This is a genomic window from Streptomyces sp. NPDC050085, from assembly GCF_044460595.1.
In the GTDB taxonomy this organism is placed as follows: Bacteria; Actinomycetota; Actinomycetes; order Streptomycetales; family Streptomycetaceae; genus Streptomyces.
This window is the reverse complement of the sequence record NZ_JBITJZ010000012.1, coordinates 131,879-189,549: the sequence shown is the minus strand read 5'-3', so window position 1 is coordinate 189,549 and position 57,671 is coordinate 131,879. Positions and strand designations below refer to the sequence as shown.

Sequence of the window (57,671 nt, the reverse complement as noted above, 5' to 3'; positions counted from 1 at the left end):
CCATGCTGAAGAGCATCAGCGCACCGCGGAAGGAGCCGCCCGTGCCGCACATCGCCGTCGTCGGATCGGGGCCGAGCGGGGTCTACACCGCCCAGAGCCTCGTCCAGCAGGGCAGCGTCCCGGACGTCCGCGTCGATGTCCTCGACCGGCTGCCGTGCCCGTACGGCCTGGTCCGCTACGGCGTCGCACCCGACCACGAGAAGATCAAGTCGCTGCAGAACAACCTGCGTACGGTGCTCCACGAGGACCGCGTCCGCTTCCTCGGCGGCGTCGAGGTCGGCCCCGCGCTGCCGCCGGCCAAGCTGCTCGAGCTCTATCACGCGGTCGTCTACTGCGTGGGGGCCGCGGCCGACCGGCGACTCGGGGTGCCGGGCGAGGAGCTGCCCGGGAGCTGGTCGGCGACCGACTTCGTGGCCTGGTACAGCGCGCATCCGGACGCCCGCGACGACGGTTTCGTCCGCGGGGTGCGCACGGCCGTCGCGATCGGCGTCGGCAACGTCGCGGTCGACGTGACGCGCATGCTGGCCCGCGGCGCCGCCGAGCTGCTGCCCACCGACATGCCGCAGGCCGCGCTCGACGTGCTGGCCGCGAGTGAGGTGCGGGACGTGTACATGGTGGGGCGGCGCGGCCCTTCGCAGGCCCGGTTCACCACCAAGGAGCTGCGCGAGCTCGCCACGTTGCCGGACACCGAAGTCGTCGTGGAGGAAGGCGAGTTGACGCTCGACCCCGGCTACCGCGATCCGGTGGCGCTGCCCGCCGCCGTCCGGCGCAACGTCGAGGTGCTGCGGAGCTGGGCGGCCCGCCCGCGCCGGGACGCGGCCCGCCGGATCCATCTGCGGTTCTTCCTGCGGCCCGTCGAGATCGTCGAGGGCGGCGGGCGCGTGGCGGGGGTGCGGTTCGAGCGGACCGCGCCGGACGGGCTCGGCGGCGTGACGGGGACGGGCCGTCACGAGGAGATCGGCGCGCAGCTGGTGCTGCGGTCGGTCGGATATCGCGGAGTGCCGCTGGAGGGGCTGCCGTTCGACCCCGGGAGCGGGACCGTGCCGCACCTGGCCGGGCGGGTGCTGCGCGGCGGTGTCGTCTCGCCGGGCGAGTACGTCGCGGGGTGGATCAAGCGCGGACCGACCGGCGTGATCGGCACGAACCGGCCCTGCGCCAAGGAGACCGTGGCGTCCCTGATCGAGGACGCGCCCGCCGTCGTACGCAAAGAGCTCGCGCAGGATCCCCTGACCGGGCTGCTCGCCGCCGGGGTGCGGCCCGTGGAGTGGGACGGATGGCGGGCGATCGAGCGGGCCGAGACGGCGCTCGGGCTCACCTTGGGGCGCGGGTCGGTCAAGATCCCCGACTGGGCGGGGCTGTTGGACGCGGCGCGGGGCGCATCCGGGGCCTGACTCCCCGCTCCGGGGAGCCGCGGGGGCCGACACATCCCGGCAACAACCGCGAAATCAACAAACCGTTTAAGCCGCATACGGTCTCGTGCTGCCGCCTCCCCGCTACGTCCCCGGTCTTGGAGCACGCATGACTCATCCCGTCGATCAGGTCCCGCCCGCACGCCAGTTGGCGGCCTTCGGACTGCAGCACGTTCTCGCGATGTACGCCGGTGCGGTCGCCGTGCCGTTGATCGTGGGCGGGGCGATGAAGCTGTCGCCCGCCGATCTCGCGTATCTGATCACCGCCGACCTCCTGGTGTGCGGGATAGCGACGCTCATCCAGTGCGTGGGGGTGTGGCGGTTCGGCATCCGGCTGCCGATTGTGCAGGGCTGCACGTTCGCGGCCGTCTCCCCCATGGTGCTCATCGGCACGACGGGCGGCGGACTGCCCGCGATCTACGGGGCGGTGATCGTCGCCGGGCTCGCGATGATGCTCCTCGCGCCGGTCTTCGGACGCCTGCTGCGCTTCTTCCCGCCGCTGGTGACGGGCACGGTGATCCTGATCATCGGGGTCTCGCTGCTGCCGGTCGCAGGCAACTGGGTGGCCGGCGGCGCCGGTTCGAAGGACTTCGGCGAGCCGAAGAACATCGGGCTCGCGGCCTTCGTCCTCCTCGTCGTGCTCGGCGTGCAGCGGTTCGCGCCCGCGTTCCTGAGCCGGATCGCGGTGCTCGTCGGCATCGTCGTGGGCATGGCGGTGGCGATCCCCACCGGGTTCACGGACTTCGGCGGGGTCGGCGACGCGGACTGGGTGGGCATCAGCACGCCGTTCCACTTCGGGGCGCCCGAGTTCCACGGGGCGGCGATCGTGTCGATGCTGGTCGTGGCGCTGGTGTCGATGACCGAGACGACCGGTGACTTCATCGCGGTCGGCGAGATCACCGAGCGCCCGGTGACGCCGCGCGCACTCGGCGACGGCCTGCGCGCCGACGGCTTCTCGACGCTGCTCGGCGGCGTCTTCAACACCTTCCCGTACACGGCGTTCGCGCAGAACGTGGGCCTGGTCGGAATGACGCGCGTGCGCAGCCGCTGGGTGGTCGCCACGGCGGGCGGCATCCTCGTACTCCTCGGCCTGCTGCCGAAGTTGGGCGCGGTGGTCGCCTCGATCCCGGCGCCGGTGCTCGGCGGTGCGGGCCTCGTGATGTTCGGGACGGTCGCGGCGAGCGGCCTGAGGACCCTGGCCAAGGTGGACTTCGCGGGCAATCACAACCTGACGGTGGTGGCCGTGTCGGTCGCGATCGGGGTGCTGCCGGTGGGCGTGCCGGACGTGTACGCGCAGTTCCCCGACTGGTTCCAGACGATCATGGACAGCGGGATCAGCGCGGGCTGCCTCACCGCGATCGCGCTGAACCTGCTCTTCAACCACCTGCCCCAGAAGGGGAGTTCAGCCGTCGACCCGGTCGCCGAGCCGGTCGCTCTGCCGGGCAGCCGCGTCGAGGACGCTGTCGAGGAGCCCGGGAAACAGGGCGTCTAGATCGTCCCTGCGCAGCCCGTTCAGCTTCGCCGTCCCACGGTAGACCTGCTCGATCACCCCGCTCTCGCGCAGCACCCGGAAGTGGTGCGTGGACGTGGACTTGGTGACGGGCAGGTCGAAGTGCGAACAGGACAGGCCCGCCTCCTTCGACACGGCCATCTCCCGCACGACGGCGAGCCGCATGGGGTCGGAGAGCGCGTGCAGCACTGCTTCGAGGCGGATCTCCGCGCGGTCGGGGTGCGCGAGCGCCCGACTGCCGGCGGTCTGCGCTGCTGCGGTCGTCATGGCGGCTCCCCATCTGCGTGCGACCGGCGGGCGGCCGGCCGGTCCCGCGCCCATTGTACGAGACTTCTCGTAGTTTGACAGTTGCCGTACTACGATGCCTATCGTACGAGGGACAGGTCCGAGCCCGTACGAATGGAGTCCGCCGTGAGCGCGCTGTTCGAGCCCTACACCCTGCGGTCGCTGACCCTCCCGAACCGGGTCTGGATGCCGCCGATGTGCCAGTACAGCGCGGCACCCGAGGGCCCGCTCACCGGTGTGCCCACGGACTGGCACTTCCAGCACTACGGCGCCCGCGCGGCCGGCGGCACGGGCCTGATCATCGTCGAGGCGACGGGCATCAGCCCCGAGGGCCGGATCTCGCCGTACGACCTGGGCATCTGGAACGACACGCAGGTCGAGGCGTTCCGGCGCATCACGGCGTTCCTGAGGACGCAGGGCACGGTGGCCGGGATCCAGCTCGGGCACGCGGGCCGCAAGGCCTCGACCGACCGCCCGTGGAAGGGCGGCGCCCCGGTCGGGCCCGAGGCCCACGGCTGGCAGGCCGTCGCACCGAGCCCGGTCCCCTTCGACGAGAAGCACCCGGTGCCGACCGAGCTGACCGTCGACGGCATCAAGGAGATCGTCCAGCAGTTCGCGGACGCGGCGCGGCGGGCGCTCGACGCCGGGTTCCAGGTCGCCGAGATCCACGGCGCCCACGGCTACCTCGTCGGCCAGTTCCTCTCCCCGCACTCCAACAAGCGCACCGACGCGTACGGCGGCTCCTACGAGAACCGCACTCGCTTCGCCCTCGAGGTCACCGACGCCGTCCGCGCCGTGTGGCCCGACGAACTCCCCCTGTTCTTCCGCATCTCCGCCACCGACTGGCTCGAGGACGGCGAGGGCTGGAGCGCCGACGACACCGTCCGCTTCGCCACCGAACTCCAGGCCCACGGCGTCGACCTGATCGACGTCTCGACCGGCGGCAACGCCTCCGGCGTCCGCATCCCCGTCGGCCCCGGCTACCAGGTGCCCTTCGCCGCCCGCATCCGCGCCGAGGCCGGGGTCCCGGTCGCCGCGGTCGGCCTGATCACCGAGCCGCAGCAGGCCGAGAAGATCGTCGCGGACGGCGAGGCGGACGCGGTGCTGCTCGGCCGCGAGCTGCTGCGCGACCCGTCCTTCGCACGGCACGCGGCGCGTGAACTGGGCGGCGACGTGCACGTGCCGGACCAGTACCACCGGTCCGTCTGAGACGCTCGCAGTCCCCTGTTCGTCAGGGTCGGCACGTCGGCCGGACGCTGCGCAGCTCCGTGCGCAGCACGGGCGTGCCGTCGACGGGCGCCGGGTCGTCGGCGGTGGGCTCGATACCGCCGGCGGCGATCTTGTCGAGCGTCTTCAGACCAGCGGCGCCGACCGTGCCGAACACGGTGTAGTTCGGGCGCAGCGCGGAGTCGCCGTAGACGACGAAGAACTGCGAACCGTTCGTGTTCGGCCCGGCGTTGGCCATCGCCAGCAGGCCGCGCCCGTAGAGGCGGCGCACGCCGGTGGGGTCGCTCGGCGCCGGCGGCAGGTCCACCGGCAGCTCGTCCTTGTACTTGTACCCCGGACCGCCCTCGCCCGTGCCGGTCGGGTCACCGCACTGCAGGACCTTCAGGGTCGGATACGCCGTCAGCCGATGGCACACCGTACGGTCGTAGAACCGGTGCTGCGCCAGGTGCAGGAAGCTCTGGACCGTGCACGGCGCCTCCGCCCGGTCGAGGCGCAGCGGGAGCGGTCCCTGGCTGGTCGGGACGGCCACGTCGACGGTGCCGTGAGCGGGGGTGTGCCGCGGATCGCGCGGGAGGGGAACCGGCCGCGCCGCCGGGTCGTCCGGGGTCTCGGTGTACCCGCAGGGGCCGTGCGTGGTTCGTGGTGGGGCGTCGGATGCGACGGCGGCGCCGCCTCCGGACGCAACCAGTGCCACTGCTGCCACTACCGTCACGACTGCTCGGTTCATCCTGCACGCCCTCCCGAAGATCCCCACCTGTCGGAGCCGTCGCAGTCTAGGGCTCGACACGGAGGTCGGGAACCGCCCTGCAAGCCACATCCGCCTCAGCAGTCTTCGGCCGTACCGCGCTCGCGTCGGGGCGAAGTCCTCAATCCACACGCAGGACGAGCGCGAGACGCCCGGCGCCGACGGGCCGGCCGGCACCAACCGGCCGGCGCGCCGGTCGTCAGTGGCGCGTGGCCGGTTCGTCCTGCGCGTAGCCGGGCTTCAGCGGCATGTTCTGGCCGGGGAGGAGGGAGGCGTTGATGGTCAGCGTCAGACCCAGGACGCCCGGCTTGAGGTGGGTGCCGAGGGTGTCGTTGACCTCCTTGGCATACGCCTCGGTGAGGGGGAACTGCCAGTTCTTGGGGCCGATCGAGACCTTGCCCTGGTTGATCCGCGGGTTGATCAGGTCGGTGTAGAAGTTGACGGTGTCGAACGTCGACATCTCGACCTCGTGCGGGACGCGCTTGTCGTCGATGTAGGCGTTGCCGCTGGCCTTGGTGATGAACGGGAAGTCGTGCAGCCAGAACCCGTCGATCCGGTGCGAGCGGCCGGTCCTGGTGTTGGTGAACTTCCAGCCGCCCGGGTACCAGATCCGCCCGTTGAGGACGTTGATGTTGCTGTAGCCGTCCGCGCCCACCGGGGTCCAGTAGCCCTTGCCGTCCTTGAGGAGACCGACCGGGCAGATGGCCTCGGCCTTGACGCCGACGCGCTTGAACTCGGCCGCGATCTCGGGGCCGAGCGGGAGCGTGCCCGTCCCGGACTGCGCGAAGAACCAGAAGGCCGTCCCCTTGTCGGGGGCGTCGTCGTAGTAGTGGCCCGCCGGTTTGTGCGTCTGTCCGGTGGGCGGGTTGTAGAACGAGTCCAGGCACGTGGTGGCCGGAGGGTTGCCCTTCGGGTAGTGCGGGCCGTCGTCCGCCGCGGAGGACGGGGCGGTCACGGCCAGCAGGGCCGCCGCCGCGGCCAGGCTCACGGACGTCTTGGTGCAGCGCATGGGGGACTCCCAGAGGTTCACCCCCCTCGGTCGTTGCGTTCAGTGAACTGACCGTGACGCGCCGTGTCCTTTTTATGCGGCTGTTCGGGGCACGGCCGCGGCCGGGCTCACGCCGTCAGGTACGTGGATCCGAACGCGCCGAGGAAGTCCTCGGTGGCCGCGAGCGAGTCCGTACCGCTGGAGACGGCGACCCACGTCACGCCGGCCTTGGCCAGGTCGGCGAACGCCTCCCGGTGACGGTCGGGGTCGACGGCCGGGCTGCCGATTCCGGCGTCCTGGTACAGGTAGAGGACGTCGAGGGGATCCGTGCGGCCCGCGGCCGCCGCCATGTCGGTGACCTCGGCTATGCGGCCCGCCAGTTCCGGCAGTCCGCCGAGTCCTGGGGTGCGTGCGGTCGTCGCCAGGTCCGCGCCACCGGACAGCGGCATCCAGCCGTGCGCCCGCTCGGCCACCCGGCGCCGGGTCAGCCGCGCGTTGCCGCCCACCCAGATGGGCAGCGGCGACTGGACGGGCCGGGGGCGGCAGACGACGTCGCGGGCGCTGAAGTGACGGCCCTGGTAACTGAACGGTTCGCCGCTCAAGTACCCGGGCAGCACGTCGAGCGCCTCGTCGAACAGGGCGTTGCGCTCGTCGAAGTCGACGCCCAGGGCGTGGAACTCGCCCTTCAGGTATCCGGTGCCGAGCCCGAGCGTGAGCCGGCCGCCCGAGAGCAGGTCGAGGGTGGCGGCCGACTTGGCCAGCAGGAACGGATTGCGGTACGGGGCGACCGCCAAGTACGTGAGCAGGCGCAGCCGTTGGGTCGCGGCGGCGACATGGCCGAGCGCGACGAACGGGTCGAGCGTCTGATGCCCGCCCGAGCCCAGCCAGCGCGCGCCCGGCGCCGGGTGTTCGGACAGGGAGAACCCGTCGAACCCGGCCCGTTCGGCGGCGGCGGCCACCTGGTGGAGCGGGCCCGCGGCGAGCATGTCGCCGTCGGGGCCGCTCGGTTCCGGGTACTGGAAGATGAAGCGCATTCCCGGTCTCCATTCCCTCTGACCTCAGGCGTCTTGCCCACGAGCCCGGCGAGGGTACTGAGGGGAGGTCACGAAGTCGAGAGCGACCGGTTGCCGCCCGTGCCACAGTGGCCGTATGACGAGTCTCGTCCAGCTGCGCAAGACCGCCCTCGCCCTGCCCGAGGTGGAGGAGGGCGAACACTTCGGCATGGTCGCCTTCTCCGTACGAGGCAAGGGGTTCGCGTCCGTCACCAAGGACGGGGCGGTTCAGCTGAACCTGCCGCCTGCGGAGATCGACGCCGCCGTGGCCGCGCACCCGGCCGGGGAACCGGTGGTCAGGGCGGGCAGGCCGATCGGCTTCCGGGTCCCGCTCGCCGCCGTCGGCGGCAAGGACCTGAACGCCCTGGTGCGCGCGGCGTGGACCTGCCGGGCCCCGAAGCGGCTCGCCGCGTCGATCGCCCCGGCGGACACGGCCCACGGCCTGCCCGCCGGGATCGGCAGGCCCGCGACCCGGGCGCTGCTCGCGGCGGGCCTCGACACGCTCGACCGGGTCGCGGGCCACACGCAGGCGGAGCTTCTCGCGCTGCACGGGGTGGGCCCCAAGGCGGTGCGCGTTCTCGTGGCGGAGCTCGCGAGCAGGGGGCTGGCCCTGCGGCCCTGACCCGGCCGCCCGGTCTCGGGCGCACCCCGGTCTCGGGGCGAACGGCGCGACCCTCGGGACCTTCGGCGCGGCCGCGGCCGGTGCGGCGGGCGTGCAATGGAAGACGACAGTGGTTCGTCGGCCGTTGCTGCGGAGGCATCCGGTGATCGAGGAGAAGCGAGGGTTCTGCACGCTCTGCAAGTCGCGCTGCGGGGCCGTGTTCACCGTGGAGGACGGCCGGATCACCGGGGTCCGCCCGGATCCGGAGCATCCGACCGGCGCCGCCATGTGCCCCAAGGGGCGGGCCGCGGCCGAGATCGCGCACAGCGGCGGGCGGCTCACCACCCCGCTGCGCCGCACCCGGCCCAAGGGCGACCCCGACCCCGGCTGGGAGCCGGTCTCCTGGGACGTGGCGCTCGACGAGATCGCGCGCCGGATGCGGGAGATCGCCGCCGAGAGCGGCCCGGAGTCGGTCGCGTTCGCCGTGGCCACGCCGAGCGGCACGATGATCTCCGACGCGACCGAGTGGATCGAGCGGTTCGTGCGCCGCTTCGGCAGCCCCAACACCGTGTACAGCGCGGAGATCTGCAACTGGCACAAGGACGTCGCGCACGCCTTCACGTTCGGCTGCGCGCTGCCGCCGCCGGACTACGCGCACGCTGACCTCGCGCTGCTGTGGGGCTTCGACCCGGCCAAGACCTGGCTCGCCCAGTCGGCCGCCCTGTCGGCGGCGCAGGCGGGCGGCATGCGCCTGGCCGTCGTCGATCCGCGGCGCTCCACCAGTGCGCTGCGCGCCGACCACTGGCTGCGGGTGCGCCCCGGCAGTGACGCCGCGCTCGCCCTCGGCCTTGCCCATCTGCTGATCCAACAGGGCGCGTACGACGACGAGTTCGTGCGCTCCTGGACCAACGGCCCGCTGCTGGTGCGCGGTGACGACGGCCGGTTCCTGCGCGCCGAGGAGCTGGCCGAGGGCGCCGCGGGCTTCGTCGTCTGGGACGAGCGGGCGAACGCGCCCGAGCCGTACGACACCACGCGGGCCGCCGTGGCTCCGCAGCGGTTCGCCCTGCGCGGCGCACGGCGCGTCCGGCTGCGTACGGGCGAGGTCGTGGAGTGCGTGCCCGCCTTCGAGCGGTACGCCGACGCGTGCGCGCGGTGGCCGGTCGGCCGGGTCGCCGCCGCCACCTGGATCCCGGAGGCGGACATCCTGGCGCTCGCCCGGGAGATCGCGGCCGCCGACCGTGTGACGTACTACGGCTGGACCGGCGTCGGGCAGAGCACGAACGCCTCGCAGACCGAGCGCGCCCTTGCCACGCTGTACGCGCTCACCGGGTCCTTCGACCGGCCCGGCGGCAACCGGATCGCGCCGCCGCCGCCGTACCGCCCCGCCTCGGCCGTCTCGGACTTCGCCCCCGAGCAGCGCGCCAAGGCGCTCGGTCTGGACAAGCACCCGCTGGGGCCGCCCGCCTCCGGATACGTCAACGCGGGCGACCTGTGCCGGGCCATCGAGGAGCAACAGCCCTATCCCGTACGGGCGTTGATCGGGTTCGGGGCCAATCTCGTGGTGGCGCAGCCCGGTTCGGACCGCACGGCGCGGGCACTGCGGGCGCTGGACTTCCAGGTGCACCTCGACCTGTTCCCCTCCCCCACGAGCGAGAGCGCGGACTTCGTGCTGCCGGTGAACAGCGCGTACGAGCACGAGGCGCTGCGGTTCGGCTTCGAGATCGGGCACCGGGCGCAGGAGCAGGTGCAGTTGCGGCCGCGGATCGTGGCACCGCCGGCCGGGACGCGCTCCGACACGGAGGTCGTGTTCGCGCTGGCCGAACGGCTCGGCATGGGCGGGGAGTTCTTCGACGGGGACGTGGAGGCCGCCTGGAACTGGCAGTTGGAGCCGCTGGGCCTGACCGTGGAGCGGCTGCGCGGGGCGCCGGGCGGGGTCCGGGTGCCGCGGCCCGAGGGCGAGCGCCGCTACGCGGACGTCGACGACACCGGGCGCGTGAGCGGGTTCAACACCCCCACCCGGCGCGTGGAGTTGTACGCGGAGCGGCTGCTCGACCAGGGCTGTCCGCCCGTGCCCGAGCATCACGAACCCGAGGCGCCCGACGACGCCTTCCCGCTGGTCCTGACGTGCGCCAAGCACAGCCGTTTCGTGCACTCGCAGCACCGCTCGATCGCCTCGCTGCGCCGCCGGGCGCCGGACCCGCACCTGGACGTGCACCCGGACACCGCCGCCGCCCGTGGCATCACGCAGGGGCAGTGGGTCGAGCTGGCGACCCGGCGTGGCGCCATCAGGCTGCGGGCGCGCTTCGACGAGTCGCTGCATCCCGGTGTGGTGGTCGGCGAGTACGGCTGGTGGCAGGGCGCGCCGGACCTGGCGCTGCCGGGCACCGATCCCCTCTCGTCGGCGGGCAGCAACTACAACCTGCTCGTCGGCCACTCCCGCACCGACCCGCTCAGCGGCTCGGCACCGCTGCGCGCCCTCACCTGCCAGGTCCGGCCGACCCGGCCTGACCACGTCTGGCACGGCACCCGCACCTTCACCGTCGCGGAGCTGGGCACCGAGGGACGCGGCGTGCGCACGCTGCGCGTGGTACCCGCCGATGGCGGACCGCTGCCCTGGCACGCCCCGGGCCAGCACGTCACGGTGCGCGCCGCGGGGCCGGGGGTCGCCCGCGCCTATTCGCTCACCGGGCCGGCCGGCGACGGCTACACCCTGGCCGTGCGCCACGTGCCGGGGGGCGCCCTGTCGGGGCACGTGCACGAGGCCCTGGCCGTGGGCGACCGGCTCGAACTGACGGCGCCCGGCGGCTCGTTCCGCATCCCGGTCGACACCGACCGGCCCGTGGTACTGATCGCCGGAGGCATCGGCATCACGCCGTTCCTCGGCCACCTCGAGACCCTCGCGGCCGACGGCGGCAGCGTGCCCGAAGTCGTCCTGCACTACGGCACGGCCGACGGCACCGACCACCCCTTCCGCGACCGGCTGCGTCAACTGCAGGACCAGATCGACGAGTTGACCGTCATCACGCACTACGCGACGCCGCGCCCCGAGGACCGCGTCAGCCGGGACCACGACCGGCAGGGTCTGATCACGGCGGCCGACGTGGACGAGCGGCTCGTCGCCGCCCGGGCCCGCTTCTACCTGTGCGGCCCCGAGGCGATGCTGTCCGCCCTCACCGAAGGGCTCCGCTCACGCGGCGTACCGTCGTTCGAGATCTTCAGCGAGCGGTTCCGGGCCGCGGCGCGCACCGTCGACGTGCCGGACGACACCCCGCGCACCGTCCGATTCGCCCGCTCCGGGCGGGAGTTGACCTGGTCCCGATCCGACGGCACGCTCCTCGACCTGGCCGAGCGGGCCGGTCTCGCGCTGCCGAGCGGCTGCCGTGTCGGCCAGTGCGAAAGCTGCGCGTGCACCGTGCGGGAGGGGCGGGTCGCCCATCTCGTCGCGCCGGACGAGGACCTGCCGGAGGACGCCGCACTGACCTGTCAGGCGGTGCCGCTCTCGGACGTCACCCTGGACGCGTGAGCGCGCCCGGCCGCGTCGATGCTGAGCGCGAGACAGAAGTCGACGCGGTCGCGCAGGGTGGCCAGGCTGTGGCCGGTGAGCTGCTCCACGCGCTGGAGGCGGTAGCGCAGGGTGTTGACGTGGACGTGGAGCTGTTCGGCGCAGCGCTGCCAGGAGCCGGACGCGTCGAGGAACGCGGTGAGGGTGGCGACCAGCTCGCTGCCGTGCTCGGCGTCGTACCGCTCGACCACGCCGATCAGCCGGTCGCGGTAGAGGCGGCGCACGTCGTCGGGCACGGCGGCGATCAGCAGCAGGTGTGAGGAGAGCGCGCCGGCGCCCGCGGTGCGGACGGTGCCGGTGCCGAGGGCGGCGACGCGGTGGGCGCCGCGGGCCTCTTCCAGGGAGCGGCGCAGTCCGGCCGCGCCGACGCCCGGGCTGCCCGTGCCGAGGGCGGCCCGCCCGTCGCCGAGGAGCGGCGCGAGACGTTCGGCGGCTTCGGCGGCCCCGGAGTCGTCGCCACGGTCCGGTACGAGCATGAGGTACGCCCCGTCGGCCCCGTCGGACAGGGGGATCGGCACCGAGCAGCCGGGGACGAGGTCGGCGACGTCCTCGAGGACGGTGGCGGCGAGTTCGGGTCCGTACGGGCCGCCGGTGGTGCTCAGGTACAGGGCGCTCAGCGGCGCACCCGGGTCGAGGCCGAGCCCGCGCAGCCTGGCCTCGGCGGGTTCCTCCTGCCCGGCGCGGAGCAGGTCGACGGCCTCGCGCAGGAAGCGGGCCTCGATGCGGCGGCGCTCCTGGGCGGCGGCCTTGTCGAGGGCGAGCAGGGCGCACACCTCCCACGCGGCGTCGGCGACGCCGGGCGCCCAGGCGCGGTGGTCGCCGGACGCGGCGAGGTAGCCGGCGGGCGGGCGGTGCGCGACGGGGGACTGGACGGGGAAGAGGGTGAGCTCGCCACCGCCCGGCAGGGTCCGTACGGCGGGGAAGCCGCCCGCGGCGAGTGCGTCCCGGTGGGCCCGTGCCAGTTGGTGTCCGGTCACCTCGGGGACGCTGCCCGCGCGCGGCCGCCCGGTCGCCGACAGGACGGCGCACCACACGCCGGTGGCCCGCGCGAACACGTCGACGAGTCCTTCGGCGCCGGCGCCGGAAGCCATGCTGGTGACGAGTCCGCGGTGCAGCCCGGCCGAGGGCGCGCGGTGCTGTCCGCCGCCGAGCGCCGCGAGGACGGTCTCGGTCAGCGCGGCGAACGAGATGTCGTCGCCGACGGTGAGCAGGGTGAGGCCGTGCCGCGCACACGCCTCGGCAAGCGCGTCGGGCAGCACGCCGAGCCCGGCGGTACCGGCGACGAGCGCGGCGACCCCCGCGCCCGACAGGGCGGCCACGAACACATCGGCGTCGCGCGGCTCCCGGTACCAGGTGGTGCTGGTCAGGACGAGTTCGCCGCCGTCGAGATAGCGCCCGGGGTCGGGCAGGTCGGTGGTGTACACGCCGCGTACGGCCGGGCTGTCGGGGGCGGGGCCGACGAGGGGCGTCAGGCCGAGCCGGTCCATCGCGAGCAGCTGGGTCAGCTCCACCGGTCGCTCTCCTCTGTGCGCCGGGTGCCCGACGTGCGGACGGGCGGCGCGTGTTACAGGCATGCACGCCGGTGTGCACGGGGTTTGGAGAATAGTACGGGCCGCGCCGCCGACATCGGGCCGCTGTCTGGAGAAGCGTGCAGGTCCCGCGGGGCCGCGCCGGGGGTTCACTGATGGCCACGCGCCGCCCCCGGCGACCGTCCGCACCGGGGGCCGCGCTCCGAGCCGCATGCCCCGCCCCCGCCCTCCCGCTCGTCCCCGCCTGTCTCCGTGAGGAGTCCCATCATGCGCGCCGACCCGTCGTCACCGCCCGAACGACCGCTCCGCATCGAACAGTTGGGCACCGAACCGGTGCCTCTCGACCGTCGGCACGGTCGCCCGCGCTCGCTGTTCACGCTGTGGTTCGGGGCGAACGTGCAGTTCGCCACGCTCAGCGTGGGCGCCCTTTCGACGTCCGTGTTCGGCCTGGACTTCGTGCCCGCCGTCCTCGCCGTCGCCGTCGGTACGCTGCTCAGCTCGGCGCTCGTCGGGCTGTTCTCCACGCGGGGCCCGCTGACGGGTGTGCCGCAGCTGATCCAGGCGCGCGGCCCGTTCGGGCGTCTGGGGACGCTGCCGTCGGCCGCGTTCACCGTCGTCAACGGCGTCGGCTGGTGCGTCGTCGACTCGCTGCTCGGCATCTTCGTCCTGCGGGACCTGACCGGCATCGGGTTCGCTCCGGCGCTCGCGGTGATGGCCCTCGCCCAGGTGTCCGTAGCGGTCGTCGGACACCATCTGATCCATGCGGTGGAACGGGTCCTCGCCGCCGTCCTGGTGGCCGTGTTCGCGGTGATGTCGGTGTACGGGTTCGCGGAGGTGACGGTCCGCTCCCCCGGCGCCCCGGCGAACGGCTCGACCGCCGCCTTCCTGCTGGTCGTCGCCGTGAGCGCGGCCCGTGTCCTCGGCTGGTCCGCGTACGCCTCGGACTACAGCCGCTATCTGCCCGCGACGAGCGGGCCGCGGCGGGTGTTCCTCGCCGCGGGCGGCGGCACCGCGGTGGCCGGGGTGTGGATCGGTGCGCTGGGCGCGGCCCTCGGCACGGCGGGCACGCTCGACGACCCGAGCCGCATGGTGAGCGGGCTGCTCCCGGACGCGCTCGGCACGGTGGTCCTGGTGGCGCTGCTGCTGTCCACACTCGCCTCGACGGTCATCGACCTGTACTCGGGCGCGATGGCGGCGCTCGTCGCCGGGTTCACCGTCCCGCGCTGGGTGTCGGTGCTCGTCGTGGGCACGCTCGGCACGGCGCTCTCCTGGTACGCGGGGCACGGCGACTTCGCGGCGCAGCTGAACGACTTCCTGCTGATGACGGGGTACTGGCTCGCGCCGTTCGGCGCGGTGGTGATCGCCGCGTACTGGGGCCCGGGCCGGCACGGTGTCCGGGATCCGTACGATCCCGGGCACCGCTTCGGCCGGGGCCTGCCGTGCGTGCTGGTGGCGCTGGCCGCCGAAGTCCCCTTCATGAACCAGTCGTTGTACACGGGCCCGCTCGCGGCGGCGCATCCGGCCCTCGGCCCGTTCGGCCTGTTCGTCGGCTTCGCCGTGGCCGGTCTCGCGTACGCGGCACTGAGCGCCCGGACCGAGCCCGTCCGACATCCCTTTGTTTCCGACCAGTTGAGGAGTGACTCATGACCCGCACCCCATCGGCGGCACCCACCGCCGACGACGCGAGGTTCCTGCGTACGGCCATCGCGCTGGCCTCGGCCGCCCGCGCGGGCGGCAACCATCCCTTCGGCGCGCTGCTCGTCCTCGACGGCAAGGCGGTCCTCGAGGCCGGCAACACCGTCGTCACCGAGCGCGACGCGACCGGCCACGCGGAGACGAACCTGGTGCGCCTCGCCTCCCGCTCCTACGCCCGTGAGGAGTTGGCCCGCGCCACCCTGTACACGTCGACGGAGCCCTGTGCGATGTGCACCGGTGCCGTGTACTGGAGCGGCATCGGCCGCGTCGTCTACGCGCTGGGCGAGGACGAGCTCCTCGCGCTGACCGGCGCGAACCCCGAGAACCCGACGATGGCGCTGCCCTGCCGCGAGGTCCTGGCCCGGGGCCAGCGCCCGGTGGACGTCGTGGGCCCGTGCCTGCGCGCGGAGGCGGAGGCGGTGCACGCGGACTTCTGGACCTGACGCGCACCCCACTCGTAGCCCCTGCGCCCAACCCCCTTGAAGGAGCCGCACGTTCATGCCCCGCACCCGCACCCTCGTCCAGGGCGGCATCGTCATCCCCTGCGACGGCAGCCGCACCGTCCTCGACCCGGGCAGTGTCCTCGTCGAGGACGACCGCATCGTCGCCGTCGACCGCCCCGAGGCCTTCGCCGGGGTCGACGCCGAGATCGTCGACGCGACCGGACACGCCGTCCTGCCGGGACTGCACAACACCCACCTCCACTCCGGTCTGCTGCGCGGCACCGCCGAGTCCAAGTCCCTGTGGGACTGGCTGCGCGACTACGTCGATCCGGCCCACAAGGCGCTCACTCCCGAGATCGCCGAGGCGGCCTCGCTGCTGTGCTACACGGAGTCGCTGCGCGCGGGCACCACGTCCGTGATGGACATGTGGCGTCACATGGAGGGCTCGGCGCACGCGGCCGAGCGCGTCGGCATCCGTGCGACGCTCGTCCCGTACGTCGCGGACCTGCCCGGCTACGACTACTTCGAGACGCTCGACAGCAACCGCCGGCTGCTGGCCGAGTACCGCACGTACGCACAGGGCCGGGTCCGTTCGTGGGTCGGCCTCGAGCACCTCTTCTACTGCAGCGAGGAGGCGTTCAAGGCGGCCGCGGCCCTCGCCGACGAGTTCGACACGGGTCTGCACACCCACTCGTCGGAGACGACGTGGGAGGTCGAGGAGTCCGTCCGGCGGTTCGGGCGGCGCCCGATCGAGGAGTTCCACCACCGCGGCGTCCTGGGCCCGCGCAGCGTGATCGCCCACTGCGTCTGGCTCGACGACCACGAGATCCAGCTGCTCGCCGACACCGGGACGAGCGTCGCGCACTGCCCCTGCTCGAACATGAAGCTGTCGTCGGGTCCCGCCCGGGTCGCCGAGATGCGCCGCAGGGGCATCGCCGTGGGGATCGGCAGCGACGGCGAGAAGGAGAACAACAACCTCGACCTGCTGGAGGAGATGAAGTTCGCCTCGCTGCTGCAGAAGGTCACCTCCCTCGACCCCACCACGGGCGACCCCTGGGACATCCTGGCCATGGCGACGCTGGACGGGGCGCGCGCCCTCGGTCTCGACGCGCGCACCGGCTCCCTCGAGGCGGGCAAGCAGGCCGATCTCATCACCGTCGACCTGCTGAACCTGCACAGCACGCCCCTGCTGCACGGCGACGACTTCAACGCCGTGGCGCACCTGGTGTTCTCCTGCTCGGCCGCCGACGTGGACCACGTGTGGGTGGACGGGCGGCTGCTCGTCGAGGGCGGCCGGGTGCGCAGCGTCGACACCACGGCCGTACGCGAGCGGGCTCAGTCGGCGGCCGAGGAGCTGTTCCGTCGCCGCCGCGCCGTCCAGGCCTGTGCGGCGGCCGCCGGACAGCGCTGACGGAACACGAGAATCCCGTTCACCCCGCAGCCATACGGAGCCCCCCGGTCCGCCACTTGCCCCGCATACCACCTGAAGGGAACAACAGGGGCACAGGGGAAAACTGAGGGGGATCCGTCATGAGCAGTGCCACAGCGGTGCTGTCCACACCCGGCGAATCGGCCGCGCGCACCGCGGACGCGGAGGGCCGACTGCCGCAGTGGCGGCGGGTGTTGACCGTGCTGGCCGTCGTCTCGCTGTTCATCGGTACGCGCACGACGTGGCGCCTCGCGGTGGCGGCGGAGCCCCTGTTGGGCGCGGCCATTACCGTCGCCTACGCGGGCATCCTGCTGTGCGCGGTCCTGGCCCTGACGGTCCGCGGCGGCCGGGCGCTCGGCCGGGTCGACCTCCTGGTCCTGGCGCTCGCGGTGGGGCTGACGCTCGCGGCGGCGTTCGTCAGTCATCCCCCGAACGACGAGGCGGCACTGACCGGGCAGGCCGCCCACGAACTCGCCCACGGGCGGCCCGTGTACGGGCAGTCCTGGCCGTGGCTGTTCGAGCAGCCGGGCGTCGCGTACACGCAGACCGAGACCGGCGGATACGCGACGACGTACGGCTATCCACCGCTCCAGGTGCTGCTTGCCGCACCGTTGACGGGCCTGCTGCACGGCCACCTCCCGGCCACGGCGGTGAGCGTCCTGGCGCTGGTCGTCGGGACGTGCGTGCTGTGGCGGATGGTGCCGGCCGCGTGGCGCTCGGCCGTGGTGGTGGCCTGCCTGGGGTTCGGGCTCCTGCCGTACTACGCGCGGATCGGCTATCCGGCGGTCCTCGCCTGTGCGTTGATGATGCCGGTGGTGGCGGGGTGGCCGCGGCTGATGCGCGGCGGCCGCCTCACGCGCTCCGACGCGGCGCGTGCCGCGTGCCTCGGCGCGGCGTGCGCGGCGCAGCAACTGCCGTGGTTCGTCGCGCCGTTCCTGCTGGCCGGGCTGTACCTGGTGCGGCGCGGCGAGGAGGGGCGGCGGGTCGCGTCCGTGGCCCTCGCGAGGTTCACGGGCGTGGCGATCGGCGTCTGGCTGCTGATCAACACGTACTTCGTCGTGCAGGACCCGGGGGCGTGGCTGCGCGGAACGGCCCTGCCGCTGACGCAGGGCGGGGTGCTCCACGGGCAGGGGCTGTCCCTGGTGACGCTCTATCTCACCGACGGCAGCGGCCGGTTGGCGTTCTACTCGTACGCGAGCATGCTGCTTGCCGCCGGACTGCTGGTGCTGTTCTGTCTGTTCGTACGCCGTCTCGGTCCGGTGGCGACGGTGCTGCCCTGGTGTGCGTTCTACGTGGCCACGCGTTCGCAGGACGGGTACTACCTGCTGATGACGCCGCTGTGGGTGGCGGCCGCGGTGACCGTCTCGCACCAGGACTTCGCCCGGGCGTGGCGGCCGCTGCGCCTGCGCACGCGGCGCGTCCAACTGGCCGTCGTGGCCGGTGTGTTGGCGCCCGCCATGGCGTGTGTGCTGCTCGCGGTGAGCTGGCCCGTGCCCTTCGAGCTGCGGCAGGCGACGGCGCACGCGGCGGGCCGCGGCGCCGTCACGGAGGTCTCCGTCGACGTGACGAATCGCAGCGGTCGCACCCTCACCCCGCACTTCGGCATGTCGACCGGACAGGGCATGTCCCGCTGGTGGGTGGCGGCCGAGGGCCCGCGCACCCTGCGGCCGGGGGCCCGTGCGCACTACGTGCTGCGCCCGGAGAAGGGGACGTACCCGCGGCCGCACAAGGGCAAGCGGATGCAGCTGCGCGTGTTCACCGCCGATCCCTCGACCCTGACGAACGCCACCGTCGGCCTGCGCTGACGGGCCGTTCCCGAGCGGTGGACACCGTCTTCACCGGCGCGAACTCTTCTGCCATGGTGACGCCCAGGTGATCGATTCACCCTGCAACCATCTTACGGAGGAGCCGCGATGAGCCGCCGTGCGTCCAGGCAACGTGCCGCCACCCTGTCCGCCCTGGTCTGCCTGCTGGCCGTGACCGCCGCCGCACCGGCGGCGCCGACGGCCGCGCACCATCCGGCGCCGAAGAAGCAGGTCAGCCTGCTGGACTCGGTGCCGAGGTCGGGGGTGCTGCGCGTGTGCACGACCGGCGACTACCGGCCGTTCACGTACAAGGACCCGAAGGACGGCTCGTACAGCGGTGTCGACATCGACATGGCCCGGGACCTCGCGAAGAGCCTCGACGCCAAGCCCCGCTTCGTGGACACCACTTGGGCGAACCTGGTCGGCGACCTGTCCGGCGGAAAGTGCGACATCGCGGTCGGCGGCGTCTCCATCACCCTCCCCCGCGCCCGCCAGGTGTACTTCAGCGAGCCGACCCGCGAGGACGGCAAGACGCCGATCGTGCGCTGCGCCGACAAGGACAAGTACGGGACGCTGAAGGACATCGACCGGGTGGGGACGACGGTGATCGTCAACCCCGGTGGTACGAACGAGCAGTTCGCCCGCGCGCACATCAAGCAGGCCACCATCAAGGTCCATCCGGACAACACCACGATCTTCGACGAGATCGTGGCGGGCCGGGCGGACGTGATGATGACCGACGCGAGCGAGACCCGCTACCAGGCGAAGATCCACCCGGAGCTGTGTTCGCTCCACCCCGACGAACCGTTCACGTTCTCCGAGAAGGCGTACGCGACGCCGCGCGGCGACCGCGACTTCCAGGAGTACGTCGACCGGTTCGTGCACCTGGCGAAGCACGACGGGACGTACGCCGCGTACGAGGCCCAATGGATGGGCTGAGGCTCGCGCGGACGCCTCGCGCCTGCCCGGGACAGACCGTCTGACCTGCGGTGCAGCCGGATGCGGCGGCCGTTGTCAGTGGTGGGGTGCAGACTGGCCAATACCTGGGGACAACGTCGTTTCGGAGGTGTTCGGCATGGCTGATGTACTGCTGGCAGTGGGGACGCGCAAGGGGCTGTTCCTGGGGCGGCGACGAGGCGGGGCGTGGGAGTTCGACGAGCAGCCGTACTTCAACGCGCAGGCGGTGTACTCCGTCGCCATCGACACCCGCGGCGACACCCCGCGGCTGCTCGCGGGCGGGGACAGCGCGCACTGGGGACCCTCCGTCTTCCACTCGGACGACCTCGGGCGGACCTGGACCGAGCCGGCCGCGCCCGCGGTCAAGTTCCCCAAGGACACCGGGACTTCACTGGAGCGGGTGTGGCAGCTGCACCCGGCGGCGGCCGAGCCGGACGTGGTGTACGCGGGCACGGAACCGGCGGCGTTGTACCGCTCGGAGGACCGCGGCGAGACGTTCGAGCTCTGCCGCCCCCTGTGGGAGCACCCGACGCGGTCGAAGTGGGTGCCGGGCGGCGGCGGTGAGGGCCTGCACACGGTGCTCACCGACGAGCGGGACCCGCGGGCGCTGACCGTGGCGGTGTCGACGGCCGGGGTGTTCCGCTCGGCGGACGGCGGCGAGAGCTGGACCCCGGCGAACTCGGGGGTGTCCGCCGTGTTCCTGCCCGATCCCGACCCGGAGTTCGGCCAGTGCGTGCACAAGGTGACGCGGGACGCCGCCGACCCCGACCGGCTGTACCTGCAGAACCACTGGGGCGTGTACCGCAGTGACGACGGCGGCGGGAAGTGGACCGACATCGGGGCGGGCCTGCCCTCCACGTTCGGCTTCGCCGCGGCCGCGCACCCGCACCGGGGCGACACGGCGTACGTCTTCCCGATCACCGCGGACTCCGACCGCGTCCCGGCCGACCACCGCTGCCGCGTCTTCCGTACGCAGGACGCGGGCGCCAGTTGGGAGCCGCTGACCGCGGGCCTGCCGCAGGACGACCACTACGGCACGGTGCTGCGGGACGCGCTGTGCACGGACGACGCGGACCCGGCGGGCGTCTACTTCGGCAATCGCAACGGAGAGGTCTTCGCTTCGGCGGACGACGGCGACAGCTGGCAGCAGTTGGCGTCGCACCTGCCGGACGTGCTGTGCGTGCGGGCGGCCGTGGTGGGGTGACGACGGACCCTCGCGGCTCTTGGGACCCCGCGGCCCCTGAAACCCTCGCGGCTCTTACGGCAGGCGCCAGTCCACCGGCTGTGCGCCCTGCCGTACGAGCAGCTCGTTGGCCCGGCTGAACGGGCGGGAGCCGAAGAAGCCGCGGTCCGCGGACATCGGCGAGGGGTGCGCGGACTCGATCGCCGGCAGCTCCCCGAGCAGGGGGCGCAGATTGCGGGCGTCGCGCCCCCACAGCACCGACACCAGCGGCGTACCGCGTGCCACCAGGGCCCGGATCGCCTGCTCGGTGACCTCTTCCCAGCCCTTGCCCCGGTGCGCCGCCGGCTTGCGGGGCGCGGTCGTCAGCGCCCTGTTGAGCAGCAGGACGCCCTGCCGGGTCCAGGGGGTGAGGTCGCCGTTGGAGGGCCGGGGCAGGCCCAGGTCGGTGTGCATCTCGCGGAAGATGTTCTCCAGGCTGCCCGGCAGCGAGCGCACCTCGGGCGAGACCGCGAAGCTCAGGCCGATCGCCATCCCGGGCGTCGGGTACGGGTCCTGGCCGACGATGAGGACGCGGACGTCGTCGAAGGGCTGCTGGAACGCCCGCAGGACGTTCGCCCCCGACGGGAGGTAGGTCCGGCCCGCGGCGATCTCGGACCGCAGGAAGTCCCCCATGGCCGCGATGCGTTCGGCCACGGGCTCCAGGGCCTTCGCCCAGCCGGCTTCGACAAGTTCGTTCAAAGGTCGCGCTGCCACGACGCGTCACTCTACTGCCACGCTATGGTTCCCCCGCCGTCGGGAGGTCCACGGAGGGGGAGCACGGGTGCGTACAGCAGGCGAGTCGGGGCAGGGCGCGGGCCGTTGGGTGCTCGGGGTCGACTCGGGCGGCTCGGGGCTGCGGGTCGCCGTGGCCCGCGTCGACGACCCGGCGCATCCCGTGACGGTCGCCTCCCGCGTGCCGGTGCGCACGTCCGCGGCCGGGATCGACCCGGCGCACATGATCGAGCAACTGCTGCCCATGGCGCGGGAGTTGCTGGCCTCGACGGAAGGCCCCGCCCTGTCGGCGGTCGTCGTCGGTGCGGCCGGGATGGCCACCCTCGGCGACGGGCTGCGGGCCGAACTGCCGCGTGCGCTGGGGCGTGAGCTGGGCGTCGGCCGGATCGCGCTGGCCGGGGACGCCGTCACCGCGTACGCGGGCGCGCTGGGTCAGCGGCCCGGCGCCGTCGTCGCCGCGGGCACGGGCCTCATCGCGCTCGGCACGGACCTGGAGAGCTGGCGGCGGGCCGACGGCTGGGGTCATCTGCTCGGCGACAGCGGCGGCGGCGCCTGGATCGGGCGGGCCGGGCTCGACGCGGCGATGCGGGCGTTCGACGGGCGTCGCGGGGGCAGCACGGCGCTGCTCGCGCTCGCCGAGGAACGGTTCGGCCCCGCGGGCGGGCTGCCGGGGCAGATCTATCCGCGGACCGACCGGCCCGCGGCCCTGGCCTCGTTCGCGCCCGACGTGGCGCGCTGCGCCGGGGACGATCCGGCCGCCGCGGGCATCCTGCGCGAGGCCGCGGCCCGGATCGCGGAGAGCGCGGCCGCGGTGTGCCCGGCGGGCGGCGGGGAAGTCGCCCTGACCGGAGGCCTGTTCAAGACGGGCGAACCGCTGCTGGCCCCGCTGCGCGCGGAACTGGCGGAGCAGCTGCCGGACGCGACCGTGGTCACCGCCTCCGGTGACCCGCTGCACGGCTCGCTGGTGATCGCCGCCGCCCTCGCCGCGGAGGAGCTGCGTCTGCCGCAGGACGGGCGTCTGCTGTACGTCCCGTAGGTCCCGCTGTACGTCCCGTGGGCCCCTCGCAGCTCCGCACACCCCTGCGGACCAGGACACTTGAAGCATCCGTAACTGAACGGACAATCAAGGACGGATACCGCTCAGCTGCCCCCTGACCGAACAACGGGGCCCGGCGAGCCAGTAGCATGCGGCGCCATGAGCTCCCCCACTGGGCCCGCTTCCGGCCTGCCTGTACGAATGCCGCGACCCCGCCAGCCCGGACGCCACCGTCGTCCGGAACCCGTGGCCGCTCCCGAGGGCGCACCGGCCCTCGTGCTGGCCGTGCCCGGCACGCCCAGCGCCGCGACGCGCATGCTCGCCGACGAGGTCGTGAGCATCGCCCGGTCCGAGCTGCCCGGCCTGGACGCGCGGGTCGGCTTCGTCGACGGGGAGGTCACCGACTTCCCGGTGTCCGCCGAGTTCCCCTCCCTCGCCTCCGTGCTCGCGTACGCCGCGCGGGAGCGCTCCGCCCGCTACGAGCAGGCGCTCGCCGCCGGTGTGGAGGCCAAGGAGCCCCAGGGGCCCGTGGCCGTCGTCGTGCCGCTGCTCGCGGGCCCGGACGGCGCGCTGCTGCGCCAGGTCCGCCAGGGCATCGCGGACAGCCGCGTCGCCGCCGAGCTGACCGACGTCCTCGGCCCGCACCCGCTGCTCGCCGAGGGCCTGCACGTACGGCTCTCGGAGGCCGGGCTCGCCCGCGCCGACCGGGCCCGTCTGTTCACGGTGGCGACCGCCGCGGACGGCATCATCCTCGCCTCGGTGGGCGGCGAGGAAGCGGTGCAGGCCGCGGGCATCACGGGCATGCTGCTGGCCGCGCGGCTCGCGGTGCCGGTGATCGCCGCCGCGCTCGACGTGGAGGGTTCCATCGCCGCGACCGCGGAGCAGCTGCGCGGTTCCGGCTCCCAGCAGCTGGCGCTCGCGCCGTATCTGATCGGGCCCGAAGTGGACCCGAGCGTGCTGGAGGCTGCCGCCAAGGATGCGGGGTGTGCTGCCGCGGAGCCGTTGGGGGCGTACCCGGCGATGGGGAAGCTGGCGCTGGCCAAGTACACGACTGCCCTGGGGATCACTCCCCAGCCGGTTGCCTCCGGCGGTTGAGCGGAGCCATGAGGGGCCCGGGGCTTTGTGCCCCGGGCCCCTCGTCGTTTTCGCCGGGTGTCCTGTTCGGCTCGCCCTTCGGGCTCGATCGTCCTCAATCGCCGGACGGGCTTGATTGAGCGCGCCTGACAATGACGCGTTGCTTGCCGCCCACGAGGAGCTGCTGACGGAGCACGCCTCGCCGGCCGCGCTGCGTCGCCTGGAGGACGGGAGCGCGTACCGCATCGTGAAGGTGTTCCACGAGGGCCGCGCCCTGGTCGAGCGGCTCGCGGCCGGGAGTTTCATCGTCGGGCTCGCCCGGCCCGCGTCGGTCAGCTGAAGACGACGCAGGACGCCGCCGGCAGCCTCAGCATCCCGCCCCGTACCGGCTCGCCCGTGTCCTGGTCGACGGTGAACCAGGTGACGTCGCCGGAGCGTTCGTTGGCCGCGTAGAGGAAGCGGCCCGAGGGGTGCAGGGCCAGGTCGCGGGGCCAGTGGCCGCCGCACGGGGTCGTCGAGCGCAGGGTGGGGTGTTCGCCCGTGGCGTCCAGGGTGAGCAGGGAGATCACGTCCTCGCCCCTGGTCGCCGTCCACAGGAACCGGCCGTCGGGCGAGATGACGATCTCGGACGGGTACGCGTCGCCGCGCGGGGGCTCGGGCAGGACCGCGTGTTCCGTCAGGGGCTTGAGCGTGCCTGTCGTGGGGTCCCAGTGGCAGACCGTGAGGGTGGGGGCCAGTTCGTTGAGTACGTACGCGTGGCTGCCGGACGGGTGGAAGACCAGGTGGCGCGGGCCGGAGCCGGGGCGCAGGGCCGTCTCGTGGTGGAGCGTCGGGCGGCCGTCGTCGCCGAGGGCGCAGACGCGGATCGAGTCGGTGCCCAGGTCGACGCTGACCGCCCAGGTGCCGCTCGGGTCCGCCAGGACCTGGTGGGCGTGCGGGGCCTGTTGGCGCTGCGGGTGCGGGCCCGAGCCGGTGTGCTGCAGGACGGTGCGGCCCGCCGGATCGGGCGTGCCGTCCGGGCGCAGCGGGAGCGCGGTGACGCTGCCGGAGCCGTAGTTGGCGGTCAGCAGGTGGCCGGCCCAGACGGACAGGTGCGTGGGGCCGTCGCCGTCGACCGGGACGGGCGGGGCGGCCGGGGTCACCGGGGCCGTGCCCGTGCGGAAGGCGGCGACCGCGCCGCCCTTCGTCTCGCTGACCGCGTACAGGAGTCCGTCCGCGACCGTGAGGTAGGAGGGGTCGGGCAGTTCGTCGGTGGCGCCGAGGAGGGTCAGCGCACCGTCCGTCGGGTCGAGCGCGGCGGTGGCGATGCCGCGACCGCCTGCCGCGGTGAACGATCCGATGTGGGCCCGCCCTGGCTGACTGCCGGTCACTGCTTCCCCTTTCGGCGTGCGGGCCCTGTGCCCGTGCGCCGACCGTAGCAGCGGGTCTAGACCAGATCGCGGCGGGGAGCGCGGTGCCGCGCCACGGTGCGGTCCTCGCCGCGGGCGCGTGCCTCGGCGTCGGGATGGTGGACGTAGGCCGGGCTTGACTCGGTGGTGTCGTAGGTGCGGTGGAAGACCGGGGTCGCGGAGCCGGAGATCGGCGGCACGATCCAGGACCAGTCCGCGCCGACGGTGCGGCCGCGTGACTCCTCGCGGGCGACGTGCGTGAGGAAGCGGTGGGACTCGGTGTGGTGGTCGGCCAGGGTGACGCCGGCGAGGTCGAAGGAGTGCAGGACCGCGCGGTTGAGTTCGACGAGGGCCCGGTCCTTCCACAGGGTGCGGTCCGTGCTGGTGTCGAGGCCGAGGCGGTGGGCGAGGTAGGGCAGGAGGTTGTAGCGGTCGGTGTCGGCGAGGTTGCGGGCGCCGATCTCGGTGCCCATGTACCAGCCGTTGAAGGGGGCGGCGCCGTAGCAGACGCCGCCGATCTCCAGACACATGTTGGACAGGGCGGGGACCGCGTGCCAGCGCAGGCCGAGCTCGGTCCACCAGTCCAACTCCGGGTGCCGGAGCGGGACTTCGAGGACCGCGTCCGGAGGCAGTTCGTAGCAGCGGGGCTGCTCGTGCGGGGCGCGCTGGACGATCAGCGGCAGCGGGTCGAAGGGGGTTCCCGCGCCGCCGCGCCAGCCCAGACGGCGGGCGTACGCGGTCAGGCCCGCGCCGCGTGGATCGCCGACGACGTGGCCGTCGCGCTGGACGTATCCGGCGTAGCGGATGAGCTGTTCGTTCCAGATGCGCGGTCCAGGGCTGCCGGGGGCGTCCGGGGCGAAGACGGTGATGAGGGGGCGGATGCGGCCGTCGGGTGCGGCCTCGCGCAGATGCTGCGCGCACGCCTCGGCGATCTGAGCGGTGCCGCGCAGGTGGCGCAGGTCGCGGATGCGCAGGGAGCGCCAGTACAGGCGGCCTATGCAGCGGTTGGCGTTGCGCCAGGCGACGCGGGCGCCGAAGACGAGCTCGTCCGGGGTGTGCGTGTAGGTGCCGGTGGCGGCGAGTTCGGCTTCGGCCTCGGCGAGGCGCGGGGCCGGGTCGCCGAGGCCCTCCTCCTCGTGGTGCTGCCGTATGAACTCGGCGGCGGCGCGCGCCACTTCGGCGGTGCGCTCCTCCCTGCGTCCCGCCCCTGGGGCGGGCAGCGGCCCGCGGTCGTGGCGCGTCGCGTCGGGGGCGGCGGACAGCCAGCCCTCCACGTCCCGTGGTCCGTTGTGGCGCAGGTCGCGCAGGTCGCTTCGCATGACACACCTCTGCGGCTCGAAGCGGCGCACGGCTCGCTCCCGCGCGGCCGTGCGACCGGATGGTCCCAGGGGCCGGACGTCGGCCTCGGACCGCCCCGAGACAACCACACCTCCGCCCCGCGGCGCGGCGGGTCACGGACGTATGGGGAGCGCGGGGAACTACACGGCGGCGCGCGGGGTCCGTTACGCGCCCAGGCTCGCGCGCCGGGAGCCGCGCAGCGGCACGGCGAGTTCGGCGAGGGCCTGTTCCAGGCGGTGCAGATGGGCGAGGACGGGTTCGGCCTCGGTGGTGCCCGGCGCCGTGACGACGTCCCTGTCGTACGGGTCGGGGGCGGTCAGCGCCTCGACGGCGGACTCGACGCGACGGCAGGCCGCGTCGAGGCGCGCGTCGTGCGAGGCCTCGGGGTCGGCGGCGACCGCGGCGAGTCCGCGGACCTCGCGGGCACAGACGTCGAGCAGCGCGAGCACCTGGCGGGCCCGTCCCTTGCGTGCGCGCAGCGGCGTGAACGGGTGCACGAGCGGGGCGAGCGAGAGCCGGACGCGGCCGAGGATCGCTTCGAGTTCGGCGACGCGCGGCGCGGGGTCGGCGCCGCGGTCCCCGGCGAGCCGGGCGGCGGTCGCGGCGGTGCAGGCGTGCACGCAGCGCAGGGCGCGCTCGACCCAGGCGTCGGTGACGGAGTGGGTGGTGACCGGGAGCACGAACACGACGGCGAGCACGGCGCCGAGGGCGCCGACGGCCGTCTCGCCCACGCGCAGCGCGAGCAGCGCCGGGTCGAGCACGCCGAGGAGCCCGTAGAGCATGCTCGCCATCACGGTGACGGCCAGCATCATCCACGTGTAGGAGACGTGGGCGGTGTAGAAGATCCCGAAGACGCTGACGGCGACGATCACGGCTGCCGCCACCGGCTCGTGGTGCAGCGGAACGGCGAGGGCGAAGCCGAGTCCGATGCCGATCAGGGTGCCGAGGAAGCGCCGGAAGCCGCGGACGACGGTCTCGCCGCGGGAGGTCGTGGCGACGAACACCCACCAGGTGGCGCCGACGGCCCAGTACCAGCGCTGGTCCGACAGGACCTGTCCGACGGCCAGGGCGAAGCCCGCGCCCGCCGTCGCCTGGACGGCCTGCCGCGTCGTGATCCGGGCGAGCCCGGTGCCGCCGCCCGGGGCCTGGACGGCGGCGGGGGCCGGCAGCCGCCGCTCGTAGCACCAGGCTCCGAACCGCACCGCCGATGCCGCACCGAGCGACAGCAGGACGGCCGCGTACAGCTCGGGCAGCTGGCCCGGGGTGCTGTGCAGGAACTGGGTCGCGAAGAACATCATGAAGGCGAACACGCCGAGCGAGTGGCCGCGCGGTCCCCACCGCCGCGCGTACACCCCGGCCCCCACGACGGCGAGGAACGCCAGGTCACGGGCGACGGGCACCGCGTGCAGGGCCGCCGCGGCGGCGAGCACGGGCAGGCCGACGGCGGGCAGCAGCGCCGTGGTCACGGCCTGGCCGCGCACGCTCGGGTCGGTCACGGTGAACAGGGCGAGCAGCGCCGCGAGCCCGCCGGTGATCGCCGACGGCAGCGAGTGCCCCAGCGCGCCGCACAGCGCGACGGCGATGCCGATCCCGAGCACGGCCCGGCTCGCGAACCGCAACCGCATCCGTCCCGGATCCGGCGCGACGAACGCCCCCTTCAGCAAGGTGCTCCACCCTTCCGCACAGCGACATGAGAACCGACATGAGAAAGGCGCCGCGGAGATCCCTGGGGATCCGCAGCGCCATCGACGGGCCCATCACAGCATCTGTGCGGCTGATGGTTCAACAGAGGTCGAAAGTCCTGGGCCAATGGCCCAGTCGCGACCTGGCCGGTTCGGCCACCACCGGGCCAACGGACCACCGGGGGCAGTGGCCGGGGCGGCGGCCCTTCCTCAGCGCGGGGACGGTGCCGGCCGGCTCCCCCGCCGCCCCGGCAGGATCAGCAGAGCCAGTACGGCCGCGAGTGCGGTCACCCCGGCCGACCACCAGAGGGCATCCGTGTAGCCGCCCAGGGTCGCGTCCGAGACAGCCTGTGCCACCGAGGGCGGGAGGGCCGGGTGCGGATCGACGATCTCGCCGCTGCGTGCCGCATCGGCCACGCTCGGCGGCACCGCGCCCGCCTCGGTCAGCCGCGACGCCGTGGACGAAGCGAGCGTGGTGGCAAACACGGCCGCGCCGAGCAGCCCCCCGAGGTGTACGGCCGTGCCGGTCACCGCCGCACCGCCGGCGCAGTCCGGCGCCGCGACGCCGGCCATGGCGACGGAGTACAGCGGCATCAGCGCCGTGCCGAGGCCGAGGCCGACCATGAGGCTGCCCGCCGCCATCACACCGGCGTACGCGGTGCCGGGTGTGGCCCGGGCCATCACCGGCAGGCCGACCGCCGCGAGCAACAGGCCCGGCACGACGAGGCTGCGCGGCGCGACACGGTGCAGCAGGCGGGCGGAGATCTGGGTGGCGCCGATCACCACACCCGTGGCCATCGGCACCAGGTACAGGGAGAGGTCCATCGATGCCTGCCCCTGGAAGTAGTTGAGGTACGACGCGAACGAGGCGAGCGGATACGTCCCCGCGCCGGCCAGGAGCAGCACCGCGAACGCGGCCGCTCTCCCCTCTCCCTTCAAGACGTATGGCGGCACCAGCGGGGTCGCCGCCGTCGACTGCCGCCGCACGAACCCCAGGAGCAGCGCCGCGCCGGCCACGAAGGCGACGAGACTGGACACGGAGGTCCAGTGATCGGGATGTGCTGTCAGCAGGCCGTAGGCGAGGGCGGCCGTGCCGAGCGAGCCGAGGAGCAGGCCCGGTGCGTCGCGACGGGGAGCGGGGCGGACCGGACGGTCCTGGGCCAGTCCTGCGGTGGCGAGCACGAGGATCACCGCGAGCAGGGACACGGTGTACAGGACCCAGCGCCAGTTCACGTTGTCGGACAGTGCGGCGCTGGTGCACATGCCGAGCGCCGATCCGCAGCCGACGGCCGCGGCGTACCAGCCGAAGGCCCTGTTGCGCGCCTTCGGCTCGGTGAAGTGCGCGGTCACCAGGGCCAGGGCGGGAGGTACGACGAGTGCGGCGAAGGCGCCCTGCAGGACACGGGCGCACAGCAGCAGCACGGGCTCCGGGGCCGCTCCCCCGAGGGCGGCGGTCACCGCGAAGCCGGTCAGGCCGATGACGAGCGTCCGTTTGCGGCCCGCCCGGTCCGTGAGCCGGGCGCCGACGAGGAGCAGGCCGCCGAGGGCGACGGCGTACCCGGTGACCATCCAGTTCACAGCGGCGTCCGACAGGCCCATGTCCCGCTGGGTTGCGGGCAGCGCCCGGTACAGGGCTGCCGCGTCGAGCAGCACGAGCAGCTGGGCGAGGGCGGCAACGGCCAGGCTTCGCCGACGCCCGGGGGACGGCCCCGCGGGCTGGGCCGTCGGCGTGTAGGCGGGCGGCGGCGGGGGCACCGGAACCGGCACCGGCGCGGGCCACTGCTCCGGTGCGGGTACCGGTGCGGGTACCGGTGCGGGTACCGGAACACGCGGGTCCACCGGGGCGGCCGGCGGCGCACCGGCCGCGGTCGCCGGGGCGAAGTCGAGCAACTTGGCTGCGTGGCGGCCGAGTTGGGCGAGCACGGGGCCGGGCAGCCATTCGCCGCTGTCCCCGGTCGTACGCGCCGCGATCTCCCGGAGGGCGGGCCGCTCGGCCGGATCCTTGGCGAGGCAGGCCCGTACGAGGTCGAGCAGCGAGTCCGGCACCCCGGTCAGGTCCGGCTCCTCCTCGGCGACGCGGAACAGGTGGGCGTTGAGGCCGCTCTCGCCCGCCCCGAACAGGAGTCGGCCGGTGGCGGCGTGCACCAGTACGGCACCGAGGCAGAACACGTCGCTGGCCGGGGTGAGTTCGCGTCCGCGGACCTGCTCGGGCGACATGAAGCCCGGGGAGCCGATGAGCATGCCGGTGCGGGTGTGCAGGCTGTCGCCCGCGAGGGACTCCATGGCACGGGCGATGCCGAAGTCGATCACGCGGGGGCCGTCCACCGTCACCAGGACGTTCGACGGTTTGAGGTCCCGGTGGATCAGGCCCGCGTCGTGCACCGCCTGCAGCGCGAGCGCGAGGCGGTTGGCGAGCACGCGTACGGACGCCTCGGGCAGCGGCCCGAAGTCACGGCCCACCACCGTGGTGAGATCCGGGCCGGGGATGTACTGGGTCGCCACCCACGGCAGAGCCGCCTCGGTGTCGGCGTCGAGCACCGCCGCCGTGCACTCCCCGCCGACGAGACGGGCCGCGGCCACCTCACGGGCGAACCGCCTGCGGAACTCCGGATGTCCGGCGTACTCGGCCTGGACGACCTTCACCGCGACCGTCCGGCCGGCCGTCGAGCGGCCCAGATAGACCAGGCCCATGCCGCCCTCCCCGAGCCTGGCGATCAGTCGGTAAGGGCCCAGGTGCGTCGGGTCGGAGGTGATCAACTGGTCCACGCGGGAACGTTATTGCCCGCGCGGGGCCCGCGGCGGCGGATTCCTTCATTCCTTCTGTGAAGGACGCGCGAATCCGGGCCTGCACCTATGGTGTGGATATGTTCAGTTCGAAGCGCATCAAGCCCGAGGACTCCTGGCAGGGCACCGTCGTCGACAAGAGCCGCAACATGCCCGACGGCTCGAACATGTACCACTACGTCAAGGTGGAGCTGTCCGACGGGCACACCAAGAAGTTCCGCGTCGACAAGGACCTGTGGACGAGCGTCGACGTCGGGGACCACCTGGTCAAGCAGCCGGGCGAGGACCGGCCCGCCAAGCGCTGATCAGGCCACGTGCGGCCCGCCGATGTAGGTGCCGGCGCGGTCGTAGGGCCAGGCGTTCGCGGTGCAGCCGCGCAGGCCCTTGATCTGCTGCATCATCACGGGCGCGGGGCGTCCGGCGGCCGGGCAGGTCTCGTGGCCGTGGCCGATGCGGTGGCCCACCTCGTGGTTGACGATCAGCGCCCGGTACTCCCCGATCGGGCCGTCGAACTCGGGTGAACCGCCGACCCAGCGCCGCAGGTTGACCACGACGGTCCGGCCGATGCTGCAGTTGACCTCGCCGCCGGTGTCCAGGCCCGCCGAGCCGCACAGGCAGTCCACCGTGTGCGGGGTGGCGATCTTGACGACGAAGTCGTGCGGGCCGTCGTCGGTGCGCTGGAAGGAGTCGCTCCCGTCGCGGCTCCACCCGCGGGGATCGCCGAGTATCCCGTCGATCTCGTGGGCGGCGGTGTCCGGGCGGATCCCGATGCCGTCCTCCACCAGCACGGCGTAGCGCCGCAGCGTGCCGCCCGAGCCGACGCGCGTCCCGTCGCCGTGTGCCCCGGTGAAGGTGCCGGGGCCGACGACGGGCAGTACACCCGGTGCGGCGCCCATCGCGACCTTGGTCGGCGGGCCCCCGGCCCGGACGCACCGCTCCACGGCGAGCACCTTGGTGTGCTTCCAGTACGCGTACGCGGCACTGCTCGCGCCGATCACGACGGCGACGGCCGTGCTCGCCAGCAGCAGCCGCGTCAGACGTCTTCGCGCCCTCCCGGCGCGGCGCGCGGCATGACGTCGTCGGTTCTTCACCCTGGCCCCCCATGGATCGTGAACTCCTCGATCCTGCCACGCGATCCGGAAGTGGTCTCGACCACCCACGGAACTCAGCCGTCGCCGCTGGGCACGACGCAGGACTTGGGCTGCGGCTCCCCCTTGGGCCAGCCGATGCCGACGAAGTTGACCTGGCGGCTCTTCGGGTCGAGTTCGACCACGGCGACGGGCTTGTCGTAGGCGTTGCCCGCGTTCGTCAGGCAGATCCAGCCGCTGGTCCCGACGATGTGGTGGGCCGACTCGAGGCGGGGCCACTCCGCGATGATGCGCGACAGAGACGGCACAATGCCCTCGGTCTGCTGGTTGGCGAGGAAGACGGCTTCACCGATGGTCATGACGCCGTCGTGGACCAGCATGGTGCGCGAGTCGTCGAGCCGGACGGGGCCGATGTCGCCCGCCGTGCCCTTGTCGACGAGTCGGCGCAGATCGTTCAGTGCCTGCTGGGGTTGGGTGAGGTAGGCGGGGCGGCTCTTCGGGTCGGGGTGGGACTTGTCCCAGTTCTTCAGTTCGGTGTCCCAGGCAGCGGGGTGGCCGGGGGCGGTGTACTGGACGGTGACGGTCGGCTTGGCCGGGCCGCCTCCGCCGCGCAAAGCCTCCCAATCACCCTCCTTCATATAGCGGTTGAGGGTGGCGGCGCCGGAGCCGCTGACGATCGTGTACTTCTTGTCGTGGCAGGGCGTCTCGGCGAGTTTCAGGGCGAACAGGCGCAGGTGGACGGGGCGTCCCGCGAAGTACACGTAGTGCGCGTCGGAGTCGCAGATGTTCAGGCTGATCTGCGCGAAGTCGTTGCCGGTGTCGCCGAGTTCGGTGAGGGAGGGCGAGCGGAACGGCTGGTCCTTGGGTCCCGGCGGGCCGGCCTCCTTGTGGCTGAACGCCCGCGCGAGGGAGGCGTTGTATATGTCGCCGGGCCGGGTGTCCTTGACCAGGACGGTCTCCGCGTCCCTCAGGCCGCCGTGGAAGTGCGCGAGGGCGGCGGCCTGTTCGGTGTTGGTCGGGATGATGCGGGCGAGCCCCGGGTAGGGCTGTTCGTCCGTGCCGGACTCGGGGTTCGCGGGGTCGTCACCGCTGATGCGGCTGGCGAGGACGGGTATGCCCAGGTCCTTCGTCAGCCGGGTGATGGCGTCCTTGGTCGCCTGCAGGCTCAGGTTGAAGCCGGTGACGGCACGCAGGTTGTCCTTCTTGTCCTGCGCCATCGCCCCCAACTGGTCGACGACCTTGGCCTGTTGGGCGTAGTCGGTGCCGGGGTTGGCGAGGACGAGGCGCAGCAGCGGCGCCTCGTCCTTGCGGTTCTCGCGGTACTGGGCGAGGTAGGCGCCCTGGATCTCGCTGCGCAACTGTGCGCGCTCTGCGGCCAGTTCGGGGTGCAGGGGCAGCACCATGGCGATGGTGACGTGCGGCTTGTCGCCGACGAACGTCTCGTTCTCCTTGGCTATCGCCCGGGCCACCGCGGTGATCTCGGGGGTGCCGAAGTCGTATCCGGAGCCGTTGATCCCGATGCATTCACCGGCGCTCTTCTCGACGCCCTTGGCGCAGCTCTCGGGCCCGTCGGGGCCGGGCCAGAAGACGACGGCGGCGGCGATCAGCGCGCCGACGGCGCACACCGTGAGGATCCGCCTCAACAGGTTCGCCCACAAGACGACATACAGCGAGTCCCACACGTGTGTCCGTCCCTCCCTCAGTGATGACCTGCCCGGCGGCCCCTGCGCCGACGTCCGCCGGCGCGCCGCGCGGTCAGCCGAATCCGATGTGCTGGGTGCAGATGCAGCGCTTGAGCGGCTGGCGGGCCTCCGCCCGGTCCCCCCAGGCGCGGGCGACGCGGGCGAGCTGTTCGGCGCCCTCGGCCGCCCGGTCCGCGTCCACGCCGCCGGGGCCGCGGCCCGCGACAGTCTCGTCGGCGAGGTGCGCCAACTCCTCGCTCAGACCGCTCAGTTGGTCGCGCAGCACGCCGGGCACGGTGTCGTCGAGCGGCCAGGTGCGCTCCCCGCTCAGCCAGGCCGCGTGCAGCAGCCGGTCGACCCTGCGGCGGCGGGCGTCACCGGGGACGTGGATCTCGCCGTGGGCGTGGGCCAGGCGGTCGTCGGCGCGGCCGAGCAGGGGCGCGTCGGCGATGGCGAGGAGCTCTTCGCACCAGGCGTCGGCGGAGCGGGCCGGGAACACGTCGGCGAGGTGGCGTGTGACGTGGTCGGCGCCGTCGGAGGCGAGCAGATGGTGCATGCGGTGGGCGGCGGCGGTGCCGAAGCGGGCGTCGGGGTGGTCGTCGCCGAGGGCCCGGTAGTGGCCCTGCAGCACGGCGTGCGCGGTGTGCCAGGCGCCGCCGTCGGGCCGCATGCGGTGCAGTCGGCGCATCAGCAGCCGGCGCAGGCCGAGGTCGCCGATGAAGTGGCGGGGGCAGGGCGGCCAGCCGCTGTCCTCGAGGAGTTCGGCGGCGCGGTAGGCGGTCAGCGGGTTCTCGCGGCCTTCTTGTGCGGCGCGCAGGACTGCTTGGGCGCACTCCGCGTCATGGGCGACCGAGAGGTGGCTGAGCAGGTCGAGCCAGTGTCCGCGGTGGGCCGCCGGGAGTTCCTCGGGGTGGGCACCGACGACGAGTTCGTCGAGCAATACGTCGGCGACGGGACGGTCCCGGCCCGTTCCGTCGGAGGCGGGCAGGCGGGTGTCCAGGAGCGACCAGTCGGTGCACGCCTCCAGCTGCTCGAGCGTCAGCGTGGCCGTCGACTCGCCGAGCCGCGTCACGAGCAGCGGCCGCCCGCCGCTGAGCCGGTGGATGCCGGTGTTGAGCCGCAGTCGTGCCGCGTTGCCGAGCTGGTCGCCCTGGCCCGCGTGCCATCGCTCGCTCGCGGTGCGCTGCTGCTCGCGCGACAGGCGGGGCATCCGCACGAGGAGCACGCCGCGCCACAGGGGCTCGCCGTCGGGGACCGTGCCCGCGGGGCGGCTCCACTGCGGGAGGCCTCCGGCGGTGGGGTCCCAGCGGGCCGGTGCGGCCGCGTCGTCGCCCGCGTAGTAGAGGAAGCGGCCGCCGTCCTCCCGGCGGGCGGTCGCCAGGACGACGAGCCGGTCGTGCCGCTGCCGCTCGCGGTCCTCGAGGACCGGTTTGAGCAGCCGGCGGCCGAGCGCCGTGTCGGCGTGGTCGAGCAGCAGGACGGGTCTGCCGACGCGCGACAGGCGTCCTTGTACGGAGCGGTAGGCGGCTTCGATGTCCTGGCGCAGGGCGCGGAAGAGGAAGCCCTCCGCGATCCGGCGGGCCTCGCCGCCCTGCTGGAAGTCGGCCGCCAACCGGCGCATTCCCGAACGGGGTTGGCCGCCCGCGCCGGGGTAGTCCCCGTAGCACTCGGTGAGGGCCTTCTTGCCGTCGGTGGAGACGCGGGCGAGCAGTCCGTCGATCAGGGCGTTGACGACCGGGCCGAGCGCGGCGTGGGTGACGAGGCCCGCGAGGAAGCCCACGTAGTTCTTCACCGTGCCGCGCAGGACACCGCGCCAGAACGATCCCGGGGGCAGCAGTTCGTCGAGCCTGCGCACCTCGTCCACGAGGACGTTGGCCGTGGCGAGCCCGTCGCTCGCGGCCACCGCGGCGAGTCCCGCGTACAGCCGGGGCACGGCGACGGGGCCGCCGTCGCCGTCCCAGTCGCGGTACTCGAGGGCGATCCTGCGCAGCACCTCGGTGACGGCGGAGCGGGCGCCGGGCCGCTCCTCGGGCACCTCCTGGAACCCGGCCGCGGCGCAGTCCACGTGTGCGACGGGCACGCGCGGCTTGAAGTGCCGCTGCACGGAGGCGAGCAGCCGTCCCTTGCCCATGCCCGGGCCGCCCACGAAGAGCACGACGGGCAGGTCGGGGCCGAACAGCAGCTCCTTGTTCCGGCCGGTCCGTGTGCGTCCGGTCAGCCGGGCGACCAGGCCGTCGTGGCCGAGCAGCTCGTCGAATCCGAGATCGTCGCTCACGGGCCCCTCAGGCACCTTCCGGTGAGATCTTCATCTGGTGGGCCGTCAGGCTAGCGAAGCCGCCCGCTCCGCGTGACCCCTTCGCGCAGCTCACGGCGCTCCTGCCACGGCAGTGACCGGAAACCGCGCCCGAGGTTGCCCAGAGTTACCCATTCGGCCACTTTCGTCTCGCACGGTGACCGGGTCCGGGCTTCAGTGAGGCAGGAACCTTCCGCCTCCTCCAGGAGCCCGCCATGCGCTTTCCCGTCCGCCCGGCCGCCCTCGGCGCAGCCGCTCTCCTCGCCGTCGGCGCCGCCGCCGGTACGGCGAGCGCCCGTGACGTCCGACCGTCGGCACCGTCCGTCGAGGCCCCCACGGTGTTCCACCAGGCCGAGGAGGGCCCGTGCAAGCAGCGCGGCGCGCTGGGCTCGGGCGTCGGCGCCTATCTGTCGCCCTTCGGGCACGCCGACATCACCATCTCCTCCGAGCTGCTCGGTGCGCTGAAGGAGGAGAACGCGTCCTGGAACGTGAGCGACCCGCTCATCAAGATGCCCCACAGCAACGACAAGGCCCGCTTCCCGCTCGGCTACCTCGAGGACAGCATCGAGCCGGATCTCCACAACGGCCTGCGCGTCTGCTACCCGGGCAAGCTGACCATCGCCCGCAACGCGGTCAGCGCCGAGACGGGGAAGAAGGACCACGCGCAGTGCGACGGCATCTGGCTGACCGTCGTGCCGACCGGCGTGTGGTGCAACCTGAGCGTCAACAACGGCCCGGAGAAGCGCACGTTCCTCGGCACCACGACCGCGGTCGAGGCGGTGCTCGGCTCGACGAAGCTGACGCCCGCGTTCGTCCCCCGGATCAACCCGAAGACGTTCGAGCTGGGCATCGGGCCGCGCGACTGGCAGTTCCGGCTGAGCAAGGACGCCTCGAAGGTGCTCGCCTCGGTCTCCGTCGACATCCCTGCGGGCACCCCGATCTTCAACCTCGACGCCACGCTGAGTTTCCTGCCGGGACCCGACTTCTGGAAGCGACTGCTCGCCCACACTCCGCTGACGCCCGAAGAAGCCGCGAAGTACAGCTGAGCCACCGCGCCCTAGGGAGACCCTGATGCTCCGCTCCATCACCGCACGCCACGGACTCGGCGCCGGCGCCGCGGCCGCCGTGCTCACCGTGGCCGCGCTGGCCGGCCCCGGCACGGGCAGCGGCCACGCGGGCAGTCACGTCGACGCCCCGACCGCGATCCTCAACCCGGACGTCAACGCCGCCGACCTCTACGCCTTCACCAGCCCCGACAAGCCCGACACCGTGACGCTCGCCGTCACCTACAACCCGGTCACGCTGCCGAACACCGGGGGCCTCTTCCCGCCCGCGCTGTTCGGCGAGGACACCCGCTACGACCTGGACATCGACCAGGACGGCGACGCCCGGCCCGATCTGACGTACCGCTGGACGTTCACCACCGAGGACCATCGCATCGGCGGGGTCGCCCAGGTCAAGGGGCGGGTCACCAGCCTCGACGACGCCGATCTGCTGCTGCGCCAGCGCTACCGCCTCGAGGAGCTGCGGCCTGGCCGGGACGCGAAGGTGCTCGTCGACGACAAGACCGCCGCGCCCACCCACTCCGGGCACCTAACGATGCCGGACTACGCGGCGCTGCGCCGCCAGGCCACGTACGCGCTGCCCGATGGCGGCAGCACCTACGCGGGGCAGGCCTCCGACCCGTTCTTCATCGACGTCCGGATGTTCGGCCTGCTGAAGCTCGGCGTCGAACTGCCCGCCCCCATCAACCCGTTGGTGTTCAGCAACGTCAACGTGATGGCGCTGCAGCTGCCCAAGAAGCAGCTCGCGCTGAAGGGCGACGCCCACCGCAACCCGGTGTTCGGCGTGTGGGCGACCGCGTCCCGCAAGTCCCTGAACGTCAGCGGCGGCAAGCCGAAGTGGGTGCAGATGTCCCGCGTCGGCCAGTCCTTCTTCAACGAGGGTCTCGCCCCGGACAACCTGCTCGGCCCGGCCGGCCTGATCGGCATCCCCGGCGGCATCGCCGACCAGTTCAACGCGAGCGACCCGGCGCACGACCAGACCTGGCCGACGATGCGGACGATGGTCCGCAAGCCCGCGGGCCCGTCCCTCGTCAATCTCTTCCACGCGTACGCGGTGCCGCCGCCCAAGGAGCCGCGCGAGGACATGTGGCAGGTCTTCATGCGCGGCGTCGGCAAGGGCAACGGGCCGGTGAAGGGCGACCTGAACGCGCACGTCCTCAACCAGGACGTGAACCCGGACGCGGTGCGCGACGCCGAGATGATGCGCCTCAACATGTCGACGCCGGTCACGGACAGGCCCAGGCTCGCGGGCTGGCTGGACGGCGACCCGCAGGGCGTGCCCAACGGGCGTCGCCTGACCGACGACCCGACGCTCGCCTTCAGCCGCATCGTGATGGGCGAGCCGGCGGGCAAGGGCCACCCGGAGCTGTTCCGCTTCAGCCTGGCCAAGGGCCCGGTGCCCGCACCGGAGAGCCACTTCCCGTACGTGGCACTGCCCCGGGCCCTTGGGTGACTCGCCCCTGAGTCCTACGAGTTGAGGAGCGGGACCGCGCTGCGCAGGGCGAGTCCCGCTCCCACCGCCACGATCAGCGCGGCGGTGACGTACGGCATCGCGGCCCGCCAGGTGCGGACGCGCCCGCCGAGCATCCGGTCGGCCCGCTCCCCGAAGCGGGCCACCAGCATTCCGGCCGCCGTCAGCACGGCGGCCATTCCCATGCCGTACGCGAGGACGAGTGCGACCCCGAACGCGGTCCGGTTCAGGGCGATCGCCCCGAGCAGCACCACCAGGGCGGACGGACTGGGCACGAGCCCGCCCGCGACGCCCATGCCGAACAGGGCGCGACGGCGGAAGGGTTCCGGCTGCGCGTCGCTGTGTGCATGGTCGTGATCGAGGTCGTGGTCGCGGTGGGTGTCGTGCTCGTGGCTGTGCGGGTGCCCGTGGCCGTCTCCGTGCCCGTGTACGTGCCCGTGCGCATGGCCGTGGCTGTGCGTGTGGCCGCGTGTCCGCCCCTTCCTCGCGTCCCTGAGCAGCATCACTCCCACCGCGCACACCAGCGCCCCGCTCAGCACGCCGAGGGCGCTCATCAGCCGGTCGGCGGCGAACGCGGCGGACACCGTGAGGGCCAGGCCGAGCAGCAGCACTCCGGCGGTGTGCGTGAAGGTCACCGTGGCCCCGACCAGCACCGCGTCCCGCGTCCCGCCCCTGCGACCTGCCATGTACGTCGCCATGACGGTCTTGCCGTGGCCCGGCAGCGCCGCGTGTCCGGCGCCGAGGAGCAGGGCGAGCGCGACGGCGGCGAGGCCGACCGGCAGGGTGAGGTGGTCGTCGGCGCTGAGTGCGGCGAGGCGTGCGTCGAGGGCGCCGACCCAACTGCCGTCCGGCGCACGGGTGTCGGCGGCCGTTCCGGCGGCTGGTCCGGAGCCCGGCGTGACGCGCAGGCGGGCCGTGCGCACGTCGAGGGGGTCGGCGAGCAGGTCGTCGGGGTAGCGCCGCAGCTCGTCGGAGACGGTGCGGGCGGGGACGTCGGAGGCGGCCAGGCGCAGGCCGGGTCCGGCGGCCGCGGTCATCTCGCGCCAGCCGATGGTGCCCTCCCCGTAGGCGTCGACCACGTCGACGTCCCCGCCCCGCCCGAGGTCGGCGGGCGCGCTGAGCGCACAACTCACCCGCGTCGTCGGCAACTTGGCCTGCCCCGGCGGGTAGGTGAGATGCGCTCGGGTCACGTGCCAGGCGGCGGCCCTCCCGTCGATGCGCAGCCGCACCGACGCGGCGACCTCCGCGCACAGGGCGGCGGCGTCGTCCCGGCCGTGCGCCTGCAGGGTGGGGATCTCGGCGCGGTCGACGACGACGCGGTCCTCGACCCGGTCGGCGTGGACGCGAAGCCCGTGGAAGTGGTTCACGGTGAAGTTGCCCAACGGGTGCGCGGACGCGGGGACTTGGGCGAGGAGAGCGAGCAGGACGACGCCGAGTCCCACCAGCGCGTACCGGAGCGTCGGACGGCTCATGCCCGGCCCGTTCCGTCGAGGCCGGTGAGCGCCTTGCGTGCGGCGGGGGCCTGGAGGGGCGAGAAGTGCGGGTTGAGCCGCAGCGCCTCCTTCAGGTGCGCGCGGGCCTCGGTGTCGCGACCGAGGGACCGGTCGATCTCTCCCTGGTGGTACGCGAACGAGGCGCCCCGCCAGCCGAGTCGGTCCGGTTGTCGCGCGTACGGGAGGGCCTCCTCGTCGCGGCCCGCGCGGTGCAGGGCCCAGCCGAGGGCGTCCGCGACCAGGACGCTGTGCCGGCGCGCCCACTCCGCCCGCAGGGTGCGCACGGCGCGGGCGGGGCTGCCGTGGTCCGCCTCGAACAGGCCGAGGGTGAGGTCGTCGGTGACGCCGTTCGCGGCGAACAGTTCGACCTCGGCGCGCAGCACGTCGTACTGCTCGCGCGCCTGCTTCCCGCGTCCGAGGGATTCGTACAACTCCCCCAGGGCGAGGACGTATTCGGGCAGCGGTACCCGTGCGGTGAGCCGCTGGTAGTCGGCGAGTGCCGCGGCCGTGTCGCCGAGTGCGGCGCGCGCCCTGGCCCGGCCCGCGAGGGCGGCGTGCGCCGTCGGGTCGGCGGCGAGCGCGGCCTCGTAGCGGGCGAGGGCGCTCTTGATGTCGCCGCGCTCCCAGTCGAGTTCGCCGAGCCGGTGCAGACAGAAGGCGCGGTCGGCGGGGTCGTTCGCGAGGCCGAGGGCGCGGTGCAGGGCGGCGGCGGAGTCGGCGGGTCTGCCGTGGGTCTGCAACTCGTAGGCGGCGCGGGCGAAGGCGGGCAGGGACGGCTTGAGGTCGAGCAGGCGCTGCACGGCCGCGGTGGCCCTGGGGTAGTCGCCGAGCTGGGTGTAGGCGTCGACGAGGACGGGGTAGACGGTCCAGTTGCCGGGGGCGGCCCGGCGGGCCCGCTCGCCCCAGTCGCGCGCGGCGGCGAAGTCGTGCCGGGCGTTGGCGAGGGCTCCCATGCCGACGGCGGCGTCCACGTTGCGCTCCGGGCCGCGCAGTTTCAGTGAACGTTCCAGTGCGGCTTGGGACTTGGGGTAGTACGAGGGGTCGGCGGTGCGGCGGGCCTGTTCGACGTAGTCGGCGCCGAGGGCGGCCCAGGACGCGTGGTCGTCGGGGTGCCCGCGCAGCCACTCCTGGCGGCGGGCGACGGCGGCGGCCGGGTCGCCGGGGGCCGCGGCGGGTCGGGCGGCGGGGTGCGGCGCCGCGGGCGGGGGGTCGCCTGGTCCGAGCGTGAGCAGGCCGAGCGCGGCACCGCCGACGGCGACGGCCGCGGCGAGGGAGCCGAGGAGCGTGCCCCTGTTTGTGAGGATCTGTCTGTCTGCCACCCGCTCACTGTGCGGTCCGAGCCCGGAGCCACTGGGCCGCCCGGGGGCTCCGGCCCGGAAGAATCACACCTATGGCTGTGCCGGGTCCACGACTGCGTTCGCAGGCGTCGCGCAGGGCGTCAGGACCGCTCGGCGAGCACCTTCAGGATGTCGTCGGTGGTCCCGGTCTCGCCGAGTCGCGGGAAGATCCGCTCGACGCTGCCGCGGTGGGCCTCGGCGTCGCGGTCGGTCATGGCGTCGGTGGCGAGGGTGACGTGGTAGCCGTGCTCGTGGGCGAAGCGGGCCGTGGACTCGACGCCGATGCTCGTGGCGACGCCGGTGAGCACGATCTGGGTGATGCCGCGGCGGCGCAGCTGCAGGTCGAGGTCGGTGCCGTAGAACGCGGACCAGTTCCGCTTGGTGACGGTGATGTCCTCGGGGTGTCCGGCGAGCGCGTCGACGACCTGGTCCCAGCCTGCGGGCGGCGTCGCGGTCCGGCGCGGCGTCTCCGTGCGGCCGGGGACGGCGTCGGCCCCGTCGGCGGCGAAGGTGACGCGGACGAGGACGACCGGCAGGTCGCGGGCGCGGAACGCGTCGGCGAGGCGGGCGCTGCGCTCGACGACGTCGGGGAGGGGGTGCGGCTCGCCGGTGAGACCCATCAGGCCGTTCTGCAGGTCGATGACGACGAGGGCGGTCTTCGGGTCGAGGGTGGTGACGGACATGGAGAACACCTTTCGGACAAGGGGTGTTGGGCGGCGAAGCGGGTCAGGGGGGAGGTCACGCCTCGCGGCCGACGCGGCTCAGCGAGCGGTCGGTGAGACAGGTGACGAGGAACAGTCCGGCGACGACGACCAGCAGCCGGGCCAGGTCGTGCAGGCCCGCGCTGGTGGCGCCGCCCCGGAAGAACACGGCGTTCGCCGCGGACGCGAGCAGGGCGCCCAGGTAGGTGAAGGTGCGCAGCAGCCCGGCGGACGAGCCCATGCGGGCGGGGTCGGCCTGGGCGTACAGGGCGCTCTGGTTGGCGAGCCCGTTCAGGCCCTGCGGGATGCCGAAGGCGGCCCCGAGGACGACGAGGAGCCAGACGGGGCTGCTCGCGTCGAGGAACAACAGGGCGGCGCAGCCGGAGAGTTGGACGACGGCGCCGGCCCTGAGCTTGCCGCGCACCCGGGGGCTGCGGCCGGTCAGGGCGGTCACGGCGATGGCCGTCACCGACATCGGCAGCAGGAGCAGCCCGGACTGGGACGCGCTCAGGCCGCGGCCCTCCTGGAGCCACTGGGTGTAGCCGTAGAGGAAGGCGTACGAGGTGATGTACGCGAGGAGTTGGCGGCCGTACGTGGCGAGCAGCGGGGCGTTGCCCCCGAGGACCCGCAGGTCGATGAAGGCCGCGTCGAGGCCCAACTCCCTTCGTACGAACCAGGTTCCGGTCGCCGCACCGATCACCGGCAGGTACCAGTGGGCGGCGCCCGGGTCGGTCAGGAACAGCATGAAGGCGGTGAGTGAGGCCGCGAAGAGGACCATGCCCGGCACGTCGGTGCGGGTGTCGGCGCGGGCGGCGCTCGCCGTCCTCGGCAGCCACAGCGCGCCGAGGGCCAGGCAGGCCGCGGACAGCGGGACGTTGACCCCGAAGATCAGGTGCCAGCCGCCCGCGCCGATCAGCAGCCCGCCGAGCGTCGGGCCGATCACGGCGATGACCTGGGCGGAGATCGACAGCGCGGCCAGGATTCCGGCGGGGCTCCTCAGCCCGGTGCGTTCGGACTCGGCGCGCAGCAGGGACATGGACGCCGGATAGGCGGCGGAGGTGCCGAGGCCGAGCAGGACGCGGGAGGCGACGAGCACCCACAGGTTCGGGGCGAGCATGCCGACCAGGCCGCCGACGCCGACCAGGGCGGTGCCGGCGAGGTAGAGGCGGCGCGGCCCGAACGCGTCGACGAGCCGGCCGATGACGGGCTGTCCGACGGCCGTGGCGAGATACAGGCCCGTGACGAGCCAGGCGGTCTGCGACGGCGGGACGCCGAAGGCGTGCCCGATGGGGATCAGGGCGACCGCGAGCATCGAGGAGTTGACGGGGTTCAGGACCGAACCCAGGACCATGGGGACGACGAGGCGGCGGTCGAAGCCGTTCGGGTCGGCCGTGCGCGCGGTGCGTATGCGCTCGGCGAGCCGGGTCATGCCTGGGTCACCTCGTCGATCAGCTTCATGGCGGTGACGACGGCCTGCAGCTGTTCGTCGGTGCCGCGCTCCTGCAGGGCGCGGGCGAGCCAGAGCTGGCGCTCGCGGCGTACGCCACGGCCGCGCTCGCGGCCGCGCTCGGTGAGGGAGACGAGCTGGCGCCGTCCGTCGTCGGGGTCCTGCGTGCGCGCGACGAGTCCGCCCTCCTCGAGAGCGATGACGATCTTGGCCATGGACTGCGGCCGCACGGTCTCGACGGCCGCCAGGTCGCTGGCGGTCGCGGAGCCCATCTTGTCGAGGCGGGCGAGGACCGAGGCCTGGGCCGGAGTGAGGTCCGGCTCCCCCTCGCGCCCCGCGGCCGCGTCGAGGTTCTCCAGGGCCCGCAGCTTGCGGCGGAGCCTGCTGAACACCACCCAGATGTCCGCGGCCGCCTGCACGGCGGTCGCGGACAGGGGTTCTTCGTTCTCGGTCATGCCCCTACTGTAGATAGACAGCCCAGACTGTGCAACCAAGGCTGTCTATCTCTCGGGCGTCCCGGTCAGCGCAGCGGCTCCTGGAGCTCGGTGACCCAGTCGTCGCGGTTCTCGGGGCACTCCAGGTTGATCTCCCTCGGGTAGCCCGCCGAGCGGTGGCCGTGGGCGTCGATCCAGCGCGCCAGCGTCTGGATCGACGTCAGCACGCCCTCCATCGACCCGCGGTGCACGAGCGTCGCGGCCCGCTCGACGGGCGGCAGGTCGAGCACGCGGAGGCCGTCGTCGTCGCGGGGCGCGGCGGCCACCTCGACGCCTGCGTGGATGAGGACGCCGCCGCCCTCGGCGTCCTCATAGCGGGCGACGCCGGGCCCGGTCGGCTGGATGCCGGCCGCACCGAGGCGCTGGAACAGCTCCTCGTACAAAGGCTGGATGACGGGACCGATGGTGTCGAAGTCCGGTGCGACGGCGGTGAGTTCGGCCACGCGCAGGCTCGGCAGGTGCTTGATGACGACGTCTTCGGTGGGCATGTGCCCCTCGCTCTCGATCGACCGGAGCCTCGCCTCGACCTGGGTGAGCCGCCCAGCCGCCGCGGCCATCTCGGCCGCGAGGTCCGCGCGGCGCATCCGCAGCATGGCGCGCAGTTGCTCGGCGTCGACCTTCTCGTCGAGGATCTCGCCGACCTGTTGCAGGGTGAAGCCGAGGTCCTTGAGCGCGATGATCCGGTTGAGCCGGGCGAGCTGGGCGGCTGTGTAGTGGCGGTAGCCGGTGGCGGGGTCGACCCGGGCCGGGTGCAGCAGTCCTGTGGCGTCGTAGTGACGCAGCATGCGGACCGACACCCGGCCGTGCCGTGCGAAGTCTCCGATGGTGAACATGGTGGCTCCTACTCCACGGCCTGACACGGTGTGAGGGTCAACCTCATCACGTGGCCCTCGCCCACCACACGGTCGAGTCGGCGGGCAGCTCGACCTGCCCGTCCACTACGGCGACGGGGGCGCTGGAGAGCAGGACCGCACCGGGGGCGGGGATGCGGACCGGGGCACTGGTGATGTTCACCGTGCAGGCGAAGCCGGGCCGCTCGAAGTGCAGCAGCCCCTCGGGGACGTCGTCGCGCCAGGTGATGCCGTCCCCCGCGCCGAGGCCGCCCTGCGCGCGCCGCACGGCCAGCGCGGAACGGTACATCTCGAGCGTGGAGCCCTCGACACCGGTCTGCGCCTCGACGCTCAACTCGCCCCAACCGTCGGGCTGGGGAAGCCAACTGCCACCCTCCCCGAAACCGTACGAGATTCCGGACCGGGTCCACGGAATCGGCACCCGACACCCGTCACGGAAGCCATCCTGACCCTGCGCACGGAAGAAGGAGGGGTCCTGCCGCACCTCGTCCGGCAGATCCGTCACATCCGGCAGGCCGAGCTCCTCGCCCTGATAGACGTACGCCGATCCGGGCAGCGCCAGCATGAGCAAAGTGGCCGCCCGGGCGCGCCGCAGACCGAGCTCCCGGTCGCCCGGCGTGCGGATCTGCGTACCCAGGCCTGGCGGGTTCGCGTACCGCGTGGCATGCCGGGTCACGTCGTGGTTCGAGAGCACCCACGTCGTCGGCGCACCGACGGGTCGCATGGCGTCGAGGGAGGTGTCGATGGTGGCGCGGAGCCGGCTCGCGTCCCAAGAGGCCATCAGGTACTGGAAGTTGAAGGCCTGGTGCAGTTCGTCGGGGCGGACGTAGTTGGCCGTCTGCTGGACGGTCGGCGTCCAGGCCTCCGCGACGAAGATGCGCTCGCCGTCGTACTCGTCGAGGATCGTGCGCCAGGACCGGTAGATGTCGTGCACGCCGTCCTGATCGAAGAACGGCATGACGTCGTTGCCCAGCAGCTTCACTTGATCACCACTGCCGATGTCGGGCAGGCCCTCGGCCTTCACCAGCCCATGGGCGACGTCGATGCGGAACCCGTCCACCCCCATGTCCAGCCAGAACCTCAGGATCGAACGGAACTCGTCCGCGACAGCCGGGTGCTCCCAGTTGAAGTCGGGCTGCTCGGGGGCGAACAGGTGCAAGTACCACTGCCCGTCCGCAAGCCGCGTCCACGCCGGACCACCGAAGATCGACTCCCAGTCGTTCGGCGGCAGTTCACCGTTCTCACCCTTCCCCGCACGGAAGTGATACCGCTCCCGCAACGGCGAGTCGGGACCCTCGGCCACCGCCCGCCTGAACCACTCATGCTGGTCCGAAGAATGATTCGGCACCAGATCCACGATGATCCGCAGACCCAGCTCGTGCGCGTCACGGATCACCGCGTCCGCGTCCAACAGCGTGCCGTACATCGGGTCCACCGCCCGATAATCGGCCACGTCATAACCACCGTCCGCCTGCGGCGAGGCATAGAACGGCGACAACCACACCGCATCCACCCCCAGCTCACGCAGATACGGCAGACGACGACGGATCCCCTCCAGATCACCCGTCCCGTCCCCGTCACTGTCGGCGAAACTCCGCGGATAGACCTGATAGATGACCGCGTCCCGCCACCAGTCGGAGGCCTCGCGGGTCGTCGTGGCAGGCGTCACGGAGACGCCCGTGGAGTACTGGCTCATGGTGGGACAAGGTAGAAGAAGCCGGTGCCACGTGCGTCGATCATCGCCGGAGTGGCGGGGACATCAAGGGGTTTCGTGCGCACGATGCAGGACAGCGGCCGCCGCACCCGGGCGAGGGCGGGCGCGACCTCGTCCAGCCCTCGCCCCGGCATGCGAAGGACGGGCCTGCGACCGCGGTATGACCCGGCCCGGCGCGATGCGAGTGGCTGTGCATCGCGGCTGAACGCCCGCGGCCCGCGGTCCGTATTCTGCGGTGAATCCGGCACTTGACCCTGGCCGGACAACGGGGACCAGCGGGAGGTACCAACGGTGCGCAGAGCGCTCCACTGACACGGGTGACACGGCTGTTGACCGCGGCCGCGCCACCCGTTGATCATTTCTCACCCTTTCTCAGGTGATTCCTGATTTCTTTTCCTGTGCCCGGAGTTGGGCTTCACGCTGCCCAAAAACTGGGCGCCGGACTGGATTTCCAGAGTGTTTCCGGATGACTTCGTTCCTCGTTGACAGGCTCGAATGCGGCCGCCAATGCTGGCTTCACAACCAGCGATTCCGGAAATTCGCAGAACTCCAATGACCCCGGAAGGGGGGAACACCATGAAGAAGATTTCCGTCCGCAAGGCCGGTCCGATCCGTCTGACCACCGCCTGCTACTACCTCTGCGGTGACGCCGCGTAGGACCGGTTCCGCCGGCCGGAGCCGGACCACCTTCGGGGTCCGGCTCCGGTCTTTCCCGATCCTTCCCGAGGAGGTGCGCCGGATGGGCGCAACCGTCTTTCTGCACCGGCTGACGATGGTCACCGAGGACGACGGCGTGATGGTCGGCCGGCCCGACACCGGCAGTTACGCGGTGTTCCCCGAGGAAGGGGCCCACGTACTGCGGATGTTCGCCGAGGGCGCTCCGGTCGAGGAGGCCGCCGCCTGGTACGAGCGCACCTGTGGGGATCCGCTCGACATGGCCGACTTTCTGGAGACCCTGGACGACCTGGGGTTCCTCCGGACGGAGTCCGAGGCTGCCGTCGCTTCCGAACAGGGCCGGGTGCGCTGGCAGTTGCTCGGCCGACTGCTGTTCTCGTGGCCCGCGTGGCTCGCGTACAGCGCCCTGGTGGCGGCCGCGGTGACCGCGATGGTGCGCGATCCGGGGCTTCGGCCCTCGTACCACCACGTGTTCTTCACGCACTACGTGTCGCTGATCCCGATCGTCGTGTTCGCCGTCGCGATCCCGTGCATCGTCGTGCACGAGGCGTTCCACGCACTCGCCGGACGCCGGCTCGGACTGCCCTCGACGCTCGGACTCGGGCGCAGGCTCTACTACTTGGTGGCGGAGACGCGGCTCGATTCCCTGCTGAGTGTGGAACGCCGCAAACGCTATCTCCCCTTCTGCGCGGGCATGTTGGCGGACGTGATCCTGTTGTCAGGACTCACCCTTCTGTCGCTCGCTCTCGACGGGCACGGAATTCCGTCCTGGATTCACAAACTCTGCCTCGCTGTCGCCTTCACCTGTGTCCTGCGCCTCATCTGGCAATTCCTGTTCTATTTGGAAACGGACCTGTATTACGTGGTGACGACCGCGGCCCGGTGCACGGATCTGCAGAACGCGACGCGGTTCAGGCTGCGCGGCGGACTGCACAGGCTGCTGCGCCGCACGCCGCGCGTGGCCGACACCGCGTTCTCGCCGCGCGACCGGGCCGTGGCCCGCTGGTACGCGCCACTGCTCGTCGCCGGGTACGGGTTCTCGCTGGCCTCGCTCGCCTGGGCGGGGCTGCCGACCGCACTGCACTTCTGGTCGACGATCGCCGACCGGCTCGGCGGTGCGCACACCACCGCCTGGGACCTGGTCGACGCGGCGGGCTTCATCACCCTGTCCGGGCTGCAGCTCGGGCTGCTCGCCCACGTCACCCTGCGGGACCGGCGCGGCCGGTCCCGGACCACCGCACCGCAAGGAGCACTGACATGACGACCCTGCCCACCCGCGCCCTGTCGACTCGCCACTGGTGGCTCGACGCCACCGCCGGGGCCACCACCGGCCGCGCCGCCGCCGACGGCGAGCCGCCACCCGAAGCGCTGCTGACCGTGCGCTGCCATCGACGGCTGCGCGGTCCGTTCACCGCCGCACACTTCCTGCTGCATCAGGCGGTGCCCCAACTCATCGACGAGGACAGCCAGTTGGTGGCCGCCGCACGGGCCGCCGAGGTGGAGTCGATCGCGCCCGAACTGATGGATTTCGTGCCGACGCCGCCGCAGACCCTCACCAACCTCGCCGGGGCCAGGGAGCGCACCCGCTTCTATCCGGCGACCCGCGCCCTGCGCATCGCGCACGGCGTCGCCGAACTCCTCATGGACTGGGCCAGGTCGGCGCACCCGGACGGGCTCACGCTCGCCTTCCGGGGCCTGGACGACGCCGACCCCACGGACCGGGACCTGGTGGCCGTGCTGCTGCGCCGCTGCGACCCCGCCGTGCTCACCGTGGTCGTCGACGGCGCGGGGGTCGCCGACGACCTGCTCGGCAAGGCACTGGCCGCGCACGCCCACCGGGTGCCCCGACTCCCCCGCATGGACGCCGAGTTGCTGCCGGACAGCGACCACGCGCAGCTGTACGTCGACAGCGACGGCACGAGCGACGACGCGCGGCTGCGGCGCGCCTATGACGCGCTGCCCGCCGACGAACGGGCCCGCCGGCACACGGCGCGCGCCGCTCTGCTCGCCGGGCGCGACGAGCCGACGCTCCGCCTCGGGGCGATCCCCTACCACCTGGAGCGCGGCACGGATCCGGCCGGGGCGGGCGTCGAGGTGATCGTCGAGGCCGTCACCACGTGCTTCAACAAAGGGTTCTACGAGGCCGTCATCGAGCTGGCCGGACGCGGCCGCGCGCTGCTGAGCGCTGCCGAGCCGTCGCGTACGTACTGGAACCTGACGCACAAGACCGGTGCGTGCCTGTGCTATCTGGGGCGCGGCCACGACGCGTTCGCGTACTTCGAGGAGATGCGGCGCGGCTCGACGACGGCGGACGCCCACATGGGAACCGCGTATCTGATGGCGATGCTGTACACGCGGTTCCTGCCCAAGGACGACCACGACGAGGACCGCGCGCTGGCCTGGGTGAACACGGCGATCGCGATCGCCGACGTGCACCCCGATCCGCGCAAGCGGGTCCTGGTGCGGGCGTTCATGCGCAACGCGCGGGCGCTGGTCGAGCTGCACCGCGGCAACGTCGACGGTTCGCTCGCGCTGGTCGACGAGGCGATGGCGATCACCGACGCCGACTTCGGCCCGGACGAGCAACTCCTGCACCGCAGCGTCCTGTTGTACAACCGGGCGCAGGTGCGCGGTGCACGGGGCGACCACACCGGCTCGCTCGCCGACTACGACGAGGTGATCCGCCGGGACCCGGAATACGGGGACTACTACTTCGAGCGGGCCGCCCAGCAGCGGGCCCTCGGCCGTCCGCGGGCGGCGCTCGCGGACTACGCGGCGGCGATCCGGCTCACCCCGCCGTTCTACGAGGCGCACTTCAACCGGGCGGACCTGCTGCGCGAGCTCGGCGACGACGCGGGCGCGCTGCGCGACCTCGACCACGCCCTCGACCTGGAGCCCGACCACGTCGACTCGCTGCTGCACCGCGCCGATCTGCAACTGACGCGCGGCGACCTCGACCGGGCCCGCGCCGACATCGAGCGCGGCCTGACCCTGGCGCCGCAGCACCCTCAACTCCTGGCCGCTCAGGGCACGTTGCGGTCGGAACTGGGCGACACGGAGGGGGCGTACGCCAGTTACTCGGCGGCGCTGCGCGCGGATCCGCGGTGTGTCGCGGCCTGGGCGAACCGGGCCGTGCTCGCCTTCGACGCGGGCCGGGCCGAGCAGGCCGTCGGCGACCTGGACGCGGCGCTCGCGCTCACCGACGACGCGGAGCTGCGGGCCAACCGGGCCGTCGCCCTGCAGTCGCTCGGCGAGCACCGGCGGGCCGCCGCCGACCTGGACCACGCGGTCGGATCCGTCGACGGGCACCCCGACCCGGAGCTGCTCTACCTGCGCGGGGTGAGCCGCTTCGCGCTCGGTGACGAGGCGGGGGCCCGGGCCGACTGGCGGGCACACTGTGCCGCGTACGACCCGGTCGAGGCGTCGCCGCACGCCGAGGAGATCCGGGCCCGCGTCGGGCTCGTACCGCGGGAGGGTGCGGCGTGAGCCGGAGCGATGCGACGCGGCACCTGCGTGCGGTCCCGGCGCTCGAGCCGGCCGGGGCGGACCTCGTGCGGTCCGTCCTGCGCCGGCACGCCAAGGGCGTCGCCGTCGTCACGGTCGGCGGGGAGCCGCCCGCCGGGTTCTGTGTGACGTCCCTGGCGTCACTGTCCCTCGATCCGCCGCTGATGTCCTTCACGGTCGGCCTGCGCTCGGCGTCGTGGGGCGCGGTGCGGGACGCGACCTGGGTGATGGTGCAGCTCCTCGCGGCGGGGCAGGAGGAGGTGGCGCGGGCCTTCGCGGGTCCGCGGCACGGCCGGTTCGGCCCGGCCGTCTCCTGGCACCGGGACCCGCTCGGACTGCCCGCCCTGGACGGGGTGCTCGCCCGGTTCGTGCTCGCCCCGGTCAGCTTCCGCCCGGTCGGCGACCACGCCCTCGCCATCGGCCTTGTGGTGCGGGCCGCGCGGGTCTCGGACGCGGGGCCGCTGGTGCACCACGACGGCACGTTCGTGAGCCTGCCGGCGCCCGGGTCCGTCACAGAAGGCCGCACCGCAGGTCACCCCGATCCCGAGGTGACTCGCTCCTGACGTACTCGCGGACCGCCGACAAGATCGGTCGGGGCAGGGCGATGTTGAACGTGTTGCGCGTCAGCCCCTGTGGGCTAAACCACCCAGATCCGGTGATTACCGGCAGTCAGGGTGGACATGCTGCCTCGTGCGCCGCCTCGACGTCCGGGGCGGCCGTCGTCCGTGTGAGACCCAAGGGGAGGGCTGATGGCGACTCGGCGGGAACCGAACGCCCAACTGCGTGCGCTCTTGCGGGAGTCGGGGCTGACCCAGGAGGCCTGTGCGCGGGCGGTGAACGCGGCGGCGGCGGAGATCGGCCTGCAGCTCGGATACGACCGCACGGCGGTGGCCCACTGGCTGGCCGGCTCCGAGCCGAAGGAACCGGTGCCGCGGCTGGTCGCGGAGGTGTTCTCGCGGCGACTGGGCCGGCTGCTCACCCCGGCGTCGCTCGGCTTCGCCCCGCCCGCCGACGCTCGCGGGGCGGCGGCGCCGGGAGCCGCCGCGGCGCTCGCGGAGCTGTCCCGCCGGGACGCCGACCCGCTGGAACACGCCCGGCTCACCCGCGCCCCCTACCGGGCGCTGGCCCGGGTGCCCGGCTGGGCGGAGCACACCGCCCGGGCCGCGACCCGCCCCGAGCACGTGCGGGTCGGCGCGAGCGAGGTGGCGCTGGTGCGCGGCGCGGTGGGGCACTTCGCGACGGCGATGGACGTGCACGGCGGCGCGCACGCCCGCTCGGCGCTCGCCGTGTACGTGGCCGACACGGCGGCCACCTGGCTGCGCGCACCCGCCACGGACGTGGTGCACCGCCAACTGGGCGTCGAGTCGGCCCGGTTGGTGTTCGTGCTCGCGCTGATGCACGCGGACATGAACGCGCACGGACTGGCGCAGCGCTATTTCTCCCTCGCGCTGTCGCTGGCGGGCGAGGCGCGGGACAAGGAGATGTGGGCGACCACGCTGCGGGCCATGTCCGCGCAGGCGCTGCATCTGGGCCACCGGATGTCGGCGCTGCACTGTGCGGAGGCGGCGGCCGATTCCGTGGCCGGTTCGGCGCCGGGTGCCGTACGGGCTTATCTGTACGCGCAGTTGGCGGTGGCCCGGGCCGAGGTCGGCGACCGGCGGGCCGCGGACGCGGCGCTCGCGCGGGCCGAGCAGTCCGTGCAACGCGACGAGGGCGACGGCCCGTTCGACACGTACCCGATGGGGGCGCTGGCGTTCCAGGCCGCCGAGGTGCACAGCCGCCTGGGCCGGTCGGGCGCCGCGGTGCGCGATCTGCACCGCTCGGCGGGGGCGCGCGCCACGCTGGACCGGCGCGGCCTCGTGCTCACGCTGTCGCGGCGGGCCGAACTCCTGCTTGCCAGCGGCCACTTGGAGGAGGCGTGTGCGTCGTGGGCGCAGTTCGTACGGGCCGGTGCGGGGCTGCGCTCGCGCCGGGTGACGGACGCGCACACCCGGATGCGGTCGGCGCTGCGGCCGTACGGGCGGCATGCGGCGGCGCGGCCGCTGCTCGACGGAGCCTCCTCGAGGGACCTGTGACGGGCGGGTGTTGAACGTGCGGCTCAGGCGTTCGCCGGCTCCGTCGCCCGGGTGCGCAGCCAGTCGGCGACGGCCGCCGTGCGCGGGTCGTCGTCCAGGGGGCGGCGCCCGAGCAGGTGGTAGGCGGTGCCGTCGGCCACGAATCCGTACGGGGCGGTGAGCGTGCCGCGTTCCAGGTCGTCGTGGACGAGGGCGTAGGGCCCGATGGCCGTGCCGACTCCGGCGACGGCCGCCTGCAGCGTCAACGAGAAGTGTTCCAGGGTCTGTTCGGAGGCGGCGGGCGGGGCGGCGCGCCCGGTGCGCTCGTGCCAGTCGGCCCAGGCGCCGGGCCGGGTGGCTGTGTGCAGCAGGACGTCGGCGTGCGGGGCGCCCGGGCGGTGCACGGGACCGATGTACTCGGCGAACAACGGCACGCTGTGGGTGTCCGGCGCGAACGGGAAGTCGTCGCGCCGGATCGCCAGGTCGATGCCGTCCCGCTCGAAGTGCACGGGTCCGCCCGCGGCGGACAGGTGCACGGTGACGTCGGGTGCGTGCCGCGCGAGGTCGGGCAGGCGCGGGATGAGCCAGCGCATCAGGAGGGTCGGTTCGCAGGACAGGGTGAGCGGGCCCGCGGGTGGGCGCCGGGCGATCTCGCGGGCGGCGGTGTCGATGCGGTCGAGCGCGTCGCGGACGACGGCGGCGAGGCGGTGGGCCGCGGGGGTCGGGGTGAGCGTCCTCGGCCCGCGGACGAACAGCTCGACGCCGAGGGCCCGTTCGAGGCTCCGGATCTGGCGGCTGACGGCGCCGTGCGTGACGTGCAGTTCGCGGGCGGCGGCGGTCATGCTCGTGTGGCGGACGGTCGCCTCGAAGGGCTGCAGGGTGCCCAGCGGGGGCAGGTCGGGACGGCGCATGGACGCACGGTACCGCCGGGCCGTTCGCGCGAGCCGCACCTGTGAGCTTTCGTCACAGCACCCGTGAGGAAGACTCGCTTGTCCTGCGGGAACGTCCGTCGCACGATGATTCCCGTCACCGATCTCCCATCGCCTCCACTGCCGCTGTCGCCTCAGCTGCCGAGGGGCCCGTCTCTCCCTGGAGGGGACCGTCTTGCGTGTCGCGATCCTGGCCGACGACCTCACGAGCGCCGGGGACGGCGCGGCCCCGTTCGGGGCGGCGCGGGTCCTGCTGGCGCCACCGCCCGACGGGGGTGGTTCCGGCGGTGGCGTGATGGCCGTCGACCTCGCCACCCGTGGCGCCGGGGCGCAGGACGCGGCGTCCCGCACGGAGGCCGCGGCGCGCCTGTTCGGCGGCGCGGGGCTGTTGCTGAAGACGGTCGACTCCACCCTGCGGGGGCATCTGGCGGCGGAGGTTCTGGCCGCGTGGCGGGGCTCGGGGCGCCGTGCGGTGGTGGTCGCGCCCGCGTTCCCGGCACAGGGCCGCACCACGGTGCGCGGCATCCAGTACGTCGGCGACGTCCCCGTCGCCGCAAGCGAGTTCGGCCGTGATCCGGTGCACCCCGTCCGCTGCTCGGGCCTGCGCGCCCTGCTGCCGGAGGCGACGGCGGTGCCGCGCGGGGCGACGCCCGGGATCGCGTCGGGCGGGATGTTCGTGTGCGACGCGGTCACGGACGCGGACCTGGACCGCCTGGTCGCTTCCGTGCCACGCCCGGAGGACGTCCTGTGGGTGGGTTCGCCGGGACTCGCGGCGGCGCTGGCCCGCAGGGTCGGCCCCCTCCCGAGCAGCACAACTCCCCTACCGACCCTGCCTGTTGAGAGCCCTGTCGTGGTGGTCGGCAGCGCGAACCCGGTGTCCCGCCGCCAGCTCGCCGCGCTGCGCCGCCACGCCCCGCACGTCCGCGTGGCGCACACCCCGCAGGACCGCCGCGAGGCACCGCATCACCTGCTGCCCGGCCTCGCGGAGCAGGTGCGGGAGCTGGTGGCGGACGGTACGGTCGACGCCCTCGTGCTCACCGGCGGCGAGACCGCCGCGGTCGTCCTCTCGGGCCTGGGCGCGGACGGCTTCGACCTGCTGGACGAGCCCGAACCGGGCGTTGCCCAGGGCCTGTTGACCGGATCCCGCCGCATCCCGCTGATCATCAAGGCGGGCGGTTTCGGCGACGACGCGACGCTGCTGAGGCTGTGCCGACGGCTGACCGGGGCACCGCTGAACAGCGCCCCGCTGGGCGGTGCCGCGTGAAGCCCCTCGCCCTCACCCTGGGCGACCCCGCGGGCATCGGCCCCGAGATCGTCGTGCGCGCCTGCGCCGATCCGGCGCGCACGGTGCCGGTCGTCGTCATCGGCGACCGCGGCGTCCTCGCGCGGGCCGCCGAGGCGACGGGCACGCCGTTCGTCGTGCGCCCCGGCGACGTGGACCTGATCGAGGAGAGCGACCTCCAACCCCCGCCTCCGTGGGGCGAGTTGTCGGCACGCGCGGGCGCCGCCTCGTACGCGTACGTGCGCCGCGGCATCGAGCTGGCGCTCGCCGGCGAGGTCGGGGCGCTGGTCACCGCACCCATCAGCAAAGAGGCGCTGTGTCTCGCGGGCATCCCGCACCCGGGCCACACGGAGATCCTCGCCGAACTGTCGGGCACGACGGACTACGCCATGATGATGGCCAACGACCAGCTGCGCGTCGTCCTGGTGACGGTGCATCAGTCACTGCGCACGGCGATCGACTCCCTCACCACGGAGCGCGTCCTGCGCGTCGTCCGGCTCGCGCAGCGCACCCTGCGCGCCCCGGGGAGAGCCGCCCCCAGGATCGCGGTCGCCGGGCTGAATCCGCACGCCGGCGAGAACGGCCTGTTCGGCCGCGAGGACCTCGACGTCATCGCGCCCGCCGTACGCGCCGCGCGCGCCGAGGGCATCGACGCGAGCGGGCCGTGGCCGGCCGACACGGTGTTCCTGCGGGCCCGCACCGGCGAGTTCGACGTGGTCGTCGCGCAGTACCACGACCAGGGGCTCATCCCGGTCAAGTACCTGGGCCTCGAGCACGGCGTGAACATCACCCTCGGCCTGCCGTTCGTGCGCACCAGCGTCGACCACGGCACCGCCTTCGACCGCGCGGGCCGCGGCACGGCCGACCCCACGAGCCTGCTCACGGCACTGCGCCACGCCGACGCCCTCACCACTCCCGACGCCCCTTGACCCCTGCCCCCTGGCCTCCAGCCCCCAGCCTCCAACCCCCAGGACTGCTTCCGTGGACTTCATCCTCATGCTCACCCGCGCCGACCGGACGGTGTCCGACTGTCTGCGCGCCCTCGACGAGGTCGCGGGGCTCGGCATCCGCCACATCGGCTTCAAGGACGTAGGGGCGGACCTCCCCACGCTCCGTCAACTCGCCGCACGCATACACGACTTGGGGGCGATCAGCCACCTGGAGGTGGTCAGCGAGTCCCGGGACGACGCGCTGGCGTCCGCGCGGGCCGCGGTCGACCTCGGCGTGGACCGTCTCATGGGCGGCACCTGGATCGAGGAAACCCTCGCCCTGTTGGAGGGCACCGGCATCGAGTACCTCCCGTTCGCGGGCCGCCCGTTCGGGCATCCCACCCGCCTCGCCGGTACGCCCGAGCAGATCGCGGCGGACTGCCGCAGGGCCGCGGCGGCGGGCTGCGCGGGCGTCGATCTGCTCGCCCACCGGGCCACGGAGGCGGACCCGCTCGAGCTGGTCCGCGCGGCCCGCGCCGCGACCACGGGCCGTCTCGTGGTCGCGGGCAGCATCACGACACCGGCCCAGATCACCGCGCTCGGCGCCGCGGGGGCGGACGCCTTCACCATCGGCTCGGCCCTGTTCGCGGGCGCGGTCGATCCGACGGCGGCGACCCTGAAGTCCCAACTGGCGCCCGTCCTTGCGGTGTTGGAGGAAGCCGGGACCGGACGTCAGTCGGCCGCGAACGCCACCAGCGGATAGTGGTCGGACAGGTTCGTGTACGTGTAGCTGGTGCCCCAGCTCGACACCGTCCACGGCGCCGACCGCTCGGGCACGACCTCGTTCGTCCAACGGGCGGGCCGCGCATGGCCGTTGCGGAAGAGAACGTAGTCGAGGTCCTCGCGGGGGTCGTCGGGGTAGCGGTAGCGGGCGACGGAGTTCTCCTGTGTGTCGAAGGAGTAGGCGTGGCCCGTGCGCGCGTCGGCCGGAGCGAGTCCGGCGGCGTCGAGCATCGAGGCGTACTCGGCGCTGCGCGAGTCGACGTTCATGTCGCCCGCCACGACGACCTCTTCGGAGGCAGGGATGTGCCGGGCGTCGAGGAACGCGTCGATCGCCCGGAACTGGGCGGCCCGGTCCGCCTGTGCCTCGCCGTCGCCGCACCCGGAGTCCGTCGACTGCGTGTGCGTGCCGACGACGTGCACCAACGCGCCGCGGACGTCGAGGACGGCGTACACGAACCCTTTGTTGGACCACCGGTCGGAGCCGCAGGCGTCCCGGTAGACGTACTGCTCCTTGTGCAGGATCGGCCACTTGCTGAGCAGGGTGACGCCGCCGTCCTCGGGCGTGGTCGCGGAGTAGGCGCCGCCGGTGGCGTCCCAGCCGTCGGTGCCGCGGCCGACGACGGGCGTCCGGTACGGGTACGCGCCCGCGGCGGCCTGCTGGAGCTGCGCCGAGGCCGCGTTGTCGAAGGCCTCCTGGAGGACGACGACGTCGTTGCCCTGGAAGAAGGAGGCGCGGGGGATCTCCGCCGCCCGGTGCTCCTGGCCCCAGTTCGGGTAGAGGTTCCGGCTCATCAGGAACGAGTTGTACGTGAGAACGCGCAGGGCCGGAACCGGGTCGGCGGCGTCGGCCGCGTCGGCAGCAGGGCTGCCGGCCGCGACACCGGTCAGGGCGAGCACCGCGGTGAGGGCGGCACGGAACGGGGCGTGGGGCAACGGGACTCCTGACGGGCGGGGCGGGCGGGGCGGGCGGGGTCCGGCGGAGGGGCGCCGCCGATCATCCGGACTCCGGCGGTCACGAGGCAAGGAAGGCGCGCACGCCTTGCGAGACCCCGTCGTCGCCGAGCAGCTCGTTGTGGTCGAGGCAGCCCGCCCCGGTGTTGACGGCGCCGTCGAGCGGCACGCTGTCGTCGGGGTTGATGACCTCGTCGCAGCTGGACCAGTACGTGGCGTACCGGGTGGAGCCCGGCGTCTCGTCGCCGTCGGCCAGGTGGTCCTGGACGTAGCTGCCGGGTGACATGTCGCGGCAGGCCTGGCTCCAGGCGGCGCAGGCCCAGGCCGTGTACGTGCCGTGGTTGGGGCCGCCGAGCGATATCCAGTGCGCGACGTGCGCGGCGCCGCCGTCGAACTTCAGGTACCAGCGGGTCGGCAGGCTGCCGAAGGAGTGGGC

The 57,671-nt window shown here is 73.3% G+C and carries 47 protein-coding genes (1 of these 47 cut by a window edge); 24 read left to right on the top strand and 23 right to left on the bottom strand.

The features are described from left to right. Positions 1-41: 41 nt before the first annotated feature. Positions 42-1,391: an NADP oxidoreductase gene (locus ACIBUY_RS33630; protein ID WP_399154637.1), complete on the top strand. Its 1,350-nt coding sequence runs from the start codon at positions 42-44 to the stop codon at positions 1,389-1,391. Positions 1,392-1,518: 127 nt separating this feature from the next. Continuing rightward, the gene (locus ACIBUY_RS33625; RefSeq protein WP_399154636.1) at positions 1,519-2,901 is read left to right on the top strand and encodes a nucleobase:cation symporter-2 family protein; all 1,383 of its coding nucleotides are present in this window, start codon (positions 1,519-1,521) and stop codon (positions 2,899-2,901) included. Here ACIBUY_RS33625 and ACIBUY_RS33620 read toward each other — a convergent pair. Further along, on the bottom strand, positions 2,812-3,186 hold the full coding sequence (locus tag ACIBUY_RS33620) for an ArsR/SmtB family transcription factor (protein WP_399154635.1): 375 nt from the start codon (positions 3,184-3,186) through the stop codon (positions 2,812-2,814). The two genes, ACIBUY_RS33625 and ACIBUY_RS33620, sit on opposite strands and share 90 nt — an antisense overlap. Before the next feature lie 144 nt (positions 3,187-3,330). Between ACIBUY_RS33620 and ACIBUY_RS33615 the strand changes: the two genes are divergently transcribed. Then, positions 3,331-4,413, top strand: a complete 1,083-nt coding sequence (locus ACIBUY_RS33615; RefSeq protein ID WP_399154634.1) for an NADH:flavin oxidoreductase/NADH oxidase — start codon at positions 3,331-3,333, stop codon at positions 4,411-4,413. A 22-nt stretch (positions 4,414-4,435) separates the two neighbouring features. Here the strand turns inward: ACIBUY_RS33615 and ACIBUY_RS33610 are convergent, their stop codons facing one another. The 3 genes from ACIBUY_RS33610 to ACIBUY_RS33600 all read right to left on the bottom strand — a co-directional run bounded on the left by ACIBUY_RS33610 (position 4,436) and on the right by ACIBUY_RS33600 (position 7,198). Continuing rightward, positions 4,436-5,125 carry a peptidylprolyl isomerase gene (locus ACIBUY_RS33610; RefSeq protein WP_399154633.1) on the bottom strand — a complete coding sequence of 230 codons (690 nt, stop codon included), beginning with the start codon at positions 5,123-5,125 and terminating at the stop codon, positions 4,436-4,438. A gap of 250 nt (positions 5,126-5,375) precedes the next feature. Then, positions 5,376-6,185: a hypothetical protein gene (locus ACIBUY_RS33605; protein ID WP_399154632.1), complete on the bottom strand. Its 810-nt coding sequence runs from the start codon at positions 6,183-6,185 to the stop codon at positions 5,376-5,378. A 107-nt stretch (positions 6,186-6,292) separates the two neighbouring features. Then, on the bottom strand, positions 6,293-7,198 hold the full coding sequence (locus ACIBUY_RS33600) for an LLM class F420-dependent oxidoreductase (RefSeq protein WP_365578848.1): 906 nt from the start codon (positions 7,196-7,198) through the stop codon (positions 6,293-6,295). A gap of 115 nt (positions 7,199-7,313) precedes the next feature. On the opposite strand from ACIBUY_RS33600, the gene ACIBUY_RS33595 reads away from it, so the two are divergent. After that, positions 7,314-7,838, top strand: a complete 525-nt coding sequence (locus ACIBUY_RS33595; RefSeq protein WP_399154631.1) for an MmcQ/YjbR family DNA-binding protein — start codon at positions 7,314-7,316, stop codon at positions 7,836-7,838. Positions 7,839-7,980: 142 nt separating this feature from the next. After that, a complete protein-coding gene (locus ACIBUY_RS33590) occupies positions 7,981-11,340 on the top strand; it encodes a molybdopterin-dependent oxidoreductase (protein WP_399154630.1) in 3,360 nt (1,119 codons plus the stop codon). Here ACIBUY_RS33590 and ACIBUY_RS33585 read toward each other — a convergent pair. Continuing rightward, positions 11,301-12,890, bottom strand: a complete 1,590-nt coding sequence (locus ACIBUY_RS33585; protein ID WP_399154629.1) for a PucR family transcriptional regulator — start codon at positions 12,888-12,890, stop codon at positions 11,301-11,303. The two genes, ACIBUY_RS33590 and ACIBUY_RS33585, sit on opposite strands and share 40 nt — an antisense overlap. Before the next feature lie 285 nt (positions 12,891-13,175). On the opposite strand from ACIBUY_RS33585, the gene ACIBUY_RS33580 reads away from it, so the two are divergent. The 6 genes from ACIBUY_RS33580 (at position 13,176) to ACIBUY_RS33555 (ending at position 20,441) form a co-directional block, all read left to right on the top strand. Next, positions 13,176-14,555: a cytosine permease gene (locus ACIBUY_RS33580; RefSeq protein ID WP_365578856.1), complete on the top strand. Its 1,380-nt coding sequence runs from the start codon at positions 13,176-13,178 to the stop codon at positions 14,553-14,555. After that, positions 14,552-15,046, top strand: coding sequence for a nucleoside deaminase (locus ACIBUY_RS33575; protein WP_365578858.1), 495 nt, complete (start codon positions 14,552-14,554; stop codon positions 15,044-15,046). The genes ACIBUY_RS33580 and ACIBUY_RS33575 overlap by 4 nt, the downstream gene beginning before the upstream one ends. Before the next feature lie 55 nt (positions 15,047-15,101). After that, the gene (locus ACIBUY_RS33570) at positions 15,102-16,457 is read left to right on the top strand and encodes an amidohydrolase (RefSeq protein ID WP_365578860.1); all 1,356 of its coding nucleotides are present in this window, start codon (positions 15,102-15,104) and stop codon (positions 16,455-16,457) included. 119 nt (positions 16,458-16,576) lie between these two features. Then, positions 16,577-18,280 (top strand): hypothetical protein, encoded by a 1,704-nt coding sequence (locus tag ACIBUY_RS33565; RefSeq protein WP_399154628.1) that lies wholly within the window; start codon positions 16,577-16,579, stop codon positions 18,278-18,280. A gap of 108 nt (positions 18,281-18,388) precedes the next feature. After that, positions 18,389-19,219 (top strand): transporter substrate-binding domain-containing protein, encoded by an 831-nt coding sequence (locus ACIBUY_RS33560; protein ID WP_365578864.1) that lies wholly within the window; start codon positions 18,389-18,391, stop codon positions 19,217-19,219. Between the two features lie 136 nt (positions 19,220-19,355). Further along, positions 19,356-20,441 (top strand): exo-alpha-sialidase, encoded by a 1,086-nt coding sequence (locus ACIBUY_RS33555; protein ID WP_365578866.1) that lies wholly within the window; start codon positions 19,356-19,358, stop codon positions 20,439-20,441. Positions 20,442-20,495: 54 nt separating this feature from the next. On the opposite strand, the gene ACIBUY_RS33550 is transcribed toward ACIBUY_RS33555, so the two are convergent. After that, positions 20,496-21,173: a uracil-DNA glycosylase gene (locus tag ACIBUY_RS33550; RefSeq protein ID WP_365578868.1), complete on the bottom strand. Its 678-nt coding sequence runs from the start codon at positions 21,171-21,173 to the stop codon at positions 20,496-20,498. A gap of 67 nt (positions 21,174-21,240) precedes the next feature. Between ACIBUY_RS33550 and ACIBUY_RS33545 the strand changes: the two genes are divergently transcribed. The 3 genes from ACIBUY_RS33545 (at position 21,241) to ACIBUY_RS33535 (ending at position 23,641) form a co-directional block, all read left to right on the top strand. Then, positions 21,241-22,227, top strand: a complete 987-nt coding sequence (locus ACIBUY_RS33545; RefSeq protein ID WP_399154627.1) for an N-acetylglucosamine kinase — start codon at positions 21,241-21,243, stop codon at positions 22,225-22,227. A 159-nt stretch (positions 22,228-22,386) separates the two neighbouring features. Beyond that, entirely contained in the window at positions 22,387-23,322 is a 936-nt protein-coding gene (locus tag ACIBUY_RS33540; RefSeq protein WP_399154626.1) for a sirohydrochlorin chelatase, read from the top strand. 139 nt (positions 23,323-23,461) lie between these two features. Continuing rightward, complete coding sequence (locus ACIBUY_RS33535; protein ID WP_399154625.1) at positions 23,462-23,641, top strand: hypothetical protein; 180 nt, start codon at positions 23,462-23,464, stop codon at positions 23,639-23,641. Here ACIBUY_RS33535 and ACIBUY_RS33530 read toward each other — a convergent pair. From ACIBUY_RS33530 to ACIBUY_RS33515, 4 genes are all read right to left on the bottom strand, one after another. Further along, positions 23,634-24,671 carry a lactonase family protein gene (locus ACIBUY_RS33530; RefSeq protein ID WP_399154624.1) on the bottom strand — a complete coding sequence of 346 codons (1,038 nt, stop codon included), beginning with the start codon at positions 24,669-24,671 and terminating at the stop codon, positions 23,634-23,636. The genes ACIBUY_RS33535 and ACIBUY_RS33530 overlap by 8 nt on opposite strands. 56 nt (positions 24,672-24,727) lie before the next feature. Then, a complete protein-coding gene (locus ACIBUY_RS33525) occupies positions 24,728-26,008 on the bottom strand; it encodes a nitric oxide synthase oxygenase (protein ID WP_399154623.1) in 1,281 nt (426 codons plus the stop codon). Between the two features lie 183 nt (positions 26,009-26,191). After that, the gene (locus ACIBUY_RS33520) at positions 26,192-27,691 is read right to left on the bottom strand and encodes an FUSC family protein (protein WP_365578880.1); all 1,500 of its coding nucleotides are present in this window, start codon (positions 27,689-27,691) and stop codon (positions 26,192-26,194) included. A gap of 228 nt (positions 27,692-27,919) precedes the next feature. Further along, positions 27,920-30,475, bottom strand: a complete 2,556-nt coding sequence (locus ACIBUY_RS33515) for an MDR family MFS transporter (protein ID WP_399154622.1) — start codon at positions 30,473-30,475, stop codon at positions 27,920-27,922. 98 nt (positions 30,476-30,573) lie between these two features. Here ACIBUY_RS33515 and ACIBUY_RS33510 point away from each other — a divergent pair, with 98 nt between their 5' ends. Next, positions 30,574-30,798 (top strand): hypothetical protein, encoded by a 225-nt coding sequence (locus tag ACIBUY_RS33510; protein ID WP_365578884.1) that lies wholly within the window; start codon positions 30,574-30,576, stop codon positions 30,796-30,798. Here ACIBUY_RS33510 and ACIBUY_RS33505 read toward each other — a convergent pair whose 3' ends face one another. The 3 genes from ACIBUY_RS33505 to ACIBUY_RS33495 form a co-directional block, all read right to left on the bottom strand. After that, the gene (locus ACIBUY_RS33505) at positions 30,799-31,584 is read right to left on the bottom strand and encodes a DUF3152 domain-containing protein (RefSeq protein WP_399154621.1); all 786 of its coding nucleotides are present in this window, start codon (positions 31,582-31,584) and stop codon (positions 30,799-30,801) included. Positions 31,585-31,658: 74 nt separating this feature from the next. Then, positions 31,659-33,263 carry an amino acid ABC transporter substrate-binding protein gene (locus ACIBUY_RS33500; RefSeq protein ID WP_399154620.1) on the bottom strand — a complete coding sequence of 535 codons (1,605 nt, stop codon included), beginning with the start codon at positions 33,261-33,263 and terminating at the stop codon, positions 31,659-31,661. 73 nt (positions 33,264-33,336) lie between these two features. Further along, positions 33,337-35,538, bottom strand: coding sequence for a hypothetical protein (locus tag ACIBUY_RS33495; protein WP_399154619.1), 2,202 nt, complete (start codon positions 35,536-35,538; stop codon positions 33,337-33,339). 233 nt (positions 35,539-35,771) lie between these two features. Here ACIBUY_RS33495 and ACIBUY_RS33490 point away from each other — a divergent pair, with 233 nt between their 5' ends. Together ACIBUY_RS33490 and ACIBUY_RS33485 are read left to right on the top strand one after the other, a co-directional pair. Then, positions 35,772-36,602, top strand: coding sequence for a hypothetical protein (locus ACIBUY_RS33490; protein ID WP_399154618.1), 831 nt, complete (start codon positions 35,772-35,774; stop codon positions 36,600-36,602). Positions 36,603-36,627: 25 nt separating this feature from the next. Next, positions 36,628-38,073, top strand: coding sequence for a DUF4331 domain-containing protein (locus tag ACIBUY_RS33485; protein WP_399154617.1), 1,446 nt, complete (start codon positions 36,628-36,630; stop codon positions 38,071-38,073). Positions 38,074-38,087: 14 nt separating this feature from the next. On the opposite strand, the gene ACIBUY_RS33480 is transcribed toward ACIBUY_RS33485, so the two are convergent. The 7 genes from ACIBUY_RS33480 to ACIBUY_RS33450 all read right to left on the bottom strand — a co-directional run bounded on the left by ACIBUY_RS33480 (position 38,088) and on the right by ACIBUY_RS33450 (position 46,110). Further along, on the bottom strand, positions 38,088-39,563 hold the full coding sequence (locus ACIBUY_RS33480; protein ID WP_399154616.1) for a nickel transporter: 1,476 nt from the start codon (positions 39,561-39,563) through the stop codon (positions 38,088-38,090). Then, positions 39,560-40,903, bottom strand: coding sequence for a tetratricopeptide repeat protein (locus ACIBUY_RS33475; RefSeq protein WP_399154615.1), 1,344 nt, complete (start codon positions 40,901-40,903; stop codon positions 39,560-39,562). The genes ACIBUY_RS33480 and ACIBUY_RS33475 overlap by 4 nt, the downstream gene beginning before the upstream one ends. A gap of 119 nt (positions 40,904-41,022) precedes the next feature. Next, a complete protein-coding gene (locus ACIBUY_RS33470) occupies positions 41,023-41,604 on the bottom strand; it encodes a hydrolase (RefSeq protein WP_365578900.1) in 582 nt (193 codons plus the stop codon). A gap of 55 nt (positions 41,605-41,659) precedes the next feature. Then, positions 41,660-43,051 carry an MFS transporter gene (locus tag ACIBUY_RS33465; protein WP_399154614.1) on the bottom strand — a complete coding sequence of 464 codons (1,392 nt, stop codon included), beginning with the start codon at positions 43,049-43,051 and terminating at the stop codon, positions 41,660-41,662. Continuing rightward, on the bottom strand, positions 43,048-43,524 hold the full coding sequence (locus tag ACIBUY_RS33460; protein ID WP_365578904.1) for a MarR family transcriptional regulator: 477 nt from the start codon (positions 43,522-43,524) through the stop codon (positions 43,048-43,050). The genes ACIBUY_RS33465 and ACIBUY_RS33460 overlap by 4 nt, the downstream gene beginning before the upstream one ends. Before the next feature lie 65 nt (positions 43,525-43,589). Further along, entirely contained in the window at positions 43,590-44,396 is an 807-nt protein-coding gene (locus ACIBUY_RS33455; RefSeq protein WP_399154613.1) for a MerR family transcriptional regulator, read from the bottom strand. Between the two features lie 46 nt (positions 44,397-44,442). Continuing rightward, positions 44,443-46,110: a glycoside hydrolase family 13 protein gene (locus ACIBUY_RS33450; RefSeq protein ID WP_399154612.1), complete on the bottom strand. Its 1,668-nt coding sequence runs from the start codon at positions 46,108-46,110 to the stop codon at positions 44,443-44,445. 757 nt (positions 46,111-46,867) lie between these two features. Between ACIBUY_RS33450 and ACIBUY_RS33445 the strand changes: the two genes are divergently transcribed. From ACIBUY_RS33445 to ACIBUY_RS33430, 4 genes are all read left to right on the top strand, one after another. After that, positions 46,868-48,064, top strand: a complete 1,197-nt coding sequence (locus ACIBUY_RS33445) for a hypothetical protein (protein ID WP_399154611.1) — start codon at positions 46,868-46,870, stop codon at positions 48,062-48,064. Further along, a complete protein-coding gene (locus tag ACIBUY_RS33440; protein WP_399154610.1) occupies positions 48,061-50,289 on the top strand; it encodes a tetratricopeptide repeat protein in 2,229 nt (742 codons plus the stop codon). Before ACIBUY_RS33445 ends, ACIBUY_RS33440 begins: the two co-directional genes overlap by 4 nt. Continuing rightward, positions 50,286-50,870, top strand: coding sequence for a flavin reductase family protein (locus ACIBUY_RS33435; protein WP_399154609.1), 585 nt, complete (start codon positions 50,286-50,288; stop codon positions 50,868-50,870). The genes ACIBUY_RS33440 and ACIBUY_RS33435 overlap by 4 nt, the downstream gene beginning before the upstream one ends. A gap of 186 nt (positions 50,871-51,056) precedes the next feature. Then, the gene (locus ACIBUY_RS33430) at positions 51,057-52,382 is read left to right on the top strand and encodes a hypothetical protein (RefSeq protein ID WP_399154608.1); all 1,326 of its coding nucleotides are present in this window, start codon (positions 51,057-51,059) and stop codon (positions 52,380-52,382) included. A gap of 23 nt (positions 52,383-52,405) precedes the next feature. On the opposite strand, the gene ACIBUY_RS33425 is transcribed toward ACIBUY_RS33430, so the two are convergent. Then, a complete protein-coding gene (locus tag ACIBUY_RS33425) occupies positions 52,406-53,272 on the bottom strand; it encodes a LysR family transcriptional regulator (protein ID WP_399154607.1) in 867 nt (288 codons plus the stop codon). 193 nt (positions 53,273-53,465) lie between these two features. Between ACIBUY_RS33425 and ACIBUY_RS33420 the strand changes: the two genes are divergently transcribed. Genes ACIBUY_RS33420 through ACIBUY_RS33410 form a run of 3 tightly spaced genes read left to right on the top strand, consistent with a single transcriptional unit; the run spans position 53,466 to position 56,264 of the window. Next, positions 53,466-54,554 (top strand): four-carbon acid sugar kinase family protein, encoded by a 1,089-nt coding sequence (locus tag ACIBUY_RS33420; RefSeq protein ID WP_399154606.1) that lies wholly within the window; start codon positions 53,466-53,468, stop codon positions 54,552-54,554. After that, positions 54,551-55,501, top strand: coding sequence for a 4-hydroxythreonine-4-phosphate dehydrogenase PdxA (pdxA, locus tag ACIBUY_RS33415; RefSeq protein WP_399154605.1), 951 nt, complete (start codon positions 54,551-54,553; stop codon positions 55,499-55,501). The genes ACIBUY_RS33420 and pdxA overlap by 4 nt, the downstream gene beginning before the upstream one ends. Positions 55,502-55,553: 52 nt before the next feature. Beyond that, positions 55,554-56,264, top strand: coding sequence for a hypothetical protein (locus tag ACIBUY_RS33410; RefSeq protein ID WP_399154604.1), 711 nt, complete (start codon positions 55,554-55,556; stop codon positions 56,262-56,264). Here ACIBUY_RS33410 and sph read toward each other — a convergent pair. Beyond that, complete coding sequence (sph, locus tag ACIBUY_RS33405) at positions 56,234-57,217, bottom strand: sphingomyelin phosphodiesterase (RefSeq protein ID WP_399154603.1); 984 nt, start codon at positions 57,215-57,217, stop codon at positions 56,234-56,236. The genes ACIBUY_RS33410 and sph overlap by 31 nt on opposite strands. A 79-nt stretch (positions 57,218-57,296) precedes the next feature. After that, positions 57,297-57,671, bottom strand: the 3' portion of a protein-coding gene (locus ACIBUY_RS33400) for a triacylglycerol lipase (RefSeq protein WP_365572376.1). Its footprint extends 303 nt past the window's final position; the window shows 375 of its 678 coding nt (coding positions 304-678); its start codon lies off the right edge, out of view — the gene reads right to left on this strand; it ends in the stop codon at positions 57,297-57,299.

What these genes read in the sequence shown, in the direction of transcription:
- ACIBUY_RS33565 (WP_399154628.1), top strand. Translation starts at nt 16,577, where the DNA reads ATGAGCAGTGCCACAGCGGTGCTGTCCACACCCGGCGAATCGGCCGCG.
- ACIBUY_RS33605 (WP_399154632.1), bottom strand. Translation starts at nt 6,185, where the DNA reads ATGCGCTGCACCAAGACGTCCGTGAGCCTGGCCGCGGCGGCGGCCCTG.
- ACIBUY_RS33575 (WP_365578858.1), top strand. Translation starts at nt 14,552, where the DNA reads ATGACCCGCACCCCATCGGCGGCACCCACCGCCGACGACGCGAGGTTC.
- ACIBUY_RS33600 (WP_365578848.1), bottom strand. Translation starts at nt 7,198, where the DNA reads ATGCGCTTCATCTTCCAGTACCCGGAACCGAGCGGCCCCGACGGCGAC.
- ACIBUY_RS33460 (WP_365578904.1), bottom strand. Translation starts at nt 43,524, where the DNA reads ATGACCGAGAACGAAGAACCCCTGTCCGCGACCGCCGTGCAGGCGGCC.
- ACIBUY_RS33440 (WP_399154610.1), top strand. Translation starts at nt 48,061, where the DNA reads ATGACGACCCTGCCCACCCGCGCCCTGTCGACTCGCCACTGGTGGCTC.
- ACIBUY_RS33470 (WP_365578900.1), bottom strand. Translation starts at nt 41,604, where the DNA reads ATGTCCGTCACCACCCTCGACCCGAAGACCGCCCTCGTCGTCATCGAC.
- ACIBUY_RS33425 (WP_399154607.1), bottom strand. Translation starts at nt 53,272, where the DNA reads ATGCGCCGTCCCGACCTGCCCCCGCTGGGCACCCTGCAGCCCTTCGAG.
- ACIBUY_RS33525 (WP_399154623.1), bottom strand. Translation starts at nt 26,008, where the DNA reads ATGCGAAGCGACCTGCGCGACCTGCGCCACAACGGACCACGGGACGTG.
- ACIBUY_RS33620 (WP_399154635.1), bottom strand. Translation starts at nt 3,186, where the DNA reads ATGACGACCGCAGCAGCGCAGACCGCCGGCAGTCGGGCGCTCGCGCAC.
- ACIBUY_RS33430 (WP_399154608.1), top strand. Translation starts at nt 51,057, where the DNA reads ATGGCGACTCGGCGGGAACCGAACGCCCAACTGCGTGCGCTCTTGCGG.
- ACIBUY_RS33570 (WP_365578860.1), top strand. Translation starts at nt 15,102, where the DNA reads ATGCCCCGCACCCGCACCCTCGTCCAGGGCGGCATCGTCATCCCCTGC.
- ACIBUY_RS33450 (WP_399154612.1), bottom strand. Translation starts at nt 46,110, where the DNA reads ATGAGCCAGTACTCCACGGGCGTCTCCGTGACGCCTGCCACGACGACC.
- ACIBUY_RS33595 (WP_399154631.1), top strand. Translation starts at nt 7,314, where the DNA reads ATGACGAGTCTCGTCCAGCTGCGCAAGACCGCCCTCGCCCTGCCCGAG.
- ACIBUY_RS33560 (WP_365578864.1), top strand. Translation starts at nt 18,389, where the DNA reads ATGAGCCGCCGTGCGTCCAGGCAACGTGCCGCCACCCTGTCCGCCCTG.
- ACIBUY_RS33510 (WP_365578884.1), top strand. Translation starts at nt 30,574, where the DNA reads ATGTTCAGTTCGAAGCGCATCAAGCCCGAGGACTCCTGGCAGGGCACC.
- ACIBUY_RS33555 (WP_365578866.1), top strand. Translation starts at nt 19,356, where the DNA reads ATGGCTGATGTACTGCTGGCAGTGGGGACGCGCAAGGGGCTGTTCCTG.
- ACIBUY_RS33455 (WP_399154613.1), bottom strand. Translation starts at nt 44,396, where the DNA reads ATGTTCACCATCGGAGACTTCGCACGGCACGGCCGGGTGTCGGTCCGC.
- ACIBUY_RS33445 (WP_399154611.1), top strand. Translation starts at nt 46,868, where the DNA reads ATGGGCGCAACCGTCTTTCTGCACCGGCTGACGATGGTCACCGAGGAC.
- ACIBUY_RS33580 (WP_365578856.1), top strand. Translation starts at nt 13,176, where the DNA reads ATGCGCGCCGACCCGTCGTCACCGCCCGAACGACCGCTCCGCATCGAA.
- ACIBUY_RS33625 (WP_399154636.1), top strand. Translation starts at nt 1,519, where the DNA reads ATGACTCATCCCGTCGATCAGGTCCCGCCCGCACGCCAGTTGGCGGCC.
- ACIBUY_RS33490 (WP_399154618.1), top strand. Translation starts at nt 35,772, where the DNA reads ATGCGCTTTCCCGTCCGCCCGGCCGCCCTCGGCGCAGCCGCTCTCCTC.
- ACIBUY_RS33465 (WP_399154614.1), bottom strand. Translation starts at nt 43,051, where the DNA reads ATGACCCGGCTCGCCGAGCGCATACGCACCGCGCGCACGGCCGACCCG.
- ACIBUY_RS33540 (WP_399154626.1), top strand. Translation starts at nt 22,387, where the DNA reads ATGAGCTCCCCCACTGGGCCCGCTTCCGGCCTGCCTGTACGAATGCCG.
- ACIBUY_RS33485 (WP_399154617.1), top strand. Translation starts at nt 36,628, where the DNA reads ATGCTCCGCTCCATCACCGCACGCCACGGACTCGGCGCCGGCGCCGCG.
- ACIBUY_RS33480 (WP_399154616.1), bottom strand. Translation starts at nt 39,563, where the DNA reads ATGAGCCGTCCGACGCTCCGGTACGCGCTGGTGGGACTCGGCGTCGTC.